A 57671-nucleotide genomic window follows, 5' to 3' on the forward strand; every position below is an offset into this window, starting at 1 on the left:
CTCCCCGCAGCGAAATAAAGGAGGAGCCGAAGGCGGGGGACATTCGCGGAGGGGAGTACCCGGTGGCCTTTGCACGCGCCCTGAACGAACGCGCCACGAACACAAGCAGCCCGCAACACAACGCACGGCGGAGCAACTGACATGAACTACACCGTCAACAGCCACACCACCTATTGCTACACAGGCGGCAAGACCTTCGATGCAAACAAGCCCACCGTGGTGTTCATCCACGGCGTGCTCAACGACCACAGTGTTTGGATCCTGCAAAGCCGCTGGTTCGCCAACCACGGCTGGAACGTGCTGGCGCTCGACCTGCCCGGCCATTGCAAAAGCGAAGGCCCGCCGCCTGCGAGCGTGGAAGACGCGGCGCAGTTCGTTATCGCACTGCTTGATGCGGCCGGCGTACAGAAAGCCGCGCTCGTGGGCCACAGCTTCGGCTCACTGATTGCGCTCGAAGCCGCATCACGCGCGCCCGAACGGGTCACTCATCTTGCATTGGTGGGAACGGCCTATCCGATGACCGTGTCGCCCGCACTGCTCGACGGCGCGCTCAACGATCCGCAGCGCGCCATTGCCATGGTCAACACCTTCTCGCACTCGCTGCTGGCGCCGCCCCCCTCCTCGCTCGGACCGGGCACCTGGCTCTACGGCAGCTCGCGCGCGCTGATGCGCCGCGTGCTCGCGAGCAACCGCAATGCCAACGTGTTCCACATCGGCTTCAAGGCCTGCAACGACTACGCCAATGGCGAAAAAGCCATCGAAGCCGTGCAATGCCCCGTGCTGTTCCTGCTTGGCGATGCCGACCAGATGACGCCGCCGCGCGCCACCAAGGCACTCGCCGGCAAGGCAAAGCAAGGCAAAGTCGTCACGGTGCATGCGGGGCACTCGCTGATGAGCGAGGCACCCGACGAAGTGCTGTTTGCGCTGCGCGACTTTGTGGGTGCGGCGGCGCCAGCAACCGCATGAGCTTCAGCGCCCCGGGGGCGTATCCGGGGCGCCGAAGATCGGTACGTTCATGCGGGGTGCGGTCAGACCGCGAATTCGGCGGGCCGCTTCTCGAGCACGGCCAGCAGCAGGTCGACGTCCAGGCTGGAAGGCTGCGGCGCCTGCAGCGCGCCGAGCATGCGCGAGAGCGTTTCGGCATGCGGCAGCAGTGGGCCCAGAAAGCGGGTGCCCTCGGCGCCGGCGATCAGCAGCGTGGGAAAGGTCTCCACGTCGAACGCATCGGCAATCTCGGCGTGGTCTTCGATGTCGACCCATGCAAAGCGGAATTGCGGGTGCGCCCGCGCCACCTGCTCCAGCAGCGGCCGGTAGTCGCGGCAGGTGCCGCACCACTCGGCGCACAGGCACACGACCCATGGCGCAGCGCCGGCCGGCTCGGCGGATTCGGGGGCGGCGGGAAGAGCGCTCAAAGCTGATGCGGTGAAGGTGTGAATACAAAGCCGCAGTGGTGCGGCCGCGAGGTCGTGGCTATTATGAACAAAGCGCCTTTGGCGCTCAGGAGACTCGCACGATGAACACCACGACTGCCCCGGAATCTGCTGTCGATCCGCGACGTTTCAAGAGCTTTGCGGAGTTCTACCCCTTCTACCTGACCGAGCACGCCAACCGCACCTGCCGGCGCCTGCACTTCGTGGGCTCGACCATTTCGCTGGTGTGCCTGGTGGCCCTGGCGATCACGCTCGATCCGCTCTGGCTGCTGGCCGCGCTGGTCGCAGGCTACGGCCTTGCCTGGATCGGGCATTTCGGTTTCGAGAAGAACCGGCCCGCCTCGTTCAAGCGCCCGCTCTATTCCTTCATGGGCGACTGGGCGATGTACCGCGACATCTGGCTGGGCAAGGTCAAGATCTGATCGCTACTAAATAAGGAGCACATCGCCCAGGCGCAGCGACCGCAGCGGCCCTTTTTGCCACAGGTCTTCGAGCGGCTCGGCGCGGGGCATCAGCAGCTCCCTGAGCAGCGGCTCGATGGGCGTGGACGGATCGGCCAGCAGCACGTAGCGCGGGTCTTCGTTCGGCGTTTCCTCCGCCAGGGGCGCAACCCAGTCGAGCGCCACCAGGGTTTCGAGCACCGGCACCAGTTGCAGCGTGTCCACCCGCATGCGCGTGACGAGTTCGGTCGCGCCCATGCCCTTGGCCGGCGTGGCACGCGCGCGTGCCAGCTGCTGCAGCACTTCCATGGCCAGCTGCAGCGGCCACCCTGCCCGGCCGCCGCGGCGGGCCACGCCGGTCAGCAGGCTGGGCAGATAGGCCGCGATGACCGCCCCCAGCAGCACGATGACCCACGCCACGTAGATCCACACCAGCAGGATCGGCACCGTGGCAAAGGCGCCGTAGAGCACCGAATAGGTCGGCACCAGGCTCAGGTAGTAGCCCAGCACGCGCTTGGCAATTTCGATGGCCGCCGCCACGAAGATGCCGCCGGCCCATGCATGCGACCAGCGCACGTTGGTGTTGGGCACATAGTGATAAAGCGACGCCATGCCCGCCGCCAGCAGCACGAATTCAAAGGTGTCGAAGAACAGCTTCAGGATGCTTCCGCCCACCACGTCGCGCGACGCGGCAAACACATACGAAGTGGTCGACAGGCTCACCGCAAGGATGAGCGGACCGAGCGTGATGGCGGCCCAGTAGATGAGCACACGCTGGGCGAGAGGCCGCGGCGAGCGCACCCGCCAGATGTTGTTGAGCGTCTTGTCGATGGTGAGAATCAGCGCAATGGCGGTGATCAGCAGCACCACCAGGCCCGCAATGCCCAGCCCGCCGGCCTTGCTGGAAAACTGGTTCAGGTAGCCCAGCACCTGGCGCGCAATGTTGTCCGGAATCAGGCTTTCTATGAACCAGCGCTGCAGCCGCCCCTGCAGCTTGGCGAACATCGGAAACACCGTGAAAAGCGCCAGCGCCACCGTGAAGAACGGCACCATTGCAATGGTGGTGGTGAAGGTAAGGCTGCTGGCCGTCAGGCCCAGGCGGTCTTCGCGAAAACGCTCGCCCAGCACCGCCGCGGTGTTGCCCCACGGAAAACGCGAAAGATCCCTCCACAGCTGACGACGATTCATGGCCGGTATCATAAGAACCCGAACCCTCTCCTCGTCTTTGCACACTTCGTGTCGCCAGCTCCGCGGTGTTCCATCCATGCAAATCATCACACCGCACGCCTCTTCTTCCGTCCGCGCCACCCGCTGGCTTGCCGTGGGCAGCCTTGTCGGGCTCATCGTGCTGGGCCTGGCGTGGGAACTGTGGCTGGCACCGCTGCGGCCGGGCGGCTCGCTGCTGGCGCTGAAGGTGCTGCCGCTTGTCATCCCGCTTGCGGGGCTCTACAAGAACCGCATGTACACCTACCGCTGGGTCAGCCTGATGATCTGGCTCTATTTCACCGAGGGCGTGGTGCGCGCATGGAGCGACACCAATGGCGTGGGGCAGGTGCTCGCGCTGGTCGAGGTGCTGCTGTGCCTCATGCTCTTTGCCGCCTGCGCCTGGCATGTGCGGCTGCGCCTTCGCAACGCCAAGGCCGCCCGCCAAATGGAGGCTTCTACCTGATGACGCCAATGACTTCTTCCGCTCCCCTCATCGACCAACTCCGCGCCATCGTCGGCGCCCAGCACGTGCTGAACGAGGGCGACCTCGCCGCCTACGAGCAAGACTGGCGCAAGCGCGCGCGCGGCAAGTCGCTGGCCGTGGTGCGGCCCGCCAACACGCAGCAGGTGGCCGACGTGGTCAAGGCCTGCGCCGCGGCCGGCACGGCCATCGTGCCGCAAGGCGGCAACACCGGGCTGGCAGTGGGTTCCATTCCCGACGACAGCGGCACGCAGGTGGTGCTGAGCCTGCAGCGGCTGAACGCCATCCGCACCGTCGACGCCGCCAACCTCACGATGACGGTGGAGGCCGGCTGCATCCTGCAGACGCTGCAGGAAACGGCCGAGAAGCAAGGCTACCTGTTCCCGCTGAGCCTTGCGGCTGAAGGCAGCTGCACCATCGGCGGCAACCTTGCGACCAATGCCGGCGGCACGCAGGTGGTTCGCTACGGCAACACGCGCGATCTGTGCCTGGGCCTCGAAGTGGTCACGCCGCAGGGTGAAATCTGGGAAGGCACCAGCGGCCTGCGCAAGGACAACACCGGCTACGACCTGCGCGACCTGATGATCGGCAGCGAAGGCACGCTGGGCATCATCACCGCAGCCACGATGAAGCTCTACCCGCTGCCCGCCGCGCAACTCACGGCGTGGGCCGCGGTGCCCTCGCTAGACCATGCGGTCACGCTGCTGGGCCTTGCGCACAAGCACCTGGGCTCGGGCCTCACCGGCTTCGAGGTGATGGGCAAGTTTGCGCTGAGCCTGGTCGACAAGCACATGCCGCAACTGCGCGTGCCGTTCATCGGCGATGAAGCCGTGCCCTACTGCGTGCTGCTCGAGAACTCCGACAACGAATCGGAAGACCATGCGCGTTCGCGCTTCGAGGCGCTGCTCGAAACGGCTTTCGAAGACGGCTGCGTGACCGATGCGGTGGTGGCCGAGAACCTTGCGCAGGCGCACCAGCTCTGGCACATCCGCGAGAGCATTCCGCTTGCGCAGGCCGAAGAGGGCTTGAACATCAAGCACGACATCTCGATTCCCGTCTCCAGCATTCCGGCCTTCGTGGCCGAGACCGATGCGCTGCTGGCGCGCGAGATTGCCGGAGTGCGGCTGGTGAACTTCGGCCACCTGGGCGACGGCAACCTGCACTACAACGTGCAGGCACCCGAGAACATCGACACCAAGGCTTTCCTGAAGAACGAGGAAGAGCGCATCAACACGCTGGTGTACGACGCGGTCGAGAAGTTCGGCGGTTCGTTCTCGGCCGAGCATGGAGTGGGCTCGCTCAAGGTCGACAAGCTCGAGAAGCACAAGTCGCCGGTGGCGCTGGAGATGATGCGCGCCATCAAGCGCGGGCTCGACCCGAAGAACATCCTGAACCCGGGTCGCGTGATCCGCGTCTAAGGCCTGCGGATATTTCTCCCTCCCCTCCCGGGGGAGGGCCGGGGTGGGGGCACGCGGCCTTCAACCCCGCGCTGCGATGAATGCGGGGGCAGCCCCCATCCCAACCTTCCCCCAGCGGGGGAAGGAGCAAGACAAAACACTCAACCTGGAAAGTCTTCGCCGCGCAGCTCGATCGGCTGGCCGTGCGGCGTGCGGTCGGCCGCGTGGTCCCAGGCGTGGCGGTAGCGCGCGAGTTCGTCGCCCGAGCTCGCGCCCTTGCGGGCCACGAGCCCTTCGAGCGCGGCAAGCCAATGCCGGTAATAGGTGTCTCCGGCATCAGGGTCTCCGGCGGCTTGCGCGGCGGTGATCTGCGCGGCAAGCGCTTCGGCCCACTCCACCCAGCTGAACAGGCCGCGCTCGTGCAGCGCGAGCGTCATCGCAAAGGCCTGCGCTTCCCACGGCTCGCGGAACACCGGGCCATCGGCATCGCGCGGCATGCCCGGCGCGAGCGCGAGCGGTGGCACGTCGATCTTCATGCCGGCCTTCATGCGGCCGCCTCCAGGTAGCTTTCCCACGCATCGACCGACACCGAGAGGTTCTGGCGCGGCGCCGCATCGCCCCAGAGCTCGGCTTCCTCAAAGACGACCGTGTAGAGCCACTGCGGCTGTTCACCGAGACCCTGTGCATTCGCGTCGGCGAACACATGCGCGCCGTGCACATGTTCAATGGTGCCGCGCTTGCCCTGCACATAGCCGGGCAACCGCGTGTGATGGTCGGCCTTGCCGATGTGCATGCGCACAGCCTGCCCGACGGCAAAGCGCGCGGGGCCTGGCGCTGCGCGCTCCGTCGGAGAGCCCTTCGCAAGCACCGCGGGCACGTTCTGGGCCTGCAGCACGCGGGCGACCGGCGCGGCCGGATGGCGCATCTCGCCGGACGCGACCTCGTCGGCAAAAACCTGTCCGCGCTGCAGCATCAGCTGCTCGAGCGCTCCCAGCCAGATCTGGTAGTAGCTCAGGTCGCGGTAGTCCGGCAGCGTCTCGCGCATCGCGCGGCTCGCATCGATGTTCCAGGAGCCGGTTGCGCCCATGGCAAGCGTGAGCGCCAGCGCACGCGGCTCCCAGCCGGCGTGGAAGAGTTCGCCCTCGGGCTCGGGCGTCACCGGCCCGAAGCCCGGTTGGCCTCCGAGGTCGGCATGCGTCACGTAGCTCATGCGGTGCTCCTTGCGGCAGTTGGCGAATCGGCAAGCCGCGTGCCGATCATCGAATCGCGCGAAACGAGGGTGGCGAGGTCGTCTTCGCTCCATCCTTCGGTGCCGGCGGGCCTTTGGGGAATCACGAGGTAGCGCACCTCGGCGGTCGAATCCCAGACTCGGATGCGTGTCGTCTCGGGCAGCACCGTGCCGAAATCGGCCAGCACGCCGCGCGGGTCCTTCACGGCGCGCGAACGGTACGGCGCGCTCTTGTACCAGGTGGGCGGCAGGCCGAGCACGGGCCAGGGGTAGCAGCTGCACAGGGTGCAAACGACCATGTGGTGTCGGTCATTGGTGTTCTCTACCGCCACCATGTGCTCGCCCTGGCGACCTGTATAACCGAGCGAGGCAATGGCGGCCGTGGCATCAGCCATCAGCCAGTCGTGGAAGCTTTGGTCGACCCAGGCCCGCGCCACCACCCTTGCCCCGTTGCGCGGCCCGATGCGGGTCTGGTAAGTGTCGATCAGCGCATCGAGCGCGGCGGGGTCGATGTAGCCCTTTTGCGTGAGCACGCTTTCCAGCGCCCGTACGCGCAGGTCCATTTCGCCGAGTTCGCTGTGGTCGTGGGAGTGATCGTGGGAGTGGTCATGGGAGTGGTCGGGGCCGGTCATCTGCCGATGCTAGCGCCGCCCCGTAAAATTCCCAACATGACCTCGACCGCCCGCCCCGTCCGCTCCCAGTACGAAGACTTCATGCGCCACGTGGACACCCACGGGGTGTTCAAGAGCGACCGCACCGGTACGGGCACCAAGAGCGTGTTCGGCCACCAGATGCGCTTCGACCTGAACGAAGGCTTTCCACTGGTCACCACGAAGAAGGTGCACCTGAAGTCCATCATCCAGGAACTGCTGTGGTTTTTAACCGGCTCCAGCAACAACAATTGGCTCAAGGAGCGCGGCGTCACCATCTGGGACGAATGGGCGCGCGAAGACGGCGACCTGGGCCCCGTGTACGGCGTGCAATGGCGCAGTTGGCCCACGCCCGACGGCGGCCACATCGACCAGATCTCCGAAGTCATCAAGACGCTGAAGACCAACCCCGATTCGCGCCGCATCATCGTGAGCGCATGGAACGTGGCCGAGCTCTCGAAGATGGCGCTCATGCCCTGCCATGCCTTCTTCCAGTTCTACGTGGCGCCGCCGCAGGCACCCGGCGAGCGCGGCAAGCTGAGCTGCCAGCTCTACCAGCGCAGCGCCGACATCTTTCTTGGCGTGCCTTTCAACATTGCCAGCTACGCGCTGCTCACGCACATGGTGGCGCAGCAGTGCGACCTCGACGTGGGCGACTTCATCTGGACCGGCGGCGACTGCCACATCTACAGCAACCACGCCGAGCAGGTGGCGCTGCAGCTGAGCCGCACGCCCTACGCGTACCCCACGCTCCACATCAAGCGCAAGCCGGCTTCGATCTTCGACTACCAGTACGAAGACTTCGAAGTGCTCGACTACAAGCACCACGAGGCGATCAAGGCGCCCGTGGCTGTGTGACCGCACTGCTCCGCCCGATATGCCCACACCGCGTTTGCACCTCATCTTCGCCCGCGCCGCCAACGGCGTGATCGGTGCCAAGGGCACCATGCCGTGGCACCTGCCCGAAGACATGGTGCACTTCAAGCAGCAGACGGCCGGCGCGCCGGTCGTCATGGGCCGCAAGACGTGGGATTCGCTGCCGCCGCGCTTCAGGCCGCTGCCCGGGCGGCACAACATCGTCATCAGCCGGCAGGACGACTGGAAAGCCGAAGGCGCGCACCGCGTGGGCAGCCTGCAGGAAGCGCTCGCGCTGTGCGAAGAATCGCAGGTGCCCGATGTATGGGTGATCGGCGGCGCGCAGATCTATGCCGAAGCCGAACCGCTCGCGCAGTACGCCGTGGTGACCGAGCTTGCGCACGACTACGAAGGCGATGCGCACGCGCCCGAACTCTCCCCCGCGGAGTGGCGCGAGACAAAGCGCGAGCCGCACGTCTCGGCCAAGGAAGGCCTCCACTTCAGCTTCGTGACCTACGAACGCGTGGAATCACCCAAGGCATGAGCGGCGGCATCCAACAACGCCCCGCTGTCCCGCCGCTGCGGCGCCGCTCCCTCCTGGCCGGCGCCGCACTGCTTTGCGGCCTGGCACCGATGCGGGCGCTGCAGGCGGCCGAGCGGCTCGAACCCGATGAAGAGGCGCTCTTCATGCCGGGCACGGCGCGCCCCACCAGCGATGGCCGGTTCGAGGTCGACATTCACGCCTGGGTGTACGAACCCGAGCGGCGCTGGGGCCTGAACGCCGCGTTCGCGCGCTACCTGGGCCTGAGCCTGAACAAGCTCTCACCCGCGGCGCGCCTGCGCTTCAACCAGCGCACGGCGCTGTTCCACGCCGAGTCGGAAGAAGGCAAGGTGTTCGAGATCGACTTCGACGGCAGCCCTGCACGCGTGAGTTCGCAGCCTTCGGGCGCCAACGGCCGCATGGACATGCGGATCGTCATCGACGCGCCCAAGGCATCGCCTTCGGACGAATGGCTGAAGTTCCATGCCGTGACCGGCCCCGGCGAGCTGCTGCACCGCTTCAGGGGCCAGGCGCTGATCGTTCCCGCCGAGGGCCTTTCGATCATTTCGGACATCGACGACACCATCAAGCGCACGCAGGTGCGTGACCGGCGCGAGATGCTGCTGAACACGTTTGCACGGCGCTTCGAGGCGGCGCCCGGCATGGCGGCCTACTACCGTGCACTGGCGCAAACGCCCGGCACGCGGTTTCACTATCTTTCGGCCAGCCCGATGCAGCTCTACCCCGCGCTGGCCGACTTCGTTCGCGATGCGGGCTTTCCCACCGGCAGCATGCACCTGCGCGAGAGCACCAGCTGGCGCACGCTGATTCCGGGCGACCAGGATTCGCGCACGCACAAGCTCGGCACCATCGAGCGGCTGCTGGCCGACTTTCCGCACCGCCGGTTCATGCTGGTGGGCGATTCGGGCGAAAGCGACCCCGAAATCTACGGCCAGGTGGCGCGCACCCATCCCAGCCGCATCGACAGCATCGCGATACGCGATGTAACCGGTGAAGACAGCACTTCCGGGCGCTATGCAACGGCATTCGACGGCATCGACCCCGCACGCTGGCAGATTCTTCCCGCCGACAGGGGACCGTCCCCGACGCAGGTCGCGCGGTAAGCGGTTTCAGCCGCCACAAAAATTCAGCACCTTCGTTTCAGGCGTCCGCAAAAACGAACACTTCGGTACACACCCAAAAGTCGTGCGCGGCGCAGGGATTAGGCACAAACGTGATTTTTTCCGCAAAATGTTTGTACCGCCATCTAGACAAGGAGACGGCTCATGTCCATGGAGTTTCTTCGCGTCATCGCCGAACAGAAATTGCCATACGTCGTCCACACGCCAGCAGACATCGACAGGGTGCGCGTGCTGCGTGCGGCCGAGCTGGTGACCGCTTTCATCCCGCCGTCCACCGGCCACGCGCCGGACGACCGCGCGATACGCCATCTCGCCCAGGTGGAATCGATCACCGCCAAGGGCAAGCTGGCGCTGAACAAGGCCACCTCGGCCTTCATCGAGCTCTGAGCTTCGCGGCCTCGAACCCCAGCCGCTTCATCGCGGCACCCGGACTGACTGCGGCCTTCGCATAGCCGGCCCACGGGTCGTTGCCGCGGTCGAGCCGGGCATGGATGTTTCGGAGCGTCCACTGCGCGCCGCTTGCCAGCGTGGGCACCTCGGCCCACTCCACCGGCACCGACACCCCCATGCCCGGACGCGCACGCACCGACCATGCGCACACCGTGGTGGCACCGAAGCCGTTGCGCAGGTAGTCGATGAAGATGCGGCCGACGCGATTGCTCGGGCCGCTCTTGGCAACGAACATCTGCGGCACCGTGCGGGCCATGTGCCGCACGATGGCCTGCGAAAAATCCTTGACCGTGTCCCAGTCGTACTGCCGCTTGAGCGGCACGACCACATGCAGCCCCTTGCCGCCGCTGGTCTTGCAGAAAGACGGCAGGCCAAGTTCGTCGAGCACCACGCGCATCAGCTCCGTCGCCTGCAGCACCATGGGCCAGCCGACGCCCTCGCCCGGGTCCAGGTCGAAGGTCATGCGGTCGGGCTTGCCGATGAGCGTCTTCACTGCGTTCCAGGTGTGGAGCTCGATGACGTTCATCTGCGCCGCGCTCAACAGACCGAGCGGATTGGCCACTTCGATGAGCTCGGGGTGCGCGGGCCACAGCGCCGGATCGAGCTGCCGCACACCGGCCATCTGGCCCTCGTCGAGGTGCTTCTGAAAGAACAGCTGCCCCTTGATGCCCTGCGGCGCACGCACGAAAGACACCGGCCGGCTCTTCAGGTGCTCCATCATCAGCGGCGCGACAAGGCCGTAGAAGCGCACCACCTCGACCTTGGTGATGCCGGTGGTCGGGTCGACCACGCGGTCGGCATGCGACACCTTGAAGTTGGCCGGCATCGTGGCCGAAGGCTCGGGCCCGGCATCCGCTGCAGGCTTGGCCTTCGGCTGGTGAACCGGCTTCTCGCGGATGATGGCCTTGGCCGGCTTGTCGGTGCGCACGCTGTGGAACACCGGGTGCCGCACATGGCCGTCCTTCGTCCATTCCGAAAAAGTGACTTCGGCCAGCAGCACCGGCTTGACCCAATGCGCGCGGCGGTCGTTCTCCGTCGGGTCCTTGAACGGACGCTTGTCGGTGCCGAGCGGCTTCAGCCTCTCGAGCATTTCATTGAGCGTGCGGCCGTTGAAGCCCGCGCCCACCGCGCCCGAATAAACAAGGTCGCCCTTTTCGTCGTGCACGCCGATCAGCAGTGCGCCAATGCCCACGCGCGAGCCCTTCGGATCGGTATAGCCGCCGATCACGAACTCCTGCCGCCGCGAGCACTTGAGCTTGATCCAGTCGGGTGAGCGGCGCGACGCATAGGTGCTGTTCTTGCGCTTGCCGATCACGCCCTCCAGCCCGATCTTGCAGGCCGACGCCACGATGTCTTCGGGCGGCGCATCGAAGATTTCGCTGAAGCGGATTTCAGGCGGCGCCTTGGCAAGCAGCGACTGCAGCAAGGCCCGCCGCTCCACGAGCGGCACGCCGGTGAGGTCGAAGCCGTCGTAGTACGGCAGGTCGAAAAGAAAGTAGACGATGTTGCTCGTCTTCTCCTTGTCGAACGCGTTCTGCAAGGCTTGAAAGTCGGTGCTTCCGGATTCGTTGAGCACCACGATCTCGCCGTCGAGCCAACCGGGCTTGAGCTTCATCGCCTTGATGGCGCGCACCAGCTGCGGCATGCGGCTGCTCCAGTCGTGCCCGTTGCGCGTGATGAGCTGCACCTCTTTCTTCGCGTCGATTCGCGCGAGCAGGCGATACCCGTCGAACTTGATTTCGTAGAACCAGTTGTCGGGGTCGGCCGGCGGGCCGTCGACCAGCGTGGCAAGCAGCGGTGAAAGCTTGTCGGGCATGGCGGTCTTCACCGCATCGGCCGGCATGCCGCTGCCCGCTGCCTTGCCGCGTTTTTTACGTGCAGGTGTCGCCTCTGCCGTGGGCGCCGCGGCCGCGGCGCCGGGCGTGGGCATCGGCATCTCCGCCACGCTGTCCGGAAACTGGTCGACCACGCTGAACTCGGCGGCCGGACGGGCGTAGTCGTCGTGCTCCTTGATCAGCAGCCACGCATCCTGCTTGTCGTCCTTGCTGCTGTGCATGCGCACCAGCGCCCACTTGCCGCGGAGCTTGTAGCCGTGCAGTTCGAACTTGAGGTTGCCCGCCTTGTAGCCCTTGCGCGCATCGCCGATAGGCGTCCAGGTGCCCTTGTCCCAGATGATCACCTTGCCCGCGCCGTACTGCCTGGGCGGTATCACCCCTTCGAACTGGTTGTACGAAATGGGGTGGTCCTCGACGTGCACGGCCATTCGCTTGTCGTGCGTGTCGTAGCTCGGGCCCTTGGGCACCGCCCAGCTTTTCATCGCGCCGTCGAGCTCGATGCGAAAGTCGTAGTGCAGCCGGCTTGCCCAGTGTTTCTGCACCACGAACTGCAGCGTGCCGGGCGCCGATGCACCGCCTTCCTCCGGCTCGGGCGTGACGCCGAAGTTGCGCTTCTCCTTGTAGCGCTTCAGCGGGTTTGCGCGCGCCATGGTGTGTCGCTCCCCGCGTCCTGCGGATGGCTCGCCGCATAGCGTTCGAGCAAGAGGTAAAGCACGACGCCGCCGGCCAGCGGCAGCAGGTAGTAGAGCGCGCGGTACGCCAGCACGGCGCCCATCAACGCGCCCTGCCGCACGGTGCCCGAGAGCAGCGCCAGGTACACCGCCTCGAGCACGCCCAGCCCGGCCGGAATGGGAGTGATCACCCCGACGATGGAAGCGGCGAGCAGCACGCTCAACGTGGTCGCATACGGCACCTGCCGGCCCAGCAGCAGGTACATGGCGCAACCCATCAACGCCCAGTTGGCGGTGGAAAGCGTGAGCTGCACGAGCGCGAGCTGCGCTGAGGGAAGCTTCAGCCGCCGCCCCCTCACCTGCCATTGCCGCCCGCGCGAGAACGCACAGGCCACCACGTAGGCCGCGGCCAGCAGGATCATCGCCACGCCAAGCACGCGCAGTGCGTCCGTCCCGATGTTGGCCTGGCGCGGCGGCGTGATGGCGCCCGCCGCAAACAGGCCACCCGCCAGCAGCCCGTAGCCCAGCCAGTTGGTCGCCAGGCTGATGCCGACGATCTGCGCCACGGTGGTTTCGTCCACCCCGGCGCGCGCATAGAGCCGTGCACGCAGCGCAATGCCGCCCACCAGAGACCCGAGGTTGAGATTGAAGGCATAGCTCGTGACGGCGATGGCCCAGGTGCGCCAGCGCGGCACGCGGTGGCGCGTGTGCCGCCTGCCGATGAGGTCGAAGCATCCGTAAAGCGCATGGCTCGCGGTTGCAATGCCCAGCACGCCGAGCAGCAGCGTGGCGGGGTAGCGCTGCAACGCATGCCAAGCGCCGGCCCAATCTACCTTGTGCGCATGCGAAAGCAGCAGGCCCAGCACCGCGAGCCCGAGCAGCGGCAGCAGCCAGCGGCGGCAGCGCCGCCACAGAGACGGCCTCGCGGTGGAGGGGCCGGGCGCCGAGAGCGTGGTGGCGTCGTGATTCATGGTGTTGCTACAGAACGGAGACCAGCGCCGCAAGGTCGAGCGGCTTGAGCAGGTGGTGGTCGAACCCGGCCATGGCAATGCGGTCCTTGTCGCCCTGCTGGCCCCAGCCGGTCAGTGCGACAAGGATCAGCCCCTTGAGCGCGGGATTGGCGCGCAGCTTGATGGCCAGCTCGCAGCCGTCCATGCCCGGCATGCCGATGTCCAGGATCGCAAGTCCGGGCAGCACGCCTTCGGCCACCGCGCGCAGCGCCGCGTCGCCGCTGTAGGCCACGTGGGTCGAGGCTCCGAGCGACTGCAGCAGGTCGCTGAGTGCATCGGCCGCATCGCGGTTGTCGTCCACGATCAGCACCGTGCTGGGCAGCGAGGGCGGCCAGCCGCCAACGGCCGTCGCCGGCGGCTTGGGCACGCCCGAGCCGATGCGAGTGAGCGGCAGGCGCACGCAGAACATCGCGCCCCGGCCCAGGCCCGCACTGATGGCTTCGACGCTGCCGCCGTGCAGTTCGACCAGGCTCTTCACCAGCGTGAGCCCGATGCCCAACCCGCCCTGCGCCGCCTTGGAGGTGCCGCTGACCTGAACGAACATCTCGAAGATCGACTTCAGCATTTCGGGCGCAATGCCGGTTCCGTTGTCCCACACCTCGACCACGGCTTGCCGCCCTTCCTCGCGCAGCGCAATCCTGATCTTGCCGCCCGGGGCCGTGTACTTGGCAGCGTTGTTGAGCAGGTTCGAAAACACCTGCGTCAGCCGCACGCCGTCGCCCCGCACCACCAGCGGGTCGGCGCACAGCTCCGTGGTCAGCTCGTGCTTCGCGCCTTCGAGCAACGGGCGGCTCAGTTCGATCGCATCTTTTATGACCGATTCGAGCGCCACCGCCTCCATGCGCAGTTCGATCTTGCCGCGCGTGATGCGCGAGACCTCCATCAGGTCGTTCACAAGCCGCACCATGTGCTCGATCTGCCGGCCCATCAACTCGTAGTAGCGCATGGCTTCCGCGGCCTCATGCGGCTTTCGCATCAGCAGGGTGAGCGCGGTGCTCATCGGCGCGAGCGGATTGCGCAACTCATGCGCCAGCGTGGCAAGAAACTCGGTCTTGCGCTGGTCGGCTTCGCGCAGCCCGTCGAGCAGGTCGCGCAGCTGGTATTGGCGGTTGCGCGCGCGCAGCGCCGTGCGCACCGTGCTGATGAGCGACGCCACCCGCATCGGGCGCTCGATGACCGTGACATTCGCGAGCTTGTCCATGGCCTCGGCAATGACGCGTGAGTCCGCGCCCTGGCGGGCAAGAATGAGCACCGGAACGTCGGACCATGGCGCCTGCGAACCCAGCACCTCGTTCAGCGCAGCCGCGGCCGGGTCGGCCAGCACCTCTTCCGCCAGCATGATGGCGCCCGCGCCCTCCTGCAGCTCGCGCACCAGCTCGCACAGGTTCGCGCAGGAGCGCGTGTCGATCTGCGCGCGAGCCAGGACGGAATTGGCCATGAAGGCGTCCCTGGAGGTCGCGGTTCGCAACAGGATGCGCTGCTCGACGGGTGCCGGTGCTGCGCTCACGATTGGGGCTGCACGCCGTCGATGGGAATCGGAATGCCCGACAGGATGCCCCTGAAGTTACGCAGCGGCTCGCCGATCTTCAGGCCCGTGGCAGTCATGGAAAAATCGCGGATGGTCCGCTCATGCGCCCCGCCGCGCTTCTTCAGCACCGAGATCGCCTGCCGCACTTCGCCGTCGAGCTCGAAGTACCGCAGCAGCACCACGGCGTCGGCCAGGTAGCTCGCATCCACGGGTGTCTGCATCTGCATGCCGATGAGGCCGTGCTGCGCGCCAACCAGCAGCGTGGCCACGCCCGCCTGACCCAGGTAGGAGAGCAGTTCGTGCAGCTGCGCAATCAGAAAACGCTCGTCGGGCATGGCGTTGAGATAGCCGTTCAGGCTGTCGATCACCACCACCGCCGCCCCGGATTCCACCACCGCCAGCCGGATCAGGTGCACGAACTCGCCGGGCGACAACTCGGCAGGGTCGACCTGCCGCACCTTGATGCGGCCGCCATCGATGTGCGGCCCCAGGTCCATTCCCATGCTTTCGCAGCGGGTGCGCAAGGTATGAATGCTCTCGTCGAAAACGAAGAGCGCCGCGCACTCGCCGCGCTGCGCGGCGGCAAGCGCGAACTGCACCGCCACGGTCGACTTGCCCGTACCCGGCGCTCCGACGAACAGCGTGCTCGTTCCCCTCTCTATACCGCCGCCCAGCAAGGCGTCGAGCGACTCGATGCCGCTCGGAATCCGCACCTGCGTGAGCGCCGCCGAATGTTCGGCCGCCACCAGGCGGGGAAACACGCGCAGCCCACCGCGCTCGATGCGGTAGTCGTGATAGCCGCCGCGAAACTGCTGGCCGCGGTATTTGCTGACCACCAGCCGGCGCCGCGCGGCGCCGTAGTCGGAGCTGATCTGCTCCAGCCGCAGCACGGCATGGGCAATGCTTTGCACCTGCAGGTCGTGCTTCATGGCGGTCATGTCGTCGAGCAGCAGCACGGTGCACTGCCGGCCCGCAAAGAACTGCTTGAGCGCCAGGATCTGCCGCCTGTAGCGCAGCGAACTTCCCGCCAAGAGGCGCAGCTCGGAGAGCGAATCGAACACGACCCGCGAGGGCTTGATCACATCGACATCCGACAGGATCCGCAGCGTGGTTTCGCTGAGCTCGACCTCCGAGGGATGGAACATCGTGTACTGCTCGTCGGGCTCCAGTGCGGTTTCCGAAGGCAGCATTTCGCGCACCTCGATGCCGCTCAGGTCCCACCCGTGCGAATCCGCAACGCCCCTGAGCTCATTCGCCGTTTCCGACAGCGTGACGTACAGCACCGATTCGCCGCGCTTGGCCCCTTCGATCAGGAACTGGAGGGCGATGGTGGTCTTGCCCGCGCCGGGCGTGCCTTCGACCAGGTAAAGGCGATTGGCGGTGAGCCCGCCTCCAAGAACATCGTCGAGGCCGGGCACGCCGACCTTCATCAGGCTTTCCTGCATGGCCGCCCCGGCCGCGCGGTCTTGTTTCATTTTTTCCTCCATCGTATGGGGCAGACGGTCTTTTTCTGCCCTGTTGTCTGCTTGCGATCTGCCTGCGGGGAAACGACTTCGCAGGCCGGGCCATCAATGCCCGCAGGAGGATTTTTAGCGGCGGCGCCGGGCCCCAGCTGTAGGGCGCCGCCTTTTTCGCGAGAGGACAAAGCGCCCGCCGCTCAGGACTTTTCAGGCGTCTTGTGCTCGGCCTCGCCCGGGTCTTCGAGCTTCTTGTTCTGCACCTTCTTCATCATTTCCTCGCCCTCGGTGTCGCTGCCGTCGGTGGGGACGGACTCCTCCTGCGTGATCTCGGGTTCGTCGGGGGAACGCTTCGGGCGCGGGGCCGGCGGCGGTGTTGGCGTGTTCATGCGGCAATCTCCTGAATGAAGGCCGACAGTGGCGCAAGCGCCGGGCCGGAGCGCTCAGGCAAAGGCGGCAGCGCGGGTCAGCCAAGGCCGACGATGCGGCCGGCGCCTCAGGCGCGCGCGACGGTTTCCACCGGCGCTTCGCTCGCCTCGATGAAAAGCCGGCGGATCATCGGAAAGCGCGCGCGCACCTGCCCTTCGATGGCCGAGATGGCGTCGGCTGCCTCGCCAGTGGCCGTGCCCTCCTTGAAGTTCACGTCGACGATGGCCAGCACCTCGTCGGGGCCGATGTACATCGACAGCACGTGGCCGACGTCGCTGACGCTGGGCTGCTCCATGGCCAGGCTGCGAATGGCCCGCGCCGTCTCGGGGCGGATGCCTTCGCCGATGAGCAGCCCGCGCGCCTGGCCGATCAGCAGCACCGCCACGCCGGCCAGCAACAGGCCGATCACCACCGAGGCCGCGCCGTCGAGCTCGGGCATGCCGAAGCGGTGGCTCAGGTAGATGCCCAGCGCGGCCACCGCCAGGCCGATGAGCGCCGCGGAGTCTTCGGCCAGCACGGTATAGGTGGTCGGGTCCTTGCTTTGCCCGAGCGCGCGCCAGAAAGGCACGCCCCGCGCCTGGGCGCGGAATTGCCGCAACGCAATGAGAAAGCTGGTGCCTTCGAACACGAAGGCCAGGGCCAGCACGACGTAGTTCCAGGTTGGGTCGCGCATCGGCTCCGGCTTGCGGATGTGCTGGATGCCTTCGTAGAAAGACACCCCGCCGCCCAGCCCGAAGATGAGCACCGCGACGATCAGGCTCCAGAAGTAGAGCTCCTTGCCATGGCCGAACGGATGCTCGGGCGTTGCGGGCCGCTGGCTCAGCCTGATGCCCACCAGCAGCAATACGCCGTTGAAGGTGTCGACTGCCGAGTGGATGCCTTCCGACAACATGGCCGAACTGCCGGTGATGCCGGCCACCACGAACTTGGTCGCGGCAATGGCCACGTTGGCGCCGATCGCGCCGTAGATGGCAACCTTGGATTCAGCCATCCATCAGGGGGTGCGGCCCAGAACCGGCCCGCGGCCCCGCTGCTTTTCAGGGAAGGCCAAGGTAGACCCGCAGGTCGTCCTTGTAGGTGCCCGCGGATGCCACCGCCAACCGGAGCCGGGTCTCGCTGACGCCGAACCACTTGGTCCAGTAGTCGACCTCTTTCAGGTCGGTGATGTCGATGTGCTCGTCGTTCTGCGGAACGCGAATCTCCATATCGTCCGGCATCGGGCTCTCCAGGTTGTTGGAGACGGCAGTTTCACCGCCGGAAAAACGCCCCTTGCCAGCCGCTTTCCATGGTTGATGCAGGACAAGTTCTACACGCGCGCGGCGGGCGAGGCGTTGGCACGCTTCTTTCCGGGGAGCCGCTCCAGCCGGTATCCCAGGCCCTGCACGGCCCGCAGGTCCCAGCCATTGGCCTTCAGGTCCAGGGTGCGCCGCAGGCGCGAAATGCTCACGTCGAGCGAGCGCGACTGCGTGTCTTCGCCCTTGTCCCACACGACCGAATACAGCCAGTCGCGCGTGAGCGTGTGGCCCGCATGGCAGAAGAGCTCGAGCGCAAGGTCGAACTCGACCGCACGCAGATGCGCCCTTTCGCCCGACACCTCCACCACGTCGCTCGTGAGAGAAAAACGGTAGCAGTCCCACGTCGGGTCGGCGTCGGGCACGCTCACGCCGAAGCGCCGCATGAACATGCGCGCCACGCAGCAGAACTCGACGAACGAGGTCGGGCTCACGATCACTTCGTTGGTCGCGTTCCAGTGCAGGTCCGAAAGCGACGGCAACTGCTTGCGCGAAGCAAGGCACAACACCGGCGTGTGGTGCCCCACCAGCGCCTTGACCTCCTGCAGCTGCAGAACGGACGATTCGGCGTCGCTCGCCACCGCCAGGAAGACCATGTCGAATCTGGAGGGGGACGCGGTGCCCGCACCGGCCATCTCCGCGGTGCTCGCAAAGGCCGCGGGCTGGTGTCCGAACCTCCTGACGGCGCGGCGTGCGTATTCGCGCGTGCGCAGTTCGGGGTCGACCACTGCGATGCGCACACCTTCGGGCCTGACGAACATCATCGGGTGCAGGGCCCTGCGGTGCCATGCCGCGGCCGGCCGGGCACCCGGCTCGCTGCTGTCGTTGACCGCTTCGGCGGCCAGCACCGAGCCTTTGGCGAATTCGCCTCGGGCATCCACCTGGTTCATGGCCACGACGTTTGAAATTGGACTGCTCATGTTCAGTTCACCTTGACTGTGAAGAGGACCGTTCCGGAGGCGCCAGGGTCCAGCGGGCCCGTGAACTTCCAGCTCAGCGCGCCCGTTCCCCCCTCGGTTTGCGCAGCGGCGCAATCCACGGCAGCCGCCGGGGGCGGATTGGCGGGCGTTTGCTTCTGGCAGCTTGCGAGCGTGGCGGGCGTGGTGTCCGCCTGCGCGCCGGCAAACGCGGTGTACTGCGGCGTCGTGTCGTTGACCGTCAAGCCGCTGATCGGCGTGGTGCCGTTGTTGGTGTAGGTGATGCGGTACTCCAGCGTCTCGCCCGGCTTGGCCTGGTTGTTGATGCCGAAGCTGCCGCCCTGCGTCACGTTGCGCACTTCCTTCCGCAGCTCCAGCGCGCTGGTCGACACTGTCGTGATGTCGGTCACCGTGTAGGTGGCGTTCAGGCCCGGGCTGGCGTTGGTGAAGACGAAGCTGGCCTGCACGGTGCTGGTGTTGCTGTTGCCGCTCATTGCGTTGGCGGGAACGAACTCCTGCATGACGATGCACACGTTTTGCCCGGCGACGACTGTCATCGGCGCGGCCGGTGGGTAGAGCAGCGCCGCGCCGGCCTGCAGCGCACCGGTGCAGCCGGTGTCGGCAAAGATCTTGCCGCTCCAGCCGCTGAGCGCCGGCGTGTCCACGGAGTTCGAGATGTCGAAGCTCACTTCGCCGCCGGTGCGGGCGGTGAAGGTGTGCGGATAGCTCACCGTGCTGCCCGGAAGGCCGTTCTTGGCGCCGTCCGTGGCAAGCGTGTTGCGGTCGACATCGCCGAAGTTCAGATCCGCATGGCCGCTGCTGTTCCAGGTGAAGGCAATGCGGTCCGGCGTGCCTTCGCGGGTGTAGGTGTAGGCGGTGCCCGTGTTGGTCACGGCCTGGCCCGAGGGCAACTGCACGACACCCAGCGAGGCGCCGGTGGAGATGCGCGACACCGTGTTGGTTTCTTCCACGCACAGCGCGTCGCCCGTGCCGATGGTGAAGGGCACGGCCAGCGCGTACTTGCCGGTGCCGTCGGTAACGGCGGTCGAGAAGGTGGTTGCCGCGCAGTCGGTCAGCCGCACGCCGATGCCGCTGAGCCCGGTCTCGCCGCCATTGATGAGTCCGTCGTTCGCAATGCCGCCCGCCGTGCCGTTGTCGAGGAACACCCGGCCGGTCACGTTCTTGGGATAGCCGTTCACGAACGTGCAGGTGATGGCCGCCCCAGCAACCATGTGGGCAGCGGGAATGGCCAGTTGATTGCCCGTGAGCGTGCCGAACATGGCGGCCGGGGTGGCACTGTTCAAGTCCACGCAGCTGGCGCTCACCGGGTTGGCCGGCCAGCCCTGCGGCGAGGTTTCGCTGATCGTGACGCCGACACCGGCCGTGCCGGTGATATTGGCTGCGCCCTCGACGCTGTCGTCACCCACCACGGTGATGCTGTCGCTTGCCGCCGAAAGGCCGCTGAGCGCAAAGCGGAACAGGTTGCTGCCGATGCCGCCGATGGTGGTCTTGACGATCTGCACCCGTGGATACGGCGGCGTATACGCGTTGGTGAAGGTACACGCAATGTTGCTGCCCGGCGCCGTGGCGGCCGCGTCCAGCGTCACCCTGCGGTTCGGCAGGTCGGGCGTGGCGGTGCCGCCCGCGCCCAGGCCGGTACAGCTCACGCCGGTCAGCGCGTAGTCGGTGGGCAGCGGGTCTTCGGTGATGGTCGTTACCGTGCTGGGCACCGCCACTGTCTGGATGGCGCCCGCCACCGGCGTCCCGAGCACGGTGGTGGTAAGGCTCTGCGCCGCGAGGCCGTTGTCTCCGCTGAAGCCGAAGGTTCCGGTTGCGCCCAACGACACCTTGCGGATGGTCACCGTGGCCGAGGCGGAATTCGTGAACACGCATTGCAGCGACTTGCCCAGCTGCACGCTGGTCGCGGGAATGGTGTAGGTGCGCCCGCTCGCGCCGGTGCCCAGGCTGCCGACCGGTGCTCCGGCGTCGGTGCAGCTTGCACCGGTCAGGTGCCAGCCGGGCACCGCGGGTTCGGTGATGCTGATGACCCTGTTGCTCGCACTGGCGCTGAAGGTCTGCACGCCCGCCGCGGCCGTGTTGCCGTCCACCTGCGCCGGCGTACCGGCGGCGACGGTGCTGACCGTGCCGCTGGCTTGCGTGGTGTTGGTCAGGTTGAAGGTGAAGGGACCGCCGGCGCCGTTGAGGGTGTTCTTCTGCAGGTTGACCGTCGCGGGCGCACACAGCGCGCTGGTGGTGGCTTGGGCCAGGAAGCCCTGCGCAGGGGCGCCGCTCTTGACGTGGACGACCACCGTGTTCGAGCCCGACTGCCAGTTGTTCGTCAGCGTGGTGCTGGCCCCGGTGCCTGCCTGGAAACCTCCGTAGGCGTAGGGCGTGGTCCCCCCCTGCGGCACGCCCGGAAGGCTCTGCAGAACCCCGTTGATGTAGACCCCCGCGACCGAGTTGTCGGAATAGAAGTCCAGCTTCAGCGCGAAGCTCGCCGGATTGACCGACGGCGCCATGTTGAAGGTGAACCGGTGGTAGACGTCGACGCTGCCTGCATGGTTCGTCGGGTACTGCGAGATCCAGTTCGCATTGCCGAAGGGAGACGCGATCCAACTGGCCGGCGCCTTGTTCCCGATATACGAACGCGCCCAGGTGGGAACGCTGCCGGGCCCGCCGGTGGCGGTGCCAACGCCCGACTCCCACACCGGATCGCGCCCGGTGGCCAGCGGCGGGCCGGCGGGGCCGTCGAACCCGGTATTGAAGACCGCGGCGTTGGTCGAGCACATCACCGTCGGCGCAACGGGCGGCGGTGGCGGGTTCGCGTCGAATGCGTTGGTAAAGGTACAGACGATGTTGCTGCCGGGCGCGGTGGCCGCCGCATCGAGCGTGAGCACGCGTCCGTTGCGCGAAGCCGATCCGCCGGCGCCAAGGCCGGTGCACGAGGCATCGATCAGCGCATAGCCGGCAGGCGGCGCGCCTTCGGTGATGGTGGTGGCGATATTTGCCGCTGTGAGCGTCTGCACCGCCGTCGCGACCGGCGTGCCGGCCACGGTGGTCGTGATGTTCCGCGCCACCAGGCCGTTGCTTCCGGTGAAGCTGAACGTACCCACTCCGCCGAGCGAGGTCTTGCGGATGGTCACGGTCGGACGGCTGCCGAACCGGTAGGGCTGCGGACTCGGCAGGTAGCTGTCTTCGCCGACGCTGAAGTTGCCGCTCAGGACAGCGCCGCCCACCGTGACCTGCGTGGTGCTGTAGACCGCGGCCACCGTGCTGGTAGCCCTCACCTGGCAAAGGCCTGCCGCCGTGGTGGTGCAGCTTCCGGCTGCGCCGACAGCGCCGCCGTTGAACGCGACGTTCGGCGTGGCGCCGAAGGTCACCACCGTGCCGGCCTGGACCGGGTTGCCGGACTCGTCGCGGATGAAGGCTTCGAGCACGTCCTGCGCGGTGCCGTTGGCCAGTTGGTTGTCGGTAACGATGCGCACGCCCGACTGGCTGCCGGCTGCGGGGCCGACCACGATGGCGGTCTGTGCGCTGTCGCAGCTCACCGTGCCGCTGGAGACGCAGCCGGCGCCGGCGGCCGTAACCGGCAAGCCCGCGCCGTTCACGTTGGTGCTGGCGTAGTTGGTCAGCACGGTACCTGTGTCGACGATGGGCGCGGTCGCGTTCATCGTGAAGCCGCGCACGCCGGTGGTTGCCGGAATGCCGCCCGCGGGCAGCGTCATGGTGCAGTTGAGCAGCGCACCGGGAGCGCTCGGCAGCGAGCCGCAGCTCACCGACGTGACACCCGTGCCGGGCACCACCGAGTTGGCCACCACGCCGGGCGGCAATTGCTCGCTCACCACCAGCGTCGTGCCGGTGGGCACCGGGCCGGTGTTGGCAAAGCTCAGGCCGTAGACGATGCTGCCGCCGGCGCCCGCGGTCGCGGATGCGGTCTTGTCCACCGCGATGCGCGCGGTGGCCGTGTTGGTGAAGGTACAGGCAATGGCCGCGGCGGGCCGCATCACGCTCGCGGGCAGGGTTGCGGTGTTGCCGTTGAGTATGGCCAGCTGCGTCGTCGGGTTGCCGCTCGTCGCGGCTGCGGAGTCCAGGCAGGACACCGACACCGGGTTGGCCGGCCAGCCCGCGGGCACGCTCGACTCCTGCACGGTGGCCTCGACGCCTGGCTTGCCCACGTGCACCGTGGCGGAGGCCTGCGGCGTGGCCAATGCGGTCACCGCAATGCTGTTCGTCGGGTTGGTAACGCCAGTCAGCGTGAAACCGAAGGTGTGGGTGCCGGTGACGTTGGTCTTGGTCTTGCGCAGGGTGATGCGGGGTTCGCCCAGCACCGGCGTGGTCACGCTGCTCGTGCAGTTGCCCGTGGCGTTGCACAACGGGTCGCCGCCGCCCGTGGCCGTCGCGGTGTTGGCAACGCTCGGCGAGGCGCCCGGCAAAGGCGTGACCGGAATGACGAAGGCCGCAGTGCCGGTGGTGGCGGCGAGCCCCGCAGGCACGGTACAGCTCACGACCTGCCCGCTTGCGCTGCAGCCGGCGGGCATGGTGCCGAGCGCGAGCGTGGCGGGCACGGTGTCGCTGATCGTCGCGGGAGCGGTGGTTGCGACCGGGCCGATGTTGTTCAGCGTGAGCGTGTAGCTCGACGCCACGCCGACCGCGAAGCTCGGCGTGCCGGCGGTCTTCACCAGCTTGAGCTGCGGCTGGACCGTGTTGGTGAATGTGCAGTTGATCTCAGCGCCCGGTGCGGTGGCCGCGGCGTTCAGAGCGATGGTGCGCGTGGCCAGGTTCGGCGTGGCCGCGCCTCCCGGGCCCATGCCCGTGCAGCTGATGCCGGTCAAGGCATAGGGGGGCGGCGGCACGCCTTCGGTGATGTTGGTGGCGGTGTTCGCGGCCGTGAGCACCTGTTCCGCTGCGGCAATGGCAACGCCGTCGTCTTCCGTCGTCACGTTGGTGGCGGTGAAGCCGTTGGTGCCGGTGAAGGCGAAGCTGTCCGTGCCGCCGATCGAAATCTTGCTGACCGTCATCGTCGGCAGCTTGGTGTTGGTGAAGGTACACGCAATGTTGCTGCCGGCTGCCGTGGCCGCCGCGTTCAGGGTGACTGCACGCGCGGCGAGATTCACGGTGGCCGTGCCGCCCGCGCCCATGCCTGTGCAGGCGATGCCCTTGAGCCGCCAGCCGACAGGCGGCACGCCTTCGGTGATGGTGGTCGCGGCGCCCACGGTGGTCAGGCCCGATGGATCGCCCTCCTCCGGCGTGTTGGCCGCGGAAGTGGTGATGCTCTGTGCAGCGAAGCCGTTGGAGCCGGTGAACGAGAAGCTGCCCGTTCCACCCTCGGTCACCTTGCTGACGGTAACGACCACGCGGGTGTTGGTGAAGGTACAGGCAATGTTGGCGCCGTAGTCGGTGGCGGCCGCATCCAGGGTCACGCGCCGCAGCGCGAGGTCGTAGGTTGCAGTGCCGCCCGGGGCCATGCCGGTACACGACATGGCGCGCAGCGCAAAGCCAGCGGGCGGTACGGCCTGCTGCAGGAACGTCGCGCTCCGCGTGACCGCCAATTCCCTGGTGGGCCCCGATTCACCCTGGCCGGCCACCGTCGTGACGATGGGGCTGACAGGCGCCGCATCGTTGGTGCCGGTGAACGCGAAGGAACCCACGCCGCCGTTCGAGACCACGGTGGTCGTGACGCGCGGCGGCATCAGCGGCGGCGTGAGATAGGCGAGGACGATGGTGTCGGTTTCATCCACCGCAATGCCGTCGTCGTTGTTCGCGGTCGCATCGTTGGGCACCGTGCAGTAGTGCGGGTTGCCCGGCGATGCCGCCTGCACGCAAACCCGGGCGCCATTGACGACCGGGTAGCTGCCGGCCGCCACAGTGGGCTGGGGAAACACGGGAATGTCGAAATTGGCTTCGCCGCCGTCCGTCATGCCGGGCCCGCTCGAGCCCGCGAGCAGCGTGGGGTTGAGCTGGCAGGTCACCGCCACCGGCGAGCCGGCCTTTGTGCAGTTGGCGGGCAAGGTGCCCGTGTTCCATCCGGCGGGAAGGACCAGCATCGCGGTCGAGTTGTCGGTGGCCGTGGTGCGCCCGGGGCCGAAGTTCTTGGCGGTGAGCCTGACGATGCGCTCCTGCCCGTGGCTGGTCCAGGCGTCCGGCGGCACGGTGACTCGCACCTGCAGGTCGGGCCGGCCGGTGATGATGTTCGTGCAGGTGTAGTCCTCCTGCGTCGCGAGCGTGTGCGAGGTGGCGCAGGTACCGGTCCTGACGAAGTTGTAGACGCTGACGCCGCTCGGGGGCACCGCGCTGCCGCTGTAGACGCTGCCGCCCGCCACGTAGGTCTCGTAGTTGTCCTGGTAGCGGGCGGGGTTGTTTGCCACAGTGGGCGGGTAGAACGGCAAGCGGCCCGCGGTCGGGCGCCAGGTGGCCGTGTTCGTGCTGGCGCCGAGCGCCTGGCTCCACGCGTAGTTGACGAAGCTGATGCGCTGCGAAACGCGGGCATCGGGAAACTCGCTTCGCGCGCCGGAGAAGCCGTCGATCAGCTCCCCGCCGCCAAGGTCTTCCAGGCCGTTGCAGGTGTTGGTGGCCGAGTAGGGGCAAACGGTGCGCGGGGCGCGCAGGGGGCCTGGCACTGCCGAGCCGGGGCCGGTGCCGCCGTCGTTCGTCGTAATGCCCAGCGTGTAGCTTGCGCCCCCGCTCGCCGCCACACGGAACCAGTCGCCCGCCACCACCGTGACCGGCCGGCAGGTGAAGGTGATCTGCGTCGGGTAGATGTTGCCCGAGGCGCCATTGAACATGCGGTCGACGCCCCCGAGCACCGCGATCACCGTGCCGGCCGGGCACGCCTGCGGGCCGCGCCGCGTCATGCCATCGATGGGACGGCCTGCAACCCCGCGCTGGGCCGGCGCGCCCCAGGTGATGGTCGCGGCGGCAGCTCCTTCGGTCACCGTGAACGGAGAGCAGCGCAGTTCATAGGCGCGCAAGCCGCCGGTGAGGTTGGCAAAAGTTCCGTTGACCGTGGCGCCGTGATAGCGCTCCCACATCGTCAGGCCAGTTGGAAAACCGGTGATGCAGGAGGTCCGCCACGATCCGCCGGCGTTGACGCCCACGATCGTGCCGTTGATCAACGTGCCGGTCTGCGGCCTGAGCACCTGCTGCGCATGCGCGGAAAGCGGCACGGCCGCGAGCCACGCCCCGCACAGGAGCCACCACCATGCCGTGCCCGCGATGGAGCCCAGCGTGTTCTTGAGTCTTTGCATGTTCATTTTTCTGAACTGGTTTTTTCTTCTGGAGATGCGGGCGCCGATGCCGGCGGAGCAACAGCGGCACCGGCCGACGGAAAGCCGAACCCCGTTTCATCGAACTTGAAGCGCAGCCGGATGTACGCACCCTTGCTGGTGTATTCGTTGGCCGTGAGGTCGCGGTCGTGCAGGCCGACGAAGTTGTAGCCGGCGGAAATCCACAGGTCCTTCGCCATCTGGTAGCCGAGCTCCACGCCCGCGGTCTTCTGCAGCGAGCCGCCCTTGCCGTAGAGCAGGCCGGCCTGGATGCCGAAGTCCCAGTCCTTGTTGAGGTCGCGGGTGTAGCGCGCGTGCAGCAGGTGCGCCCAGTAGGTGCTGGCCAGAAAGCCGTCGTCGGTGCGCGAGATCTTTCCCGCATAGCGCGCGCTCAGCACGCTGCCGCGCTCGGGGTTGTAGTTCAGGTGCGCCGAGAGAATGTCGGCACTGGTACTGCCCGGCAGGCTGGCGTTGCCGAACCCGCTGCCGAAGGCGCTGCCGCCGGTCAGCGCGCCGGCAGCGTTGCCGTTGCCCACGATGCGTTCCGAGCGGCGCTCGTAGCGCATCAGCGCGTTCCAGGTGTCGCTGTCCACCGGGCGATAGGCCATGCCGATCTGGTGGCGCTGCAGGTGCCGCTCGTTGCCGCCGTTCGCGCCCTGCCCTTCGCTGTCGCTCACCACGCTGCGCGCCAGCAGGCTCCATGCGGGGCTGATCTTGTAGCCGAACCCGGCGCTGAAGAGGCGCGTGTTCGCGTCGTCGCCCTTGCGGCCTTCGAGAATGCCGCTGAGCTTGTAGGTGTCCGTCAGGTATTCGACGCCCGCGGTGACGGCGGTGGATTCGCCCAGCCCGCCCGCATAGCCGGTGCCGCTGTTGGCGCTGTTGGTGTAGCCGCCCATCTGGCGGGTGTGCTCCAGGCCGCCGGTCAGGCTGAAGCGGTCGGTGAGCTTGAAGGTGTTGCGCACGCCCATGGCTGCCTGCGCGCTGCGCCCGTCGACGCTGTCGGCAAGCCGGTACTCGTTGTACACGCGCCCGCCGTCCATGTAGTTGCTCTCGATGCCGACGATCCCGACGTTGTTGGACTGCGTGGCGTCCAGCTGTGCATCGCCATACAGGCTGGAGATGAGCTCGTAGCGCGCGTAGGCACGCGTCTTGTCGGTGATCGCGTAGTTGCCGCCAATGGCCAGCGTGCGGCGGTCGGAATTCTTCAGGTCCTGCTCGCCTTCGACGAACACCTGGGCCAGCGGCACACCGGGCACCTGCGCCGAGAGGCGCGCGCGCACGGTGGTGAGGCTTTCGCTTTCGCCGCTGCTGTTGGCCGTGGCGGCGGCGCCGAGCGCCGTGACGTTGCCGGCACCGACGCGGCTGCCGAGGTTGCCGTTGTAGGTGGAGATTTCGCCGTAGTCGAAGCCGGAACCGGAGGCCAGGCCGCTGTTGCTCTGGCCGTGGCGCACGCCGACTTCCGCAACGACGTTGTCGTCCAGCTTCTTGCGCAGGCTCGCGCTCGCGCCCTTGCGGTCGCCTTCGAGCAGTGCGTCCTTGCTGTAGAGCACTTCGGCGCGGGCCGCGGTGTTGTCGTCGATCTTGTATTCGGCACGGCCCGAAACCTCGGTACGGCCCGCCGAGAAACTCGCGCCCGGGTTGTCGAAGCCGGTGCTGGTCTTGCTGGCCAGCGCCACCACGGCGAGCTTCTCGTCCTGGTGGCGCACTTCGATGCGGCCACCCTCGCCCTTGCCCTTTTCGTCGGACTCGGTGCGCACCAGTTCGGCTGCGGCCGTGGTGTTGTCGCCGAGGCGTGCCACGGCCGTGAGCGCACGCAGCTTGCGGTGGTTTTCGGGGTTCTGGTCGGTACTCGCGACCACGCCCACCTGCAGGCGCTCGCCCACCTTGACCTGCACGTCGGTGCCGGCCACGGTGAACTTGGGCCCGCCGCTGTCGACCTCATAGGTGACGCGGATCGATTGCGGGTTGAGATTGGCATCGACCGATGCGATGGCACGCGTGAACAGCACGCGGCGCGTGAGCGGCTCGACCGTGTAGTCCACGAAGCGCGTGACCGCCGTGCGCTGCAGCACGATGTCGGGCTGGTTGCGGTCGCGCACCACCACCTCGATCTGCTCGCTGTTGTCGACGAACTCGCCGCCGGTCGCGCTCAGGTAGTAAGGGCCGGAGGTACCGACGGCGCGAAACTCCTCGACCTGCTGCGTCTGCGCGGTGCGGGACGCATAGCTGGTGGCGCGCACGTTGGCCGTCTCGTACACGTGCTTCAGGCCGGTGAGCGCGCGATTGCTCTGGCTCAGGTTGCGCACCTCGGTGCTGCTGCTGGTGGTGAAGTCGCCGTACAGCAGGAACGAACGGTTCTTGTCGATGCGCACATAGAGCTTCTGCGTGCTCTGCGCATCGAAACCCTTGACGGACGAGTCGCCGTACACGGGGTAGAACTCGTCGGGGCGAATGTCGCGGAACAGGCGGTCCTTGCGCGCCTTGTCGGAGTCGAAGGCGGCGGTGAGCAGGTACTCGCCCTTGACGGTGCCCTTGAAGAAGAAGGCGGCTCGAGCGCCCGCGCGACGGTTCTCGCGCTCGTCGGTCAGCCCCGTCAGTTCGGCCTCGAAGGCCGCGCCCGCCGGCATGGCGCCGAGCGGCACGCTGCCGCGCTTGGTGAAGTCGAGCACGCCTTCGACGATGCCGACGCCGATCATCGGACGCATTTCGGGCAGCAGCGCGAGCCGCACTTCCTTGACGAAGCTCCCGGCCGTCACGCGAATCCGCGCGTCGCCCGCCTCGCCCGGCGGCAGCAGCCGGAACTCGGCGGCTCCGCCTTCCATGAACACCTGGGTGCCCGGCTCGGCCGGGTTCAGGTCTTCGTCGAACCAGCGGCCGCGGTCGGCCTCCAGCGTGAGCTGGGTGCGCGCGGTCACCGGCACGCCGGCCGCGTCGACCAGCCGAATCTTCACAGCCACCGGCGTGCGCAAATCGGCGTAGGCGGTTTCGGGCAGGTCGACCTGGATGCCGCCCAGCTTGTCGGGCGCGACGATGCCGATCTGTTCGCTGCCGCGCACGTTGCCGAAATCGTCCACTGCGTCGAGCTGCAGGCGATTGGTTCCGGGCTGCAGCACCACGCCGATGTATTCCCAGGCGCCGATGCTCTTCGACGGCAGCTGGGTCTTCTTGCCGACACGCCGCCCGTCGATGGCCTGGCCGTTGACCGTGAGGCGCAGCGCCAGGCCGGCCTCGCCCTTGACGCGCACGTTGATCGACTGGCCGGGAACGGTGTCGCCGTCCTTCAGGCCGATAAAGCCGAGCGCATTGCTTTCGATCTGCGGCAGCAGCACTTCCAGCTCGATGGGGCTGGGCACTGCCTCGGGCAGCAGCGGCGCGCTGCGCGGCTCCAGCATGGCGGCGGAGGTGTTGACGGGCCGGCTCGCGAACGCGCCGACACCGCTTGCCGCACCGCCCGCGGCCGATGCGCCCTGGGCAGCGGTCGGCAGGCCGTTGAGCGCTGCGAACAGGCTGCCGGCGGGCGTGGGCGAGGCCGATGCGGCGGTACCCAGCGTGCCGCTCATGCTGCCCGATGCGGCACCGACGAAGCTGCTGGCATTGGCCGGCGCATCGGGCATGGCGATCAGCGGTGCGGACGTGGTCGTGGTCGAGCCGGTGCTGCCGCTGGCGAGCGCCTGGCCGCTGGCGGGCAGCGAGCGCAGGTCGCCGACGGGAACGATCTGCCCTTCGGGATTCAGGCGCATGCGCACCTGGGCTTCGGCCTCGGTGTCCGGAATGGCGGCGATGGCGGCGCGGCGCGCGACCACGTCGGCCAGCGTTGCCGGGCTGTCGCAGTTGCCGATGATGAAGTTGGCCTTGTGGAACTCGCCCTTCTTCAGGTCGACGAAGCGGCTCTCGGGCCTGCCGGCATTGCGGTTGTCGAGTATTTCAAGCCGGGCGCCGGGCGGCAGCGTGGTCTGGTCCACGCGCAGCACGTGGGTGAGCGGCTTGAGACCGTAGAGGCTCCACTTGCCCTCCACGTCGGTGACCACGTTGGTGCCGTCTTCCATGAACAGGCGCACGCCGGGCACGCCGATCTCGTCGCTGCCCTCTTGCTTGCCGTCCGCCTTGCAGTCCATGTAGACCTTGCCGAACATGAAGGCCTCGTCCGAGAACACGCCGCCGGTCACACGCACGGTCCAGTTCGCGAGGTTGGACTGCAGCGGGCCCGAGTAGGCACGCGCGCGGTTGATGGCGTCTCCGTTGGTGGGCGCGCCCACGCCAACGCGCACTCGGTAGCGCACCATGGCCATCTGGTCGATGCCCAGGGTCAGCGTCGGGTAGTTGAACACCAGCTTCGGGCCCGCGCCGCCGACCGGGTTGGCAATGGCCGCACCGTTCAGGCGTGCGCTGTTGCTCACGTAGGCAAAGCCCGGCGGCAGGCTGTCGCTGATCGAGATGCCGGTCACCGGCGTACCCGTCTTGTTGGTCACCGTCAGCGCATAGTCCAGAAAGTCGCCGAACTCGACCTGCCGCTTGCTGCCTTCCTTGCGCAGCACCAGGCCGAGCACATTGCCGGGGTCGAGCGGAATGTGGTTGTGCACCACGTCGCACGCCGCGTTCGACGCGTTGAAGCCGGAGGTGACCGAGAAATAGTGGGTGGTCGGGTCCGCGCCCTTGGGCGGCAGCGCACTGGGCACCACCGGACCGCAACTGCCGAAGGTGCCGGCCGTGACGGGGATCAGCTGCGACGGATAGACGTAGCCGCTGCCGGCCGGCGGAACCACATGCAGCGAGTACGTGCAAAGGCCCGTGGCCGGCGGCGACTGGAGGTAGAACTGGTAGCTGCCGTCCGCGCCGGTCGTCATCGACACGCTGCCGTCGGCATTGAAGGTGTAGGTGTCCGACGAGCCGCCGTAGATTTCAGCCGCGGTCATCGGCGTGACCGAACCGCTGCTGCACGACTGCCGGGTGAACGTGACCACCGCGCCGGGAACAGGCGCCCGCGTGACGGCGTTGTAGACCGTGCCGGCCGGGTCGGCCAGCAGCGACTGCGCCGAGTTGGCAGTGGCCGCAACCAGCATCGCGGGCGTGACGTTGATCGTGTTCTGGTCGAACGCCGCCGCCCAGGCCTTGTTGTCGATGGCCACGCGGCGGTCGCCTGCGCCGGGCTTCTGGGTCAGGCGAACGGTGAAGCTGATTTCTTCGCTCTGCCCGGGCTCCAGCCCGCGGCTGCCGTCGGTGAGGCTGAGCACCGCCTCGGTCGGCAGCCTGAAGGCATCGGCGCTCGCGAGCGCCTCGCGGTCGCAGGCGGCGCGGCCGGTAAAGCTGCCCGCGGGATTGAGCAGCCCGCTGCGCACCTTGGGCGCACCCACCAGCTCCCAAGAGGCCACGGGCCCCTCGGGCTTGTCCATGTCGAAGGTGCAGTTCAGGTTGTCGATCACGCGCACGTGGGGTGCGGGGGCGACACCGGTGTTGGTGACGAGCAGCCGGTAGTCGATTTCGTAGACGCCCTGCATCACGCGCCGCGGCAGCGATGCGCTCTTGGCGAGCGACAGCGACGGAAGCTGCAGTGACACCGGCGTGGGTGCGGTGTTGTTGTTGGGGTTACCGTCGCCGTCCGGGTCGGGGCTGGTGCCGTCGACCGAATCGTCGAAAGCCACCGGCGCGCCGCCGGTCGCAAGTGCGCCCTGCGCACGCACGCTGTTGAGAAGCATGCCGGTGCGGCCGTTGACGTTGATGCGAACGTCGAACTGCACGGTGACCTGCGCGCCGACCGGCAGCACGGCACCCGGCGCCAGCAGGTTCTGCGCAGCGGCGGTGCCGGTGAACGAGTTGTTGGCCGCGGCCACGGTGCCGCTCGTGCCGTTGCCCTGGTTGCCCGCAATGGCAATGGAGCCGGGCACGACGGTGTATTGATTGGGGCCGGGCACGGCCGCACTGGTGTAGCTGCCGAACTGGCTGGCGCCGCTGCCTTCGAGCAGGTCGGTCGCCTGCACGCCGTAGAGCCACACGGCTCCGTAGTTGCGCACGTCGACGCTGAAGCGCACGGTCGCGGTTCCGTCGAGCAGGCCGTCGGCGCCGCGGTTGGCGCGCGGCGTCGAGGCAGTCTTGGCCACGCCGATGCGGCTCTGGCTGGTGGTGATGAGCACGGTGTTGGACGGCGACACCACCGGCGCGGTGCCGTCGTTGTAGTAGCTCTGCGCGGTGTTGCGGATGTCGCCGGTCTGGTCCGCGCGCACGATCACCGCGAACTGCATGGCGATGGAGGCGTTGCGCGACACGGCCGCGGGCACGCCGATTGCCACTTCGACGGCCGCGGCGTCGTCCGCGGTGCGGTAGCTGAAGGCCGGATCGCCCGGCATGCGGAACAGGCGCACCGCGCCTGCGGCGGTGCTCTGCAGCGTGCCGGCGATGTACTGCGTGCCGGCGGGAATGAGGTCGCGCACCAGCACCAGGCTGGTAGGCGCGCCGTTCACGAGCACCGGTGTGCCTGTCGGCGCGGCAACGTTGGCGGGCTGCGCATCGCGCGCGCCGATGTTGGTGCCCGAGACCGCAAAGTCGATGCGGGTCTGCCCCGGCACGATGACACCCGGGTAGCTCGCGCTCTTGCTGATGGAGATCACCGCCATGTCGCCCACCGTCACGGTGTCGCGGTTGGTGGCGCTCAGGTTCTGCAGCGCGGTGGTCGCCGTGAGCGCGGTGCAGGCAACGCCGGCACCGGTGGCCGGAACCGTGCCCTGCACGAGCAGCGAGGCCGTTTCGCCGGGCCGCAGCGCCAGCGCGCCGGGCGCGCCGAGCGGCAGCACCGGATCGCCCGGGTCCGCCACGCCGTTGTTGTTGATGTCGCGCACGACGCGCAGGGTCGAAAGGTCGAGCGTGTCGGCCGCGCAGCCGCCCACGTTGTTGGCAAAGCCCAGCGCATAGCTCGAAGGCACGTTGCCGGTGTTGGTGAGCAGGTGGTTCAACGTGACCACGGTGGCGGGCGGCCTGTTGACGGCCTGGTCCTGCGTCAGCACCAGCGCCTCGACCGCGAGGACGTTCGCCACCACGCTGTTGGAGCTGGAGGTTTCGGTCTGCGCAAAGCCGGCCGGCACGTAGCTGGCCTTTGCCACGTTGCGGATGACGCTGCCACCGGGCGCGGGTGCCGCATGCACCGCGGCGGACGCCAGGAACAGCGTCAGGAAGAGCGCCAGCAACAGCGCCAGGCCGATCGCGAGCGTGGCGCCGGCTCGGCGCCATCGCTGCAAGCAGCAGCCCATCAATGAGTCAGACAAGAATTGCACTCCGCTTAACCTTCCGTCGGCGCCTGCTGGGGCCGTGAATACCTGGGTCTCTTTCCTCTGCCGCTGCCATGCGCACGCGAGCACTCGCGCCGGAAAGCAGCAGGGGAAAAAGGCGAAGCGCAGCCGTGAAGGCGGCGCCTCGCGTAAAGCCGGCAGGCCTGGAGAGGCCTGCCGGCGACTCAATCGCGTGTTACTGGTTGATCCGTACTGCGAAGGTCAGCGTGGCCGAGCCACCCGGGGCCACGGTGTTGGCCGCGCTGCCGCAGCTCACCGCAGTGGGGGTCTGGGCATAGACCAGCGCGGTGCCGGTCACGCCGGTCGAGACGCACTGCGTGAGCGCCGGCGGCTGCGTGGCACCCACGAGGCTCGTGAACGCAGGTGCTGCGTCGTTGATCGCAATGTTGGTGATCGGCGCGGTGCCTTCGTTGGTGGCAACGACCCGGTACACGATGCACTGGCCGGGCTTCAGCGACAGCGGCGTTGCGAAGAAGTCGCCATCAGCCGTGCCGTCGCAGGCAACGTCGGCAGCCTGCGTCTTGAGGACGCGGATCTGGCCGGTGATCACGGTGCTGATGTCGGTCGCCGAGGGCGTGCCGCAGTTCGGCGCCGGATCGGTGAACGTGGCGGTCACGGTGGTCGTGTCGGTTGCGCCAGCGCTGGCGCCGCCCGGTGCGAACACGCGCACCAGCAACTTCTGCGTTGCGCCTGCCGCGAGCGGTCCGGCGATGGGGCCGGTCACCAGGGTGTCGCCCGCATCGATCTGGCCATCGCCGTTCACGTCGAGGTAGATCGCGGTGGTCCAGCCCAGTGCCGCATCGGCAGCCGGCACGGTGGCCGTGAGCGTGTACGCGCCGCAGCTCTGGTTGCCGATGTTGGTCAGCGTGTGCGCATAGACGACGGTGCCGCCCGGAGCGACCTGGCCGACGTTGTTGGGCGTGAGCGTGGCGCCCAGCGTTGCAGCCGTGGTCACGGTCACCGCGTCCTGCTTGGCGTCGGACACGAGCACGCCGGTCGATGCCACCGCGGTCGACTGCACGCGGAAGTAGATCGGCTGGGACGTCACAGGCGTTTGCGTGGCGGGAGGCGTCACGCAGGCGTCGACCTGAAGCTGCGCACCGCGAGCGACGGTCACGTCGGTGATGGCCGCGGCGGCACAGGTACCGCCGGCTGCCACGAACTTCACCGTCCAGCCTGCCGGCAGCGTGCCCGGGAAGCCAGTGGACTGGCTGGCCGCCAGCGTGTAGGTCTGCGTTGCCGGACCGCCTGCATCGTTGTTCTTGACGAACAGCGTGAAGATCGTGCCGGTGCCCGCAGGCGTGCTGTTGGTCGTGGTCGGCTGTGGGCTGGGGCCTGGGCCCAAGTCACCGCCTGCCACCGAACCCGAGCCGGTACCGGCCGCGCTGTTGGTCAGATCGACGAGCGAACCGACGACGATGGTGACCTGGTCGAGCGTGGCGTCGAGCTTGGTCGGGTCGTTCGCCGAGCGGCCGGTCAGGACCGCGTTGAACGGACCCGAACCCACCGTGGCGCTGGCCGGAACATTGGCCTGCACCACGATGTTGGCGCTGCCGCCGACCGGAATCGGACCGGTGTCGGGCACGCCGTCGCCGGTGGTGTCGAGCAGCGGCGTCACGCCGTCCGCCGCGAACAGCAGGAAGGTCGTGCCGGCCGGGAAGCTACCGTTGGCAATGCTCAGGTTGATGCTGTCGACGCCGCTGCCGGTGTTGAACACCGTCTGCGGGAACTTGACGCTGCCGCCGGCAACCACCGAGGGCTGCGTGGTCGTGTCGGCCGCCGTGCCGTTGGGCGTGCCAGCCACCGTGTCGACTGCCGTTGCCGCGGTCGAGGGGTTGGTACCCACGACGAGGCCGTAGCTGGCGACGACGGTGTAGGCCGCCGGGTTGGTGGTCGAACCCAGGGTACCGATCGCCGTGACGTCGGCATTCGGCGAATCCGTCGGGTTGTACTGGGCCACGTTGGTCGTGGTCGAAGTACCGACCACAGCCGTGTTGTTCACCAGCACCACGAAGCTGATCGTCTGGGTGACGTTCTGCCCGAGCGAGTCGATGACCACGTTCAGCGTGTTGCCCGCCACCTGGAAGGCCATGCCGGCCGGATCGCCAGCGGCACCGTCGCCGAGCGCTACGCCCGGAGCACTGCTCCAGACGGCGGAACCCGCGACATAGGTGAAGCCCGATGGCAACGTGTCCGACAGGGCGAACTTGCCGGGCGCTCCGCCGGTGTTGTTGAAGGTGAGCGTGTAGACCGTGTACTTGCAGGTGTCGCTGGAAGCGATACCTGCGCCCCAGATCGTCGAGCACGAAGCCGACGACGAGCGCGGACCACCGGTGCTCGCGAGCGGCCAGGCCGCACCGGGAGGGGCCGCCACTGCTGGAACACCAATCGACTTGGTGGCACCGAAGGCGGCCTGGGTTGTCAGGTTGACCTGGTCCTTGTCCGCTGCCGCGGTGTTCGGCGCCGTGTACAGCGCCGGCGTGCCCGGGGTGGCCGTGATGGTGGCGGTATCGAACGGGGTGGTCGGCGTGGTGGCCGTGCCGGGGATCGTGTAGGCCACGACAAACTGGAACGTGCCGTTGTTGCCGGGCACGGTCTGGGCGGGCACGCTGCAGACTGCGGCGGGCGCGGCGGTACACAGCGGCGTGGTGCTGTCGGGCATGCCGTCGCCGTTGGCGTCGGGATAGACCTCGACCTTCGAGAAGGCATCGTTGTCGGCATCCACCGTGATGGTGAAGGTGTCCGAGCCGTTGCCGGTGTTGGTCAAGATGTGCGGTGCGTACACCACCGAGCCTGCGGCGCCGAGCTTGGTGTTGACGATCGTGGTCGTGACCTGGTTGAACGTGTCCAGCGTGAACGAGCCGACCTGCTGCACCGTGGTTTGCACCAGGTTGGAGGTGGCCAGTTGCGTGGTGCCGGACGAATCCGAATAGGTGGCCGAAGCCTGGTTACCGATGACGGTATTGGCGGGTGGCGGCGCGGCAAGTGCGCTCGAGCTTCCAAACAGGAAGCCCAGCGACAAAACTGCGGCACCAGCCCATGTGGCTCTCGGCCTGAAGCCGATGCGCCGGGTTGGCAAGGTGGGACTCACGTGGTTTCTCCTCGGTTGTCAAAAAAGGAACAAAAAAAACCCGGCTCAGGCATTCCGCGAACGGAAGACAGCGGCCGGGTTGCGCGCAATAGCAAAGGGATCAAGGAAACAGAAAAACGAAAAGCCAGGAGGCAAAACCACCGCCGACCGGTCAGCGCGAGGCCGCGCCAGAGGCGGACTGCACGACCACGGGTGGCGCCTGCGGAGCGAGGGCGGAGGTCTTGGGCTCGGGCGGAACCACGACTTCGACCTTGGCGCGCGCGGTCACGGCGGCTTCGCCTCCGGCGGGCAGTTGGCCGAGCGTCCAGCGCAGGGCGCGGTAGTCGCTGTAGGGCACGGGCTCGGTCTTGTTGTTTGCGGCCTTGCGCACCAGCGGCTCGGCGGCATAGACACCGTCCTTGGTGGCCGCCTTGACCAGCGCGGCGCCGGGCTTGGCGGTGCGCGGCAGGTACTCGAGCCCCTCAGGAATGGGCAGATCGGCGACCAGGCCGGACACCGTCTTGCCGGTGTTGTTGGTGTAGGTCGCGCGGTATTCAAGAACGTCGCCGGGCTTGACCGAAGAAGCGTCCAGCAACTGCTCCTTGCCGTCGGCGCCCTTCACCACCTTGAATTGCGTCAGGGCGACGGAGACGGTCTTGTCGGCCGCGGGCGCGGACCGGGCGGCAGCGGGCTGCGCCGAGGCTGGCGCAGCCAGGGTGGCCACGGCAAGCACGCCGGCGCCGAAGGTTGCAGCCAGCGCAGGCAGCCTGGCCGCCCTGCGCAGAAGAGTTTGAGTCAGTTTTTGTATAAGCATGGTTGCTCCAGTTCAACGAACACACGGCAAACCGGCAGCAATTGCCGGAAATAACAAGAATTAAGCAGAAATACATCTAACAAATAGATGCTTTTTTCATCCGTCAATTAGAAAAACAAATGTTTATCAATTGACAAATATGTACGCCTGCTTTCACTTGTAACCAACAAGTATTCTGCCCGCAGCAGGCGCCAAATCCGGATGTCAAAAATGAAATTGGAGGTTCCACTTTCGACAACTCGCATTCCATTTAGCCAACACTTGCTGGCCGGCCTCTTGAACGCGCAAGCTCACGCCTGCAATCGGCGTGCATAAATTCGGCTGAAGGAGCCGCAAAAAGAAGGGGCGTGAAAAAGCCGCCGAAGCCCGCAAAGGGGCTTCAGCCGTGGCGAAAAAGTCGAATCAGGCTTGCTCTAGAGCCTTGAAGATGAAATCGACGAAGGTTCTGATCTTTCGGGTATTGCGCCGGGCGGGCAAATACATCAGGTTCAGCTCTTCCGGCGTCAATTCGAACGACGGCAGGACCGTCACCAAGGAGCCGCCCTGGATCGCGGACCTGGCACAGAGAAGGGGAACCAGGGCAATGCCGCCGGCCGAGCAGGCAAGCCTCAGCAGCAGTTCGGGATCGTTCGCGCGAAACACCCCCGCGGCCCTGACAACATGCTCCCGATCGGCACCCGGAATGACCATTTCCATGGCGTGCCGCTCCGGGCCGCTGGTCAGGAAGTAGTGCCCGGCAAGGTCGTCGACGCCCCGGATTTCCGGATGGCGCTCGAGGTACGAAGGTGCGGCGCACAGCACAAGGGGCTGCTTCTTGATGCGCCTTGCCACGAGGTCTTCGCAGCCTTCGAGCCCCACGCGGATGATCACGTCGGTGTCTTCGCGGAACAGGTCCACCCGGTCGGAACCCACGTCGACGGTGAGCTTGAGCTGCGGATGCGCTGCCATGAAGCCCGACAGGTGCGCCGAAAGCAACTCGCGGCCGACGTAGCCGGGAACCGAGATCCGCAGTTGGCCCGTGAGGGCTTCATTGGTGTTGGAGAGCTGCGACAGCGCCTGGTCCACCGCCTCCAGGACGTCCTTGGCTGTGGAAAAGAACTCGCGCCCTTCCCCCGTGAGGCCGAAGCGGCCCGCCCCGCGGTGCAGGAGCGTGTGGCCGACCAGGGCCTCGAGCCGCTTCAGTTGCCGGGACGCGGACGCCTTGGGCACGCTCAGCGCATCAGCCGCTTGCGTCAGCCCACCTACCTCCACGGCCTTCACAAAAAGCCGTACGTCCGACATCAATAGATCCATGATTCCCCCAAATAACGAGCAGCCGCACCGACGTGCAGCAGCTTCAGCCACGCGCCCTTTAGTCCCTACGAACCTTTTGTTTTATTTGTCTCCGCCGACCGGACCAATTCGCGCATGGCATTGCAATTCAATTCTTCTTCGGAACTTATGAATAATTCAGGCGCAGCCATCCAATGCCGCTGCTCCATCAGCTTGCAATTTTTTATATTCAGTGAGATTCCAGACGATCTTTTCGCCGGGAAATGCAGAGTTACCGCGTCAGCGCGGTCTTCGACTTGATGCTTGCACCAAAATGGTGTTAATCGAAAATGAAAACATGCTTAAATCTTAACAACTGTAACAACCCCATCCTGAGCAAGTTTTGAGAACTTTTTGGCAATCTCGAGGGATAGATGTGCAGATTCACAACTGTTGTCAGACAACATGGCGGCGCAGGACGCACCTCAAGGATGCACGCCTGTCTGCGTGTTATCCCGATGCGCCGCAGTTCGGCCATCACGAACATTGTGGGTAAAGTTCGACTCGCCAAGCATTCGACGGCGCAGTGGCTCCCAGCGGGGTATGTGCAGTGGGGTACAAATGCAAACCCAAGCAATCCCTTCAGGACTGCCTCGCCCATGAATCAACAACGTAGCGCTTGATGAAAATTGCCACCTGGAACGTCAACTCCCTCACCGCCCGCCTGCAGCATGTGCTCGACTGGCTGATCGCCAACCCTGTGGACGTGCTGTGCCTGCAGGAACTCAAGATGAGCGACGACAAGTTTCCTCTCGATGTGCTCAAGTCGGCCGGCTACGAATGCGCGGTGTTCGGCCAGAAAACCTACAACGGCGTTGCCATCCTGAGCCTGGCGCCGATGCGGAACGTGGCAAAGAACATCGGCGGCTTCACGGACGACCAGTCGCGGGTGATCGCCGCCACCGTCGAAACAGCGGCAGGCCCGTTGCGCGTGGTGAACGGCTACTTCGTCAACGGCCAGGCGCCGGGCACCGACAAGTTCGAATACAAGATGGGCTGGCTGCGCGCACTGCGCGAATGGCTGCGGGCCGAAATGGCGGCGCATCCGAACCTGGTTCTGCTGGGCGACTTCAACATCACCCCGGAAGACCGCGACAGCTACGACCCGGTGGGGCTGGCAGAAACGATCCATCACACGACCGAGGAGCGCGAGCAGTTCAAGGCGCTGCTGCAGCTTGGCCTGGTCGACAGCTTCCGGCTGTTCGAGCAGCCGGAGAAAAGCTATTCGTGGTGGGACTACCGGATGCTCGGCTATCAGAAGAACCGCGGCCTGCGCATCGACCACATTCTTGTGAGCGAACCGCTGGTGCCGCGCGTTAAGGGATGCGTCATCGACCGCGTGCCGCGCAAGTGGGAAAAGCCAAGCGACCATGCACCGGTGGTGCTCGATCTCGACCAAGGTATCTGATGAAAATAACCCTTCGCACCCTGGCAACCGTTGCAGCCGCGCTGACCCTTGTCGCCTGCTCGGCCTTGAAGCCAGCAGACAAGCCCGGCGATGACAAGTCGGCCACCTCCGCCCCCGATGAAGTGGCAGGCGCAAAGACCGACGTGCCGACCGTGCGCCTGATCACGGCGCAAACGCCGGCCGTGCGGGCCTATCGCAAGACGGGCGCGCGGCAGATCTACAAGACCTACGCACAGCGCATCTACAAGGGAAAAATTCCTCCCCTGGTGTATGCGGTGGTGGTGGTCGAAACGGAGCTCGATGCCAATGGCAACGTCACGAACGTGACGTTCAGCCGCGTGCCGAGCCATGCCCCCGAAGTGCCGGGCAAGATCGCGGCTCTGATCAAGGCGGCATCGCCCTTGCCGAGCCCCGGGCGCCTGGGCGGCCACACTTATGTGGACACCTGGCTCTGGGACAAGAGCGAAAACTTCCAGCTCGACTCGCTGACCCTGGGTCAGCGAAGCCGCTAGCCAAGGCCCGGCAGGGCCGAGCTACTCGATGCCCAGTTCCTGGATTTTCCGGGTGATGGTGTTGCGGCCGATGCCCAGCTTCTGAGCGGCTTCGATGCGGCGGCCGCGGGTGTTGGCCAGCGCAGTGAGGATGAGCCGCGATTCGAAGCGGCGCGAAAGCACGTCCCACACGTCGGTACGGCCGGCGGCGAGCAGCGCCTGCGCCTCGATTTCGAGGCCGCTCTCCCAGCTGCTGGCGCCCACCAGGCCTTCGGCGGCTTCGGGCGCGGCGCTCGCCGGAGCGAATTCGCGCTCTGGGCTGGGCGACAGCAGCGGTGCGGGCTGCACGGCGGTCTGCGTTGCTGCAACGGCAGCTTCACCGGCGTGGGCGTGCGCTTCCGCGCCGGTTCCAGCGGCCATGACTTCGGGCGGCAGGTCCTTGGCTTCGATGAGCTGGGCCGGAGCCATCACGGTGAGCCAATGGCAGATGTTCTCAAGCTGGCGCACGTTGCCCGGGAAGCTGAAGGCGGCGAGCTTGGCCAAGGCGGCATCGGAGATGCGCTTGGGCTCGACGCCGAGCTGGCGTGCGCTCACCTGCAGGAAGTGGCGTGTAAGTGCGGGCACGTCTTCGCCGCGCTCGCGCAGCGCGGGCAGGCGCAGGCGAATCACGTTGAGGCGGTGGAACAAGTCTTCGCGGAAACCGCCGAGCTTGACGCGCTGCTCCAGGTCCTGGTGCGTGGCCGCAATCACCCGCACATTGGCCTTCACGGAGTTGTGGCCGCCCACACGGTAGAAATGGCCGTCGCTCAGAACGCGCAGCAGCCGCGTCTGCAGGTCGAAGGGCATGTCGCCGATTTCGTCGAGAAAGAGTGTGCCGCCTTCGGCCTGTTCGAAGCGGCCGCGCCGCATGGTTTGCGCGCCGGTGAAAGCGCCGCGCTCATGGCCGAAGAGTTCGCTCTCGAGCAGGTCCTTGGGGATGGCCGCGGTGTTGATGGCCACGAAGGGCCCGTTGGCGCGCGGCGAATGCTTGTGCAGCGCGCGCGCCACCAGTTCCTTGCCCGAACCCGATTCGCCGGTGATGAGCACCGTGACGTTGCTCTGCGAAAGGCGGCCGATGGCGCGGAACACGTCCTGCATGGCGGGCGCCTGGCCCAGCATTTCGGGCGCGGCGACCATGCGTTCTTCGGCCACTTCCTCGCGCTGGCTTTCGTCGACGGCACGGCGGATGAGCTCGACGGCGCGCGGCAGGTCGAAGGGCTTGGGCAGGTATTCGAAGGCGCCGCCCTGGAAGGCCGAAACGGCGCTGTCCAGGTCGGAGAACGCCGTCATGATGATGACGGGCAGGCCGGGGTGCTTGGCCTTGATCTTGTCGAGCAGGTCGAGCCCGGAGCCGCCGGGCATGCGGATGTCGCTCACCAGGACCTGGGGGCCCTGCTGTTCGTCGTCGGCGGCGAGTTCGAGGGCGGCCAGCACCTCGCGCGTGTTGGTGAAGCTGCGCGTGGGCAAGTCTTCGCGCAACAAGGCCTTCTCCAGCACGAAGCGGATCGATTGGTCGTCATCAACTATCCAGATCGGCTTCATGCATCTCCTTGTTGCCGTGGCTGCTAGGGCAGCGGAATCAATATCTTGAAATCGGTTCGGCCCGGGACACTGTCGCACTCGATCACGCCGTGATGCTGTTGCACAAAAGTTTGTGCGAGCGTCAATCCAAGCCCTGTCCCGCCTTCTCTTCCCGATACGAGCGGATAGAAGATGCGGTCCTTGATCGTGTCCGGCACACCCGGTCCGTTGTCGATGACATGCAATTCCAGTGCCAATCGATACCACTGCTTGTTGAATATGACCTGGCGGGCGATGCGCGTCTTGAAAGTGATCTGCGCGTCACCCGCCGCACGGCGCTCGGCAAGGGCCTGCGCCGCGTTGTGCACGATGTTGAGCGTGGCCTGGATGAGCTGTTCGCGGTCGCCGCGAAACTCTGGAATCGAGACGTCGAAGTCGCGCTCGATGTGCAGGTCGCGCGGAAACTCCGCAAGAATGACCGAGCGCACGCGCTCGCACACCTCGTGGATGTTGACGTCGCCCACCACGTGCGGGCGACGGTGCGGGGCCAGCAGGCGGTCGACCAGCGTTTGCAGCCGGTCGGCTTCATGGATGATGACTTGCGTGTACTCGATGAGGTCGCGCGACTCGACCTCCATCTGCAGCAGCTGCGCCGCGCCGCGAATGCCGCCGAGCGGGTTCTTGATCTCGTGCGCGAGGTTGCGGATGAGTTCCTTGTTGGCCTGGGCCTGGTCGAGCAGGCGCTCTTCGCGGTCCTGGCGCACCTGCTGCTCCAGCGGCGACATCTCGATGACGAGTTCGCCCGACTTGTCGCCCTGCGCGAGCGTGACCTGCACCGGCATCAACTCATGATTGACGCGGCGCAAGAAGGCTTCGTAGCGCAGCGTGGCAAAGTCGTTGCTGCGAGCGCCGTCGATGGCGGTGCGCAGCACGTGCGGCTCATGAAAGCACGCTCCGAACTGGGAGCCTTCGAGTGTGCGGCGCGAAGTGCCCAGCGCGTCTTCGAGGGCCGCGTTGGCAAACAGCACCGAACCGTTGGTGCTGACCACTGCGATGAGCGTGGAGAGCAGGTCGAAGGACTGAAAGCGCGGATTGGCGCCGGCCGCCTTCTTCCCAAATGCCATTGAATATCCTGCTGTTTACTGCTGCTTGGCCGGCAGGCGGCCGAGTTCGCGGCGGATGCCTGCAATGTCGCTCTCGTTGCGCGCGAGTTCGGCCTTCATTTCAGCCACGCGATCGAGGTACTTCTGGTAGTTGCGGCCTTCACTGCCCTGCTTCTCGGGCTCGCCGTTGTTGTATTCCTTTTGAAGCTCGGCCTGGCGAGCCTCGGCTTTCTTGAGCTCGGACTCGAGCACCGAACGGGCTTCGCCGTCGCGGGCGCGCTGGTCGACGCCTTCCACGCGCGGGCTGCCGGCCGGCGCACGCGCGGCGGAGGAGCCCCCGCCGCCGCCCGACGACCGGGCGGCCGGAGCCGGCATGCCGGAGCCCTGCACGACGGTGACGTTGCCGCCTTCCATGACCTTGCAGCCTTTTTGCTGCGCGATGGTCGAGTTGTTGGTGTATTCATTGCCGCAGCGCCACACGCGCTCCTGAGCCGACGCCGGCAGGGCGACGGCCAACAATGAACCAGCCAGAAAAATGAGAGAAGCAGTCTTCATGTGAATCGGTGGATGCCGCGACAAAGGCGCATTTTCCTGCAATTCGACTCCATCGGTGACAAGATGTTCCGCGCCAAGCAAAAAGGACGGCCGTAGCCGTCCTTTCTGTCTTACTTACCCGTCAGGGGCTTGCGCCCGCCGATTTAGAGCGAGTAGTACATGTCGAACTCGACCGGATGGGTCGCCATGCGGAAGCGCGTGACTTCCTGCATCTTCAGTTCGATGTATGCATCGATGTACGCATCGGTGAACACGCCGCCCTTGGTCAGGAACGCACGGTCCTTGTCGAGGTATTCCAGAGCCTGGTCGAGGCTGTGGCACACGGTCGGGATCAGCGCGTCTTCTTCCGGCGGCAGATGGTACAGGTCCTTGCTGGCGGCTTCGCCCGGATGGATCTTGTTTTCCACGCCGTCGAGGCCGGCCATCAGCAGTGCAGCAAAGCCGAGGTACGGGTTCATCAGCGGATCGGGGAAGCGCGCTTCGACGCGGCGGCCCTTCGGGTTGGCCACGAACGGAATGCGGATCGAGGCCGAGCGGTTCTTGGCCGAGTAGGCCAGCTTCACCGGGGCTTCGAAGCCGGGCACCAGGCGCTTGTAGCTGTTGGTGCCGGGGTTCGTGATGGCGTTCAGGGCACGTGCGTGCTTGATGATGCCGCCGATGTAGTGCAGCGCGAAGTCCGAGAGGCCCGCATAGCCGTCGCCGGCGAACAGGTTCTTGCCGTCTTTCCAGACCGACTGGTGCACGTGCATGCCGGAGCCGTTGTCGCCGACGATGGGCTTGGGCATGAAGGTGGCGGTCTTGCCGTAGGCGTGGGCCACGTTGTGGATCACGTATTTCTGCAGCTGGACCCAGTCGGCGCGCTGAACCAGCGTGCTGAACTTGGTGCCGAGTTCCATCTGGCCGGCGTTGGCCACTTCATGGTGATGCACTTCGACCGGAATGCCCAGCGACTCGAGCACCAGGCACATTTCCGAGCGCATGTCCTGGAAGCTGTCGACCGGGGGAACCGGGAAGTAGCCGCCCTTGACTGCCGGGCGATGGCCGGTGTTGCCGTGCTCGTATTCCTTGTCGGTGTTCCACGAGGCTTCTTCGGACTCGATCTTGACGAAGCAGCCCGACATGTCGTTCTTCCAGCGAACGCCGTCGAACACGAAGAATTCGGGTTCCGGACCAAAGTAAGCGGTGTCGCCCAGGCCCGAAGCCTTCATGTACGCCTCGGCGCGCTTGGCGAGCGAACGCGGGTCGCGCTCGTAGGCCTTGCCGTCGGCGGGGTCGATCACGTCGCAGGTCAGGATCAGCGTCGTTTCTTCGAAGAAGGGATCGATGTTGGCGGTGTTCGGGTCGGGCATGAGCTGCATGTCCGAAGCTTCGATTCCCTTCCAGCCAGCAATGGACGAGCCGTCGAACGCGTGGCCCGAGGTGAATTTGTCTTCATCGAATGCCGAGACCGGCACGGTCACGTGCTGCTCTTTGCCACGGGTGTCGGTGAAGCGGAAGTCGATGAACTTGACCTCGTTTTCCTTGACGAGCTTGAGTACATCGGCGACGGTCTTTGCCATCAGTTTCTCCTGAGTTGGATGGTGGTTAGGAATACAGGGAGGGGGGATGCAGTTTCTGTGCCATTGTCGCCCGTTGCGAAGAGGCCCTGGCGACGGGTACAAACCCCAAAAGAAGGCGAATAATCACTAATTTGGTGCACTCGATTTCAGCGCACCAATTCTGGGCCAAGCTTGGCATCAAAGGCGTGCAACCCTTCGATCAGCTGGGAATAGGCGGCATCGAGCAGCACCGGGTCGCCTTTGACGCCGAGTTCGATGTGCCGCCCATATTGGGGATGGTCGACGCTCGGCAGGCTGAACACCTTGACGCCGGCATGCGTGGCCTCGATGGCTTGCATCAGCGGCGTGAGGGTGGCCTCCATTGCACCAAAAACGATGACCGACTTTTCCGCCGACTGGCCGCTGGTGAACATGTCGGCATAGCGGCTGTCGAGCACCGATTCGATCATCGGCCAGGCCATGACGGGAAAGCCGGGCACGAAATGGACGTGATCGACGCTGAAGCCCGGAATCTTGTTGTAGGGGTTGCGGATGATCGTCGCGCTCTTGGGAAACACGCCCATGTTGAGGCGGTGAATGTTGTCGGGCCGGTCGGGCTCGTAGGCAATGCCCTGCTCGCGCGCCGTGTCCTGCATGCGTTCGCGAATCAGCAGCTCGGCCTCGGGATGCAGTTCGAGCGGCACCCGCAGCGCTTGTGCGGCGCATTGGCGGGTGTGGTCGTCCGGCGTGGCGCCGATGCCGCCGGTCGAAAAAACGATGTCACCCGAGGCAAAGGCCCGGCCGAGCGCGGCCGTGATGCGCGTGGGCTCGTCGCCGACGTATTCGGCCCAGCCGAGTTGCAGGCCGCGGGCGGCGAGCAGTTCGATGACCTTGGGCATGTGCTTGTCGGCACGCTTGCCCGAAAGAATTTCGTCTCCGACGACGATCAGGCCGAATGCGCGGGTCATGGGGATTTCCATTGAGAAAGAACGGCCTGGTCGGCTTCGATGGCCGGTGCGCCGCCGGAGGCGGACGAGACGGCGGCAGCCGCGCGCTGTGCCCGCAATTGCGCCAGGGCATCGAGGCAGTAGTGGCCGAACCAGAGCGACGAGAAGGCGAACACCAGCGTGTAGATCCAGATCGCAAGCGGCACCAGCACGAAGAAGGCGGCGGCAAACAGCAGGCCCGATGCCCAGACGATGCTGGGCGCGGCGCCCAGGTAGCCGCACAGCACGCCGATGCAGAGCAGCGGCAGTCGGTGCGCGCGCAGGAGCGTGGCCCGCTCCTCCGGGCTGGCGTGTTCGGCCAGCGCGTCGAAGCTCATCACGCGGTAGGTAAGCCAGCCCCAGATGAGCGGCGGCAAGATGAGCACCAGCGGCGGAATGAGCCAGAGCGGCATCGAGACCACGAGCGCCACCAGCGCCAGCACGGTGAGGCCCAGCGACCGCGCCACGCTGCCGAAGAAGGATGCGCCCTTCTTGCGCTCGAGCGTCGGAAAGCGGCGGTGCGCCACCAGCGCGGTCAACGGGGGCGCCATCAAACCGGCCACGATGACCAGGGAGACCACCACGATCAGCGGCGTGGCGGCAAACACCACCACCAGGGGCGCCAGCACGGCCGTGACGTCGCCCGAAAAGAGCCGCCCGATCCAGCCCCAGAAGCTCGCCAGCAGGGGCCAGGCCTCGAGTGCCTCGCGGGTCCATGCCACGGTCGCGTCCCAGTAGAAGTAGCCGAAGCCCGCGGCCAGCAGCACCATCAGGGCGAGCGGCAGCAAAGAGAGCACGATCACGCGCGGCAGCATGCAATAGGCCACCGCACGCCAGAAAGAGTCGAGAAGCAGACGCATTGGGTGCGAAGGATAACGCCTGGGCGCGGGCCGGGCGCTCAGCCGCGGCCGACCATCCGCTTCAGCCCGAGCCACTGCTGGGCCCAGAAGCCACTGCCGTAGTCGCGCACCCGGCCGTCGGCGCCGGGCTCCACCTGGTCGCGGATGCCGGTCGGGTCGTAGCGCCGCTCGAAGTTGGCGGTGCGAAAAAGCATGTCCCACCAGGGCAGCAGCACGCCGAAGTTGTGGCCGCCGAGCGTGTGGGCGCCGCGCGACTCGTGGCCCAGGCCGATGCTGTGGTGCAGCCGGTGAAAGCGCGGGCTGATCCACAGCCGCTCGCCGATGGCGCCGAATCCGAGCTTCAGGTTGGCATGCTGCAGGCTTTCGCTGAGCTGCGTGAACGCAACGAACGCAATGAACTGGCCGGGCGCCACGCCGATGAGCTGCGCCACGATGACGATGAGGGTGTCATGCACGATGTCGTCGAGCAGGTGGTTGCGGTCGTCGCTCCACATGGTCATCTGGCGCTGCGAGTGGTGCAGCGAATGCAGGCCCCACCACCAGTTGAGCTGGTGCTGGCCGCGATGAATCCAGTAGCCAACGAAGTCGAGCACCACCAGATAGATCGCAAAGGCGACCCACGGCACATCGGTGACGCCCGGCCAGGCTTCGTCGAGGTGAAACGTGCCCCAGCCCGCGATGCGCAGGCTCCCGATGGCTTCGTCGAAGAGCGGCTCGAGCGTGAAGAACATGGCCAGCCGGAACAGGCCGAGGCGATGGATGAGCGTGTAGAGCACGTCGATGCGGATGGCGCGGCGGTCGGTCACCGGCTCGACGGCGCGCCAACGCTGCAGCGGCCCGATGACCATGAGCAGCACCGCGACCTGGATGAACCCGACCAGCAGCCAGCCGGTGGCGTCGAAGGCGTCTTCGGTCCAGCCGCCGAGGCCGACCGCGAACACCAGCGGCTGGATCAGCGTTTCGAAGAACCAGCCCTGCAGCGCGGAAAAGGTATCCGTCAACCAATCGATCACGACACGGCCTCAGGGGTGGGACGCGATCCAGGCGCGGTACTGCGGATGCTGGCGCAGCGTTTCGAAGCAGAAGCCCTTGGCCTTGAGCCCGACGATCAGCGGCTCGAGATTGGCCGGCGCCCACGGGTCCTTGCGCGACCAAATGCCCAGGTGCGCGAGCAGGATGTCTCCGGGGCGGATGGTTTCCAGCGATTGCGCCAGGAGCTTTTCGTTGCTGAACTTCTCGCTCGGCAACTCGTCTCCCAGAAAGCCGGCCGGCGACCATCCCACATGTTCGTAGCCGCAGGCCTTGGCCGCGGCGAGCAGCCGGGGCGAGGTCTTGCCGCCCGGGGCGCGGTACAGCGGCAGTGGCTTCTTGCCGGTGATGACGGCCAGCCGCTCGGACGCCTTGCCGATGTTGGCGCAGTATTCGGCCGCGCTCCAGGTGAACTCGCGGCCCGCGAGCGCGCCCGCCGAGGGCTTGATGCGGAAACTCGGCGCCACGCCCTTGAGATCGCCGCGCCAGTACGCGTGGTCGTAGGTGTGCGAGGCGAATTCATGGCCTTCGGCCGCCCTCGCCTTCCACCATGGCGCCCAGTGGCTGTCGAGGCTGTCGCCGTCGGTCTGGGTGCGCTCGGCGGCGGCAAAGAAGGTGACGCGCACGTTCTGGCGCTTGAGCACATTGGCCACCAGCGGCGCAACGCCCATGTGGCCGGTGTCGAAGGTCAGGTAGACCGGCTTTTCGCAAGAGGCACCCTGCGCCCAGGCAACGGGCATGGCGGCACAGGCGACGGCGAAGACAACGCCTGGCACACCGCGGAACCGGCTTTGCCGGCTTGCCGAGGGAACCCGTTCAGATTCTTTTCGCATGGGCCAGGGTCCAGACGCCGTGCGGCGAACGGCCGACATTGACCTGGCGCACGACCTTCTGGCTGTCCAGGTCGATCACGCTGAGCTTCTTGGCCCAGCGCGAGGTGACGTACAGGGTCTTGCCGTCGGCGGACACATCCATGCAGTCGGGACCGCCTGGAACGGCGTAGGTGGCGCTGACCTTGAGCGTCGCCAGGTCGATGCGGCTGATGGTGTTGGCCACGCGGTTGCTCACGAAGACGCTCTTGCCGTCGCCGGCCGAACGGAAGGCGTGGGCACCCTTGCCTGTCAGGATCTTGCCGACCAGCTTGGGCTCGGGCCCCGCCACGTCGAACACCTGCACGCCGTCGCTGCCGGTGAGGCCTACGAGCAGGGTCTTGTCGTTGTGCACGCCGTAGATGTCAGCCGGCATGGCGCCGGTGGTGGTGCGCCAGCGGATGGTCTGCGTCGGCAGGTCGACGGCGATGAGCTCGTCGCTGTCCTGCATGGTCACGTAGGCGACGGTGCTGGTGTGGTCGATCCAGATGTGGCTGGGCGTCTTGCCGGTGGCAATGCGCTTGACGAGCTTCAGGTCCTTGCCGTCCCAGCGGTAGACGTCGACGTGATTGAGCCGGTTGGCCGCCGTGACAAACCACTTCATGTCGCGCGAGAACTGCAGCTGGTACGGATCGATGATGCCGTAGACCACGCGCTGCACTTCGGCCGTTCTCGGGTTGAGAAAAGTCAGCGAGTCGCCCGCCGAATTGGCCACGATGACCGACTTTTCGTCGGGCGTCATGTAGATGTGGTGCGGCTCCTTGCCGGTGGCGATGCGCTGCTTTTCAGTCCAGTCGACCGGATTGATCACGCTGACGCTGGCGTCGAGCGAGTTGAGCACGAAGATGGGCGGAGGCTCCGCGGGCGCAGCGGCGGCGGCTTGTGCCACCCAGACCGTCAGGCAAGAAAACAGGCAAGCCGCGAGGCGGCCGTTCGGTCGGGCAAGGAATCGCAAGGGGAAGTTCCGAAAGAGTGCTTTCGATTATCAACGGCCCGACCCGACCGGCGGCTGACCGACCGTGCTTGCAAGCCTATACCGTTGTTTTTGCACGCAATGCCGCGACCTGTTCCGCCGTGAGCCATCGCCATTGGCCCGGCGCCAGGTCTTCGGGCAGCGCCAGTTGCCCGATGCGCGAGCGGTGCAGTCCTTCGACCCGGTTGCCCACGGCCGCCAGCATGCGCTTGACCTGGTGGTATTTGCCTTCGGTGAGCGTCAGCCGCAGGTGCAGCGGGCTGTCCGATTCGCAGGCGGCGGCGCGCACCGGCTTCGGGTCGTCGTCGAGCACCACGCCGGCCAGCAGTTTCTCGATCTGCGCCGCGTCCACCGGGTGCTTGGCCGTTACTTCATAGACCTTGGGAACATGGTGCTTGGGCGAGCCCATCTTGTGGATGAACTGGCCGTCGTCCGTCAGCAACAGCAGCCCGGTCGTGTCCTGGTCCAGCCGGCCGATGGCCTGCACGCCCTGCACCGCTCCCTTGTTGGGGCGGAGACGCAGCGGCGACGGCAGCAGCGTGTAGATGCTCGGGTAGGTGGAAGGCTTTTGCGAGCACTCGGTTCCGGCCGGCTTGTGCAGCATCAGGTAGGCCTTCTCGTGGTACGCCCATTCGGTGCCCTGCACGGTGAAAAGCAGGCCTTCGGGATCGAGGTCGTCGAAGGGGTCGTCGGCGGTTTTGCCGCCGATGGTCACGTAGCCTTGCTGGATCAGCCCTGCGCACACGCGCCGCGTGCCGAAGCCTTGGGAATAGAGGATGTCTTGCAGGTGCATGGAAATGAAAAAGCGGCCGCGCCGGCATGGCAGGGCCGCCTTTGGTTTGCAGGGTCAGTAGCCGGCGGCGAGGCCGGTGTTGCGGCGGGGGTCGTTGGCGCCGTAGAAGCGGTTGGCGCCCACTGGCTTGCCGCCCAATGACGGCGCGCCCACGATGATCGCCGCCATGTGGTTGGCCGGCTGCGGCACGCCCAGGTTGTGGCCCATGTCGGTCAGGATCTTGCGGGTATCAGGGCTGATGGCAAAGGTCTCGACGTTGGTCACGTCGGGCAGCCATTGCTGGTGGAAGCGCGGCGCATCGACGGCTTCCTGCACGTTCATGCCGTAGTCGACCACATTGAGGATGGTGTGCAGCACTGCCGTGATGATGCGGCTGCCGCCCGGCGTGCCGACCACGAACACCGGCTTGCCGTCCTTCGAGACGATGGTCGGGCTCATCGAACTCAGCGGACGCTTGCCCGGCGCGATGGCGTTGGCCTCGCCCTGCACCAGGCCGTACATGTTGGGCACGCCGATCTTGGCGGTGAAGTCGTCCATCTCGTTGTTCAGCAGCACGCCGGTCTTGTCTGCGGTGACCTTTGCGCCGAACCAGTCGTTCAGCGTGTAGGTGACCGACACCGCGTTGCCCTGCTGGTCAGTGATGGAATAGTGCGTGGTGTTGCTGCCTTCGTGCGGCGCAACGCCGGGCTTGATGTCCTTGGAGACGCCGGCCTTCTTGGGGTCGATGGCCGCGCGGATCTTCTCGGCGTAGCCCTTGTCGAGCAGGCGGTCGAGCGGGTTCTTCACGAAGTCCGGATCGCCCAGGTAGCTGTTGCGATCGACATACGCGTGGCGCATGGCCTCGATCTGGTAGTGCACCGCCTCGGCCGAGCGGAAGCCCAGGTCCTTGAGCGGATAGCCCTCGAGGATGTTGAGCATCTCGCAGATGATCACGCCGCCCGAGCTCGGCGGCGGCGCCGACACCACGCGGTAGCCGCGGTAGTCGCATTCGACCGGTGCCAGCTCGCGCGTCTTGTACTGGTCGAGGTCGGCCTGGGTGATGATGCCCTTGCCGGCCTGGCTGGAGGCCACGATCGCCTGCCCCACCCAGCCCTTGTAGAAGCCGTCCACGCCCTTGGTGCTGACCGCGCGCAGCGTCTTGGCAAGGTCTTTCTGCACCAGCTTCTGGCCGACCGCGAAAGGCTCGCCCTTGTTCAGGAAGATGGCGCCGGAGACCGGGTCTTTCTTGAAGTCGTTGGTGGAGGTGCGCAGCATGTCGATGTCGCCCTGCTCCAGTGCAAAGCCCTTCTCGGCCAGCTGGATCGAGGGGGCGATCAGGTCGGCGCGCTTCATGGTGCCGTATTTCTCGCGCGCGTATTCCATGCCCGAAACGGTGCCGGGCACGCCCACGGCCAGGTGGCCGTTGGTGCTCAGGCCCTTGACGACGTTGCCGTCCTTGTCGAGGTACATGTTGGGCGTCGCGGCCAGGGGCGCTTTCTCGCGGAAGTCGAGAAAGGTCTTGCGTCCGTCAGCGAGCTGCACCGTCATGAAGCCGCCGCCGCCCAGGTTGCCGGCGGCCGGATACACCACCGACAGCGCATAGCCCACGGCCACCGCCGCATCCACGGCGTTGCCGCCGCGCTTGAGAACATCGACGCCGACCTTGGTGGCCAGATGCTGTGCGCTCACGACCATGCCGTGCTCGGCCGCAACGGGCGCCTGCGACGCGGCGTGCGAGCCTGCGCCCGTGAGCACGAGTGCGGCCGCGACGGCGGCGCGCAATGTCGGGGTCCAGTGGAATTGCTGCATGGAAAAAATCCCTTCTTGAATTCAGTGGTGAGAAAAGGCCAGCAAGGTCGTCAGGCAACGAGCAGCGCCTTGCGCCGCAGATCGTTCAGGCCGAGCTCTACCTGTTTGAGCGCGAATTCCTTCAGCTGTGAGGGATCGGTCAGCGGCTTGTCGTTGTGGACGAAACGCAAGCGATCGGCGCGCACCTCGGCCGCGAGATAGTCGGCCAGCATGTCGTGTGAATGCGCGCCATCGAGCAGCGGCAAAAGGCAGCGCTCCAGCGCGGAGAGGCCCATGGACTCATGCCACTGGTTGCACACCGTGGCCGAATTTCCTGCGGACAGCGCCAGACCCGGCGCGCTGCGTACGGAAGCCAACGCCAGCGGCAGCGCGGACACCTGGGTTGCAGCCCGTACCGGCGTGCGCCGGATCCGAACGGCGCCGAGGATCAGCAATTCCTCGATCATCGACATCACGATGGGCTCGACCGAAGCACGCGGCTCACCCGTGGCGGAAAGCACCGAGGCAACCAGCGCCTCGAGCGACAGGCTGGCCGGATAGTTCGCGTCGAGCACTTGCGCCACGGCTTTGTGCACCGGCAGGCGCAGCGTGACCTTCAGGTTGCGCAGCGCATTGCAAGATTGCTCGCGCGTGTCGAGCGTCAATGCGGCGCCGTCCTCGGCGGCGAACACGCCGGCGAACTCGAGGCTTCGAATCCGGGCCGGGTCGAGCCGATAGCGGATATCGGCGGCTCGGCCCCGCTTCACCAGCAAGGTCTGGCGAAAGGTGCGGTTGACCAGGAAGTCCAGATACTGCTCCATGAGAATCTGGCTGCCGCCGCATTCGCGCAGCAGCGGCTCACGGACCTTCTCGCCGTAGTTCTGCACGAACATCGTGGAAGGTTCCGCATCCGCCAGGTAGCTGAGGCCGTTCGCCTCGGCACGCGCCACAAACTCCTTGAAGTAGCACGGCGCATTGCAGGGCTCGAGAAATTCATGCAGCAGGTAGTAGCCGCTGGAGCCGCGCACGATGGGCATCGTCTCCTCGAGCGTTTTCTTCAGAACGCTGTCCGGTCGGGCCGACTGCTCGAGAAATTCGAGCATGCCGCGCGCATAGGACAGCTTTTCGTCGGGCGTATCGCGCGGAGCGCCGCGCAGGATCATCGCGTCGCGCACGATCTCCCTCGCCTTCCAGCCCGGGTACACGTTGTAGCTGACATAAGCCACGCCATTGGGCGCAAGGTTCTCGGAGCACACGCGCAGGATCGCCTCCTGCACCGGCCCGGGCACCCAGCTGTAGACACCGTGGCAGATGATGTAGTCGAACTGGCCGAACGAGGCATCGACCTCCGCGAGATTGAACGCCCGCAACTCCACGTTCGGCAACCCGGCGCGCGAGATGGCCGCGACGCCCTGCTCCACCTGCACCTTCGACAAATCAAGTCCCAGGGCGTTTGCCTCGGGATGGCGTGCCGCAAACGGAATCAGGTTGCCGCCGGCCGCACAACCGAGTTCGAGCACTCGCGCCCTGGCCGGCGGCGGCGTCTCGAGACCGAACAGGAAGGCCAGGGCCTCCAGGTGCTCGACAGCGGTTTGCGGGAACGGATGCGACTCGTAGGGCACCTCGTCGTAGTAGCTGGTGAGAGTCGAAGTCAGTGAATCGGGCACGGCGTCCTTTTTGGGTCGAGACGGGCAGCGATGCCCTTTGCGAGGAGCGGGCAGCGTGGCGGCGTGACAGGCCCGCTGACTATAGCCTTGGGTCCGGGCAAAAAAAAGCCAACCTGTCGAAGGTTGGCTTTTTGTGATGAGTGGTGGAGCTGGGGGGATTTGAACCCCCGTCCGCAAGCCTTCATCGCGCAGTTCTACATGTTTAGTGATCTGATTTAAGTCTCGCTTCCGGAGTCGCGCAGTCACACGCTAAACCGGACGCCAGTACCCTATTTTCTCGCCCCGACCCAAGGTACCCGGATCGGAGCCAGCCCATGTAATTATCCTTGCAGCCGGGAGGTCAGGATTGCTCCAGACCCCCTTGCCCAGCCCATCGGCCAACTGTTGCAAGGCTCACTGGCAATTAAGCAGCGAGTGCGAAACGTTCGTCGTTTGCAGTTAGTTTGTTTGAATCTGTTTTACGAGCGCATTCAGCTCGACATGCCCCGCTGCGACTCCGAACCCACGTCGAAACCAGTGCAGCCCCAAGACTCGTATTTTAGGCCGGGTTGAGAAACTGCAAGAGCTCCAGGGGCGAAGAAATCGCGGCGTCCGCCTCCCAGAGGGTGGCGTCGGCCTGCGGCCCCATGTAGCCGTAGGTTGCCGCTATGGTTTTCATGCCTGCGGCACGGCCCGCAATGATGTCGCGCTCGTCGTCTCCCACATAGATGCAGGCACTCGACGGGATTCCAAGCCGGCGCGCCGCTTCATGCAAGGGCTCTGGGTGCGGCTTGGAAAACGGCGTCGTGTCGCCGCTCACGATGGCGCCGGCGCTGCCAAAAAGAGGAATGGCGCGGGTCAGCGGATCGGTAAACCTTGCCGACTTGTTGGTGACCACGCCCCACGCCAGCCCGCGCGCGCGGATGGCGTCGATGAGCGCCTGGACGCCGTCGAACACGTGCGTGTTGAGCAGCATTCGGTTTTCATAAGCGACGAAGAACTCTTCCCTCAGCTCAGGAAATTCCGGTGCGTCGGGCGTGATGCCGAAGGCGACGCCGAGCATGCCCCTCGCGCCGGCGCCCGCCATGTAGCGGTAGCGCTCCAGCGGGTACGACTCAAGACCGCGGTCTGTTCGCATCTTGTCGGCCGCGGCGCCGAGGTCGGGCGCGCTGTCGATCAGCGTGCCGTCCAGGTCGAACAGCACGGCTTGCACTGCTGCGCCCGTCACGCTTGAGATCCTGTCGCCGAAGCCGGTTTTTGCGTTGCGAGCATATAGTTGACGCTGGTGTCGCCACTGAGCCAGTAGCGCCGCGTCAACGGGTTGTGCTCCATGCCTCGTGTATGCCGCAAGTCGAGCCCGGCGGCGCGGCAATGGGCTGCGAGTTCGCTGGGCCGGATCAGCTTTGCATACTCGTGCGTGCCGCGCGGCAACATGCCCAGGACGTATTCGGCGCCGACGATCGCCAGCATGAAGGACTTCAGATTGCGGTTGATGGTGGAAAAGAACACCCAGCCGCCAGGCTTGACCAAGGTGGCGCAGGCCTGAACGATCGAAGCGGGCTCCGGCACGTGTTCGAGCATTTCCATGCAGGTCACGACGTCGAAACTGCCCGGTTGCTCTGCGGCCAATGCCTCGGCACTGACTTCGCGGTATTTGACACCCTTCGTTCCGACCTCGAGCGCATGCAGCTTGGCGACCTTGAGCGCTTTGCTCGCCAAGTCGATGCCCAGCACGTCGGCACCTTTTCGGGCCATTGAATCGGCAAGGATTCCTCCGCCGCAGCCAATATCGAGCACCTTGCGCTGCGAAATCGGCGCAATACCGTCAATCCATTCGAGGCGAAGCGGATTGATTTCGTGGAGCGGGCGGAATTCACTGTCCAAATCCCACCAGCGATGAGCAAGTTCGGAAAACTTGGCAAGTTCCGCCGGATCGGCATTCACGTTATCTGTCATGCCCTGATTATGAAACGGAGATTGCACCGGCGAGTACCGGAAAGATGCTCAAGAGCCGCCCGGAGGAATTCGACAGGCATAAAAAAACCCCGCCGAGGCGGGGTTTTCTTTTAGCGATTCAATCGAATCAGCGGGTGGCGCGGGTGCCGACCACTTCGATTTCCACGCGGCGGTTCTTGGCGCGGCCTTCCTTGGTGCGGTTGTCCGCAACAGGCTGCTTCTCGCCCTTGCCTTCGGTGTAGACGCGGTTGCGTTCGATGCCGCGCGAGACCAGGAAGGCCTTGACAGCTTCGGCACGGCGCACCGACAGACGCTGGTTGTAGGAGTCAGAACCGATCGAGTCGGTGTGACCCACGGCAATGATCACTTCCAGGTTGACGTCACGGATCTTCGAGACCAGGTCGGTCAGCTTAGCGCGACCTTCGGGCTTGAGGACCGACTTGTCGAAGTCGAAGAATGCGTCAGCAGCGAAGGTAACCTTCGAGGCAGCGACTTGAGGAGCAGGCGTAGGAGTCGGGGCGCCCGGGGTGGGAGCCACTGCAGCGGGAGCTGCCGGAACCAGAGCACCGTCGCAACCGGCGGCGGCGGTAGCCGGCGTCCAGTTGGCATCACGCCAGCACAGTTCGTTCGTGCCGTTCTTCCAAACCAGTTCGCCGGTGCCGTTTTGCCAGTTGTCGATCGTAGGACCGCCATTCGCAGCGGTGACACGGGTCTGCGCGCCGGCGGCAGTGGCGAGCGCAGCGACTGCAAACATCATCGCCACTTTATTCAGTTTCTTCATGGTTCTCCTCTTGGGGAAAAAGCCGCAGCCGCGCTGCGAATCAAGGACGCTTTAAGTGACCACCACCCAAAACGTTGAGGCGATTGTGCCATAGGGTCTTTGGCAAACAGCCCGCAGCGCCCCCCTGAAGCGTAGGACGGAGGCGGAATAGCGGCCTTGTGTTGCGGCGGTACGACACCCCTCACAGCGTAAAATTCCGCCTTCTGCCGCCAGCCTCTCGCCCATGACCTCCTTCGCCAAAGAAACCCTGCCCATCAGTCTTGAAGAGGAAATGCGCAGCAGCTATCTCGATTACGCCATGAGCGTGATCGTGGGCCGAGCGCTTCCCGATGCCCGCGACGGCCTCAAGCCCGTGCACCGGCGCGTGCTGTACGCCATGCACGAGCTCAACAACGACTGGAACCGCGCATATAAGAAGTCCGCCCGCATCGTGGGCGACGTGATCGGTAAGTACCACCCGCACGGCGACCAGTCGGTCTACGACACCATCGTGCGGCTGGCGCAGGACTTTTCCATGCGCCATATGCTGGTGGACGGACAAGGTAACTTCGGCTCGGTCGACGGAGACAACGCAGCCGCAATGCGGTATACGGAAATCCGGCTCGCAAAAATTGCGCACGAAATGCTGGCCGATATCGACAAGGAAACGGTCGATTTTCAAGA

Annotated in this window: 44 protein-coding genes and 1 other RNA gene (1 of these 45 running past the window's edge); 11 read left to right on the forward strand and 34 right to left on the reverse strand. The window is 66.2% G+C overall.

Annotated elements, in window-relative coordinates:
• Positions 1-141 precede the first annotated feature (141 nt).
• The gene (locus tag V9L21_RS02505; RefSeq protein ID WP_337308874.1) at positions 142-966 is read left to right on the forward strand and encodes an alpha/beta fold hydrolase; all 825 of its coding nucleotides are present in this window, start codon (positions 142-144) and stop codon (positions 964-966) included.
• Positions 967-1028: 62 nt separating this feature from the next.
• Here the strand turns inward: V9L21_RS02505 and V9L21_RS02510 are convergent, their stop codons facing one another.
• Entirely contained in the window at positions 1029-1412 is a 384-nt protein-coding gene (locus tag V9L21_RS02510) for a thioredoxin family protein (RefSeq protein ID WP_281149902.1), read from the reverse strand.
• 101 nt (positions 1413-1513) lie between these two features.
• On the opposite strand from V9L21_RS02510, the gene V9L21_RS02515 reads away from it, so the two are divergent.
• The gene (locus V9L21_RS02515) at positions 1514-1852 is read left to right on the forward strand and encodes an Mpo1-like protein (protein ID WP_337308877.1); all 339 of its coding nucleotides are present in this window, start codon (positions 1514-1516) and stop codon (positions 1850-1852) included.
• A 6-nt stretch (positions 1853-1858) separates the two neighbouring features.
• Here the strand turns inward: V9L21_RS02515 and V9L21_RS02520 are convergent, their stop codons facing one another.
• On the reverse strand, positions 1859-3070 hold the full coding sequence (locus V9L21_RS02520) for a YihY family inner membrane protein (protein ID WP_337308879.1): 1212 nt from the start codon (positions 3068-3070) through the stop codon (positions 1859-1861).
• Between the two features lie 64 nt (positions 3071-3134).
• Between V9L21_RS02520 and V9L21_RS02525 the strand changes: the two genes are divergently transcribed.
• Together V9L21_RS02525 and V9L21_RS02530 are read left to right on the forward strand one after the other, a co-directional pair.
• The gene (locus V9L21_RS02525; protein ID WP_337308881.1) at positions 3135-3539 is read left to right on the forward strand and encodes a DUF2069 domain-containing protein; all 405 of its coding nucleotides are present in this window, start codon (positions 3135-3137) and stop codon (positions 3537-3539) included.
• Between the two features lie 8 nt (positions 3540-3547).
• Entirely contained in the window at positions 3548-4975 is a 1428-nt protein-coding gene (locus V9L21_RS02530) for an FAD-binding oxidoreductase (RefSeq protein ID WP_337308883.1), read from the forward strand.
• Between the two features lie 140 nt (positions 4976-5115).
• Here V9L21_RS02530 and V9L21_RS02535 read toward each other — a convergent pair whose 3' ends face one another.
• The 3 genes from V9L21_RS02535 to nthA are packed head-to-tail and all read right to left on the reverse strand — an operon-like array spanning position 5116 to position 6814.
• Positions 5116-5490 carry a nitrile hydratase accessory protein gene (locus tag V9L21_RS02535; RefSeq protein WP_337309574.1) on the reverse strand — a complete coding sequence of 125 codons (375 nt, stop codon included), beginning with the start codon at positions 5488-5490 and terminating at the stop codon, positions 5116-5118.
• 8 nt (positions 5491-5498) lie between these two features.
• Entirely contained in the window at positions 5499-6164 is a 666-nt protein-coding gene (gene nthB, locus V9L21_RS02540) for a nitrile hydratase subunit beta (protein WP_337308885.1), read from the reverse strand.
• Positions 6161-6814 carry a nitrile hydratase subunit alpha gene (gene nthA, locus V9L21_RS02545; protein ID WP_337308887.1) on the reverse strand — a complete coding sequence of 218 codons (654 nt, stop codon included), beginning with the start codon at positions 6812-6814 and terminating at the stop codon, positions 6161-6163. The genes nthB and nthA overlap by 4 nt, the downstream gene beginning before the upstream one ends.
• 36 nt (positions 6815-6850) lie before the next feature.
• Between nthA and V9L21_RS02550 the strand changes: the two genes are divergently transcribed.
• The 4 genes from V9L21_RS02550 (at position 6851) to V9L21_RS02565 (ending at position 9757) form a co-directional block, all read left to right on the forward strand.
• Positions 6851-7690, forward strand: coding sequence for a thymidylate synthase (locus V9L21_RS02550; protein WP_157613028.1), 840 nt, complete (start codon positions 6851-6853; stop codon positions 7688-7690).
• Positions 7691-7709: 19 nt separating this feature from the next.
• The gene (locus tag V9L21_RS02555; protein WP_337308890.1) at positions 7710-8231 is read left to right on the forward strand and encodes a dihydrofolate reductase; all 522 of its coding nucleotides are present in this window, start codon (positions 7710-7712) and stop codon (positions 8229-8231) included.
• Positions 8228-9352 carry a phosphatidate phosphatase App1 family protein gene (locus tag V9L21_RS02560; RefSeq protein WP_337308892.1) on the forward strand — a complete coding sequence of 375 codons (1125 nt, stop codon included), beginning with the start codon at positions 8228-8230 and terminating at the stop codon, positions 9350-9352. Before V9L21_RS02555 ends, V9L21_RS02560 begins: the two co-directional genes overlap by 4 nt.
• A gap of 162 nt (positions 9353-9514) precedes the next feature.
• Complete coding sequence (locus tag V9L21_RS02565) at positions 9515-9757, forward strand: hypothetical protein (protein WP_337308894.1); 243 nt, start codon at positions 9515-9517, stop codon at positions 9755-9757.
• Here the strand turns inward: V9L21_RS02565 and ligD are convergent.
• The 13 genes from ligD to V9L21_RS02630 all read right to left on the reverse strand — a co-directional run bounded on the left by ligD (position 9744) and on the right by V9L21_RS02630 (position 38726).
• Positions 9744-12305: a DNA ligase D gene (gene ligD / locus V9L21_RS02570; RefSeq protein WP_337308896.1), complete on the reverse strand. Its 2562-nt coding sequence runs from the start codon at positions 12303-12305 to the stop codon at positions 9744-9746. The genes V9L21_RS02565 and ligD overlap by 14 nt on opposite strands.
• Positions 12284-13297 carry a lysylphosphatidylglycerol synthase domain-containing protein gene (locus V9L21_RS02575; RefSeq protein WP_337308897.1) on the reverse strand — a complete coding sequence of 338 codons (1014 nt, stop codon included), beginning with the start codon at positions 13295-13297 and terminating at the stop codon, positions 12284-12286. Before V9L21_RS02575 ends, ligD begins: the two co-directional genes overlap by 22 nt.
• A 7-nt stretch (positions 13298-13304) precedes the next feature.
• Entirely contained in the window at positions 13305-14774 is a 1470-nt protein-coding gene (locus V9L21_RS02580) for an ATP-binding protein (protein ID WP_337308899.1), read from the reverse strand.
• Between the two features lie 65 nt (positions 14775-14839).
• Positions 14840-16339, reverse strand: a complete 1500-nt coding sequence (locus V9L21_RS02585) for an ATPase domain-containing protein (RefSeq protein WP_337308901.1) — start codon at positions 16337-16339, stop codon at positions 14840-14842.
• Between the two features lie 182 nt (positions 16340-16521).
• The gene (locus V9L21_RS02590; RefSeq protein WP_337308902.1) at positions 16522-16710 is read right to left on the reverse strand and encodes a hypothetical protein; all 189 of its coding nucleotides are present in this window, start codon (positions 16708-16710) and stop codon (positions 16522-16524) included.
• A 107-nt stretch (positions 16711-16817) separates the two neighbouring features.
• A complete protein-coding gene (locus tag V9L21_RS02595; protein WP_337308904.1) occupies positions 16818-17741 on the reverse strand; it encodes a cation diffusion facilitator family transporter in 924 nt (307 codons plus the stop codon).
• 46 nt (positions 17742-17787) lie between these two features.
• A complete protein-coding gene (locus tag V9L21_RS02600; protein ID WP_126747474.1) occupies positions 17788-17967 on the reverse strand; it encodes a DUF3606 domain-containing protein in 180 nt (59 codons plus the stop codon).
• A gap of 89 nt (positions 17968-18056) precedes the next feature.
• Positions 18057-18962 carry a response regulator transcription factor gene (locus V9L21_RS02605; protein ID WP_337308906.1) on the reverse strand — a complete coding sequence of 302 codons (906 nt, stop codon included), beginning with the start codon at positions 18960-18962 and terminating at the stop codon, positions 18057-18059.
• 2 nt (positions 18963-18964) lie between these two features.
• On the reverse strand, positions 18965-26203 hold the full coding sequence (locus tag V9L21_RS02610) for a prealbumin-like fold domain-containing protein (RefSeq protein ID WP_337308908.1): 7239 nt from the start codon (positions 26201-26203) through the stop codon (positions 18965-18967).
• Between the two features lie 2 nt (positions 26204-26205).
• Complete coding sequence (locus V9L21_RS02615) at positions 26206-33459, reverse strand: hypothetical protein (protein ID WP_443304500.1); 7254 nt, start codon at positions 33457-33459, stop codon at positions 26206-26208.
• Between the two features lie 214 nt (positions 33460-33673).
• Complete coding sequence (locus V9L21_RS02620; protein WP_337308912.1) at positions 33674-36589, reverse strand: beta strand repeat-containing protein; 2916 nt, start codon at positions 36587-36589, stop codon at positions 33674-33676.
• A gap of 151 nt (positions 36590-36740) precedes the next feature.
• Positions 36741-37382: a hypothetical protein gene (locus V9L21_RS02625; RefSeq protein WP_337308914.1), complete on the reverse strand. Its 642-nt coding sequence runs from the start codon at positions 37380-37382 to the stop codon at positions 36741-36743.
• 402 nt (positions 37383-37784) lie between these two features.
• Complete coding sequence (locus V9L21_RS02630; RefSeq protein WP_337308916.1) at positions 37785-38726, reverse strand: LysR family transcriptional regulator; 942 nt, start codon at positions 38724-38726, stop codon at positions 37785-37787.
• Positions 38727-39315: 589 nt separating this feature from the next.
• On the opposite strand from V9L21_RS02630, the gene xth reads away from it, so the two are divergent.
• Together xth and V9L21_RS02640 are read left to right on the forward strand one after the other, a co-directional pair.
• Positions 39316-40101 carry an exodeoxyribonuclease III gene (gene xth, locus V9L21_RS02635; RefSeq protein ID WP_337308918.1) on the forward strand — a complete coding sequence of 262 codons (786 nt, stop codon included), beginning with the start codon at positions 39316-39318 and terminating at the stop codon, positions 40099-40101.
• Entirely contained in the window at positions 40101-40613 is a 513-nt protein-coding gene (locus V9L21_RS02640) for a hypothetical protein (protein WP_337308920.1), read from the forward strand. Before xth ends, V9L21_RS02640 begins: the two co-directional genes overlap by 1 nt.
• A 21-nt stretch (positions 40614-40634) precedes the next feature.
• Here V9L21_RS02640 and ntrC read toward each other — a convergent pair whose 3' ends face one another.
• From ntrC to ompA, 16 genes are all read right to left on the reverse strand, one after another.
• Positions 40635-42173: a nitrogen regulation protein NR(I) gene (ntrC, locus tag V9L21_RS02645; RefSeq protein ID WP_337308922.1), complete on the reverse strand. Its 1539-nt coding sequence runs from the start codon at positions 42171-42173 to the stop codon at positions 40635-40637.
• A gap of 23 nt (positions 42174-42196) precedes the next feature.
• The gene (gene glnL / locus V9L21_RS02650; RefSeq protein ID WP_157613012.1) at positions 42197-43276 is read right to left on the reverse strand and encodes a nitrogen regulation protein NR(II); all 1080 of its coding nucleotides are present in this window, start codon (positions 43274-43276) and stop codon (positions 42197-42199) included.
• A gap of 15 nt (positions 43277-43291) precedes the next feature.
• The gene (locus tag V9L21_RS02655) at positions 43292-43810 is read right to left on the reverse strand and encodes a hypothetical protein (RefSeq protein WP_337308924.1); all 519 of its coding nucleotides are present in this window, start codon (positions 43808-43810) and stop codon (positions 43292-43294) included.
• A 143-nt stretch (positions 43811-43953) separates the two neighbouring features.
• Positions 43954-45369, reverse strand: coding sequence for a type I glutamate--ammonia ligase (gene glnA / locus V9L21_RS02660; RefSeq protein ID WP_126747480.1), 1416 nt, complete (start codon positions 45367-45369; stop codon positions 43954-43956).
• A 146-nt stretch (positions 45370-45515) separates the two neighbouring features.
• Positions 45516-46316, reverse strand: a complete 801-nt coding sequence (locus V9L21_RS02665) for a competence/damage-inducible protein A (RefSeq protein WP_337308926.1) — start codon at positions 46314-46316, stop codon at positions 45516-45518.
• The gene (locus tag V9L21_RS02670; protein WP_337308934.1) at positions 46313-47194 is read right to left on the reverse strand and encodes an EI24 domain-containing protein; all 882 of its coding nucleotides are present in this window, start codon (positions 47192-47194) and stop codon (positions 46313-46315) included. The genes V9L21_RS02665 and V9L21_RS02670 overlap by 4 nt, the downstream gene beginning before the upstream one ends.
• Positions 47195-47232: 38 nt before the next feature.
• Positions 47233-48207 (reverse strand): sterol desaturase family protein, encoded by a 975-nt coding sequence (locus V9L21_RS02675; RefSeq protein ID WP_337308936.1) that lies wholly within the window; start codon positions 48205-48207, stop codon positions 47233-47235.
• 9 nt (positions 48208-48216) lie between these two features.
• Complete coding sequence (locus V9L21_RS02680; protein WP_443304494.1) at positions 48217-49056, reverse strand: polysaccharide deacetylase family protein; 840 nt, start codon at positions 49054-49056, stop codon at positions 48217-48219.
• Positions 49040-50047: a YncE family protein gene (locus tag V9L21_RS02685; protein ID WP_337308940.1), complete on the reverse strand. Its 1008-nt coding sequence runs from the start codon at positions 50045-50047 to the stop codon at positions 49040-49042. Before V9L21_RS02685 ends, V9L21_RS02680 begins: the two co-directional genes overlap by 17 nt.
• Before the next feature lie 76 nt (positions 50048-50123).
• Entirely contained in the window at positions 50124-50858 is a 735-nt protein-coding gene (locus V9L21_RS02690) for a pseudouridine synthase (protein ID WP_337308942.1), read from the reverse strand.
• 54 nt (positions 50859-50912) lie between these two features.
• Positions 50913-52646 carry a gamma-glutamyltransferase gene (ggt, locus tag V9L21_RS02695; RefSeq protein WP_337308944.1) on the reverse strand — a complete coding sequence of 578 codons (1734 nt, stop codon included), beginning with the start codon at positions 52644-52646 and terminating at the stop codon, positions 50913-50915.
• A gap of 50 nt (positions 52647-52696) precedes the next feature.
• The gene (locus V9L21_RS02700) at positions 52697-54292 is read right to left on the reverse strand and encodes a class I SAM-dependent methyltransferase (protein ID WP_337308946.1); all 1596 of its coding nucleotides are present in this window, start codon (positions 54290-54292) and stop codon (positions 52697-52699) included.
• A gap of 141 nt (positions 54293-54433) precedes the next feature.
• Positions 54434-54818, reverse strand: a transfer-messenger RNA (tmRNA) gene (gene ssrA, locus V9L21_RS02705).
• A 12-nt stretch (positions 54819-54830) separates the two neighbouring features.
• Positions 54831-55499, reverse strand: a complete 669-nt coding sequence (locus V9L21_RS02710; protein WP_337308948.1) for an HAD-IA family hydrolase — start codon at positions 55497-55499, stop codon at positions 54831-54833.
• The gene (gene ubiG / locus V9L21_RS02715) at positions 55496-56227 is read right to left on the reverse strand and encodes a bifunctional 2-polyprenyl-6-hydroxyphenol methylase/3-demethylubiquinol 3-O-methyltransferase UbiG (RefSeq protein ID WP_337308950.1); all 732 of its coding nucleotides are present in this window, start codon (positions 56225-56227) and stop codon (positions 55496-55498) included. Before ubiG ends, V9L21_RS02710 begins: the two co-directional genes overlap by 4 nt.
• Positions 56228-56354: 127 nt before the next feature.
• Entirely contained in the window at positions 56355-57008 is a 654-nt protein-coding gene (ompA, locus tag V9L21_RS02720; protein ID WP_337308952.1) for an outer membrane protein OmpA, read from the reverse strand.
• Positions 57009-57231: 223 nt separating this feature from the next.
• Between ompA and gyrA the strand changes: the two genes are divergently transcribed.
• Positions 57232-57671, forward strand: partial view of a DNA gyrase subunit A gene (gyrA, locus tag V9L21_RS02725; protein WP_281149808.1) — the start only. Its footprint extends 2206 nt past the window's final position; 440 of the gene's 2646 nt are visible here — the first part of the coding sequence; the start codon lies at positions 57232-57234; its stop codon lies off the right edge, out of view.

It is taken from the genome of Variovorax sp. CCNWLW235 (assembly GCF_037204085.1).
Taxonomy (GTDB): domain Bacteria; phylum Pseudomonadota; class Gammaproteobacteria; order Burkholderiales; family Burkholderiaceae_C; genus Variovorax.

Bases quoted from the DNA above. Each gene is read 5' to 3' on its own strand.
- V9L21_RS02505 (WP_337308874.1), top strand. From the start codon at position 142: ATGAACTACACCGTCAACAGCCACACCACCTATTGCTACACAGGCGGC.
- V9L21_RS02515 (WP_337308877.1), top strand. From the start codon at position 1,514: ATGAACACCACGACTGCCCCGGAATCTGCTGTCGATCCGCGACGTTTC.
- V9L21_RS02520 (WP_337308879.1), bottom strand. From the start codon at position 3,070: ATGATACCGGCCATGAATCGTCGTCAGCTGTGGAGGGATCTTTCGCGT.
- V9L21_RS02525 (WP_337308881.1), top strand. From the start codon at position 3,135: ATGCAAATCATCACACCGCACGCCTCTTCTTCCGTCCGCGCCACCCGC.
- V9L21_RS02530 (WP_337308883.1), top strand. From the start codon at position 3,548: ATGACTTCTTCCGCTCCCCTCATCGACCAACTCCGCGCCATCGTCGGC.
- V9L21_RS02535 (WP_337309574.1), bottom strand. From the start codon at position 5,490: ATGAAGATCGACGTGCCACCGCTCGCGCTCGCGCCGGGCATGCCGCGC.
- nthB (WP_337308885.1), bottom strand. From the start codon at position 6,164: ATGAGCTACGTGACGCATGCCGACCTCGGAGGCCAACCGGGCTTCGGG.
- nthA (WP_337308887.1), bottom strand. From the start codon at position 6,814: ATGACCGGCCCCGACCACTCCCATGACCACTCCCACGATCACTCCCAC.
- V9L21_RS02550 (WP_157613028.1), top strand. From the start codon at position 6,851: ATGACCTCGACCGCCCGCCCCGTCCGCTCCCAGTACGAAGACTTCATG.
- V9L21_RS02555 (WP_337308890.1), top strand. From the start codon at position 7,710: ATGCCCACACCGCGTTTGCACCTCATCTTCGCCCGCGCCGCCAACGGC.
- V9L21_RS02560 (WP_337308892.1), top strand. From the start codon at position 8,228: ATGAGCGGCGGCATCCAACAACGCCCCGCTGTCCCGCCGCTGCGGCGC.
- V9L21_RS02565 (WP_337308894.1), top strand. From the start codon at position 9,515: ATGTCCATGGAGTTTCTTCGCGTCATCGCCGAACAGAAATTGCCATAC.
- ligD (WP_337308896.1), bottom strand. From the start codon at position 12,305: ATGGCGCGCGCAAACCCGCTGAAGCGCTACAAGGAGAAGCGCAACTTC.
- V9L21_RS02575 (WP_337308897.1), bottom strand. From the start codon at position 13,297: ATGAATCACGACGCCACCACGCTCTCGGCGCCCGGCCCCTCCACCGCG.
- V9L21_RS02580 (WP_337308899.1), bottom strand. From the start codon at position 14,774: ATGGCCAATTCCGTCCTGGCTCGCGCGCAGATCGACACGCGCTCCTGC.
- V9L21_RS02585 (WP_337308901.1), bottom strand. From the start codon at position 16,339: ATGAAACAAGACCGCGCGGCCGGGGCGGCCATGCAGGAAAGCCTGATG.
- V9L21_RS02590 (WP_337308902.1), bottom strand. From the start codon at position 16,710: ATGAACACGCCAACACCGCCGCCGGCCCCGCGCCCGAAGCGTTCCCCC.
- V9L21_RS02595 (WP_337308904.1), bottom strand. From the start codon at position 17,741: ATGGCTGAATCCAAGGTTGCCATCTACGGCGCGATCGGCGCCAACGTG.
- V9L21_RS02600 (WP_126747474.1), bottom strand. From the start codon at position 17,967: ATGCCGGACGATATGGAGATTCGCGTTCCGCAGAACGACGAGCACATC.
- V9L21_RS02605 (WP_337308906.1), bottom strand. From the start codon at position 18,962: ATGAGCAGTCCAATTTCAAACGTCGTGGCCATGAACCAGGTGGATGCC.
- V9L21_RS02610 (WP_337308908.1), bottom strand. From the start codon at position 26,203: ATGCAAAGACTCAAGAACACGCTGGGCTCCATCGCGGGCACGGCATGG.
- V9L21_RS02615 (WP_443304500.1), bottom strand. From the start codon at position 33,459: ATGGGCTGCTGCTTGCAGCGATGGCGCCGAGCCGGCGCCACGCTCGCG.
- V9L21_RS02625 (WP_337308914.1), bottom strand. From the start codon at position 37,382: ATGCTTATACAAAAACTGACTCAAACTCTTCTGCGCAGGGCGGCCAGG.
- xth (WP_337308918.1), top strand. From the start codon at position 39,316: ATGAAAATTGCCACCTGGAACGTCAACTCCCTCACCGCCCGCCTGCAG.
- V9L21_RS02640 (WP_337308920.1), top strand. From the start codon at position 40,101: ATGAAAATAACCCTTCGCACCCTGGCAACCGTTGCAGCCGCGCTGACC.
- ntrC (WP_337308922.1), bottom strand. From the start codon at position 42,173: ATGAAGCCGATCTGGATAGTTGATGACGACCAATCGATCCGCTTCGTG.
- glnL (WP_157613012.1), bottom strand. From the start codon at position 43,276: ATGGCATTTGGGAAGAAGGCGGCCGGCGCCAATCCGCGCTTTCAGTCC.
- V9L21_RS02655 (WP_337308924.1), bottom strand. From the start codon at position 43,810: ATGAAGACTGCTTCTCTCATTTTTCTGGCTGGTTCATTGTTGGCCGTC.
- glnA (WP_126747480.1), bottom strand. From the start codon at position 45,369: ATGGCAAAGACCGTCGCCGATGTACTCAAGCTCGTCAAGGAAAACGAG.
- V9L21_RS02665 (WP_337308926.1), bottom strand. From the start codon at position 46,316: ATGACCCGCGCATTCGGCCTGATCGTCGTCGGAGACGAAATTCTTTCG.
- V9L21_RS02670 (WP_337308934.1), bottom strand. From the start codon at position 47,194: ATGCGTCTGCTTCTCGACTCTTTCTGGCGTGCGGTGGCCTATTGCATG.
- V9L21_RS02680 (WP_443304494.1), bottom strand. From the start codon at position 49,056: ATGCGAAAAGAATCTGAACGGGTTCCCTCGGCAAGCCGGCAAAGCCGG.
- V9L21_RS02690 (WP_337308942.1), bottom strand. From the start codon at position 50,858: ATGCACCTGCAAGACATCCTCTATTCCCAAGGCTTCGGCACGCGGCGC.
- ggt (WP_337308944.1), bottom strand. From the start codon at position 52,646: ATGCAGCAATTCCACTGGACCCCGACATTGCGCGCCGCCGTCGCGGCC.
- ubiG (WP_337308950.1), bottom strand. From the start codon at position 56,227: ATGACAGATAACGTGAATGCCGATCCGGCGGAACTTGCCAAGTTTTCC.
- ompA (WP_337308952.1), bottom strand. From the start codon at position 57,008: ATGAAGAAACTGAATAAAGTGGCGATGATGTTTGCAGTCGCTGCGCTC.